Genomic DNA, 55,084 nt, shown 5'->3' on the forward strand with positions numbered 1-55,084 from the left:
GGCGGGCGGCGTGGCGGCGGTCTGCTCGGCCATGGCGGCGGCCCAGTCGTCCTGGGCGGGCTTCAGGCCATCCGCCTGGGTGGGCGGATTGGCGCGGGATTGTTCGGCGAGCGCGTCGGCCCAGTCGTCGGCCGGGGACGAGCCGGAGCCGGGCTCGTTCTTGTCAGTCATGGTCGGGGGCCTCGTTAGATTCGGTATCGTAGGTAAACATGTTCTGCACGCGCAGGGCGTACTGGCCGTTAAAGACGCCGTAGCCGCATTCCATCAGCGGCACGCCATCGACGTGGGCAATGACGGTCTGCGGCACATCCACGGGCAGGATGTCGCCGACCTTCATGCGCATCAGTTCGCGGATGTTGGACGGAATGCGCGCGAATTCGGCGACCACGTCGATGTCGGCGCTGCGCACCTGGCGTGAAAGCTGTTGCGACCAGCGCTGGTCGACTTCTTCCAGCGTGGTTTCCTGCAGCGGCCGCGTGAGCAGGTCGCGCACCGGCTCGATCATGGAGTAGGGCAGGCAGATGTTCAGGTCGCCGCCGGTCGCGCCGAATTCGATGTGGAACGAGGTGACGACCACCACTTCATTGTTGCCGGTGATGCTGGCGAACTTGGTGTGCATCTCCGAGCGGACGTAATCGAATTCGATCGGGTAGACGGGGTCCCAGGACTTGCCGTAGCTTTCCAGGGTCAGGTTGAGCAGGCGCCGGATGATGCGCTGTTCGGTGGTGGTGAAGTCACGGCCCTCGACCCGCGTGTGGTAGCGGCCATCGCCGCCGAACAGGCTGTCGATGACCAGGAACACCAGGTTCGGGTCATAGGTGAACAGGGCGGTGCCGCGCAGCGGCTTCATCTGCACCATGTTCAGGTTGCTGGGAACCGGCAGGTTGCGTTCGAAGTCCGCGTACTTCTGGATCTTGATGGAACCGACGGTGATGTCGGCGCTGCGGCGCATGAAATTCAGCAACACGCTGCGCATCTGGCGCGCAAAGCGTTCGTTGATGAGTTCCAGCGTCTGCATGCGCCGGCGCACCACGCGGTCCGGCGAGCTCAGGTCATAGGCACGGGCGCCGTCGTTGGGGCCCGCGGATTCCTTTTTGCTGTCGCTCTCGCCCGTGACGCCGGCCAGCAGCGCGTCGACTTCGTCCTGCGAAAGAAACGCCTCGTAGGCCATGCTTATTGCACCACGAACGCCGTATACAGTACGTCGGTGACATACTGGCCGTCCGGCAGGGGCGCGAACGGGCGGTTGACGGCTTGCTTGATGGCGTTGGCCATGTCGGTCTTGCCCTGTTGCGTCTGCACGCCGGTGGGCGATTGCGAAGACAGCACCATCAGGATGCGGCTGCGCACTTCAGGCATGTACTTTTCAAGGCGGATACGGGTCTGCTCGTCGCTGACGCGCAGGGTCAGGCCGACGTGCATGATGCGCTCGGTGTCGGCGTTCTGCAGCGTGACCGTGAAGGCCTCGATCGGCACGAAGATCGGCGCGGGCACCGCGGCCGGCGTGGTCGGCGGGGCAACGAAGGTGGTCGGCGTGGCTTGCGGGCCCGCTGCGCCGGGCTGGCCCGGCTGGCCGCCGGTCTGGCCGACGCCCAATTGCACCGGCGCGCCGCCCTGCGGCTGCATGCGCTGCGCGACGAACCAGGTCGCGCCCGCGCTCGCGGCCGCCACCAGCAACAGCACCAATATCATGAGCAACGGGCGAAGGATGCGGCCTATGCCGCCGGAGCGTGTCGGAAGCGCGCCGCGCGGCGGCATGGTTGTGGGTTTGGAAGTCGCCATCTCGGTGTCGATGCGTGTTTTGCCGCTGATGAAAACGGATTCTTAGTGGATGAAAGCATTCTGCCCGAAATGCGTCCCCGGCTTGGAGGCGAAAAACAGGGCGAAAGCCGCGTATCTCAAGCTATTGCTGCACCGCCCGCAACCGTTGCCAGCCGCGGGCCGCGCGATTGTTACGCGAAGGTGTCGACCAGCGCATTGGCGTTGCGCGAAGCCGTCACGGCGACCGCCTGGCCATCGCTCGCGCCGTCGGCCACGGCGGCGCCGTTGCCGCCACCCTGGCGCTGCGAACCGCCGCCATTCTGCTGGGCGAATTCCTGCTGCGCGGCCTGTTCACCGACGCTGGTCTGACCCAGCGAGATGCCGGCCTGGGCCAGCGCCTGCTGCAACTGCGGCAGCGCGGTTTCGATGGCCTGGCGCACCGAGGCATGGGCCGAGACGAACGAGGCGCTGGCCACGCCGTCGGCCAGGTTGATGCTGACGCGCAGCGGGCCGAGGTCGGGCGGATCCAGGCGCAGTTCGGCGGTCTGGGTGCCCTGGCGCGCGTTGTTGCTCATGACGACCATCTGCTGGCCCAGTTCGGTGCCCCAGTGCGTGCCGCCCACGGGGGTGGCGACCTGCAGCACGACCGGCACAACGGGCACGGCGACGCTGGCGGGGTTGGCGATGGGGGCGGGCTGCTGGCGCTGCGAGGCGGCGGCGATGGCCTGGGCCAGGTGATCCTGGGCGTTCGCGGCGTGCTGCGGCACCTGGAACTGTTGCGCGGTGCTGAGCGCCGGCGCGTTGGTTTCCTCTTCGGTGCGCGCATGCTGCGGCGCGGCCGGCGCCGGCTCGGCGGCGGCCACGCGCACGTTGGCGGCGCGGGGCTGCGCGGCCTCGGGCGTGGGGCGCGGCAACTCGGCGGCGGGCGCGGCCTTGGCGGGCGTCTCGGCGATCGGCGTGGAACCCGGCTTGACGGCGGCGGTGACCACCGGCTGGGCGATCTGCGCATCGCGGCTGGCCTGGATGGCGGCGGCTTCGGCCTGCTGCGCGGTGGCGGGCACCGGCGCGCGCGGGGTGGCGATGGCGTCGTTGGCGGTCAGGGCGGCCTGCACCACGGCGGCGCCGGTGCTGACCGCGGTGGCGGCGGCCTGCGCGGTGCCGCGCGCCAGCTGCACCTGTTCGGCCGCCTGGGCGGCGATCTCCAGCGCCTGCTGCGGCAGCACCGGCGCGGCCGGCTGCTGCGCGGCGACGGCGAGCGCGCCGGCCTCGGCCTGGGTGGCGGTCTGCACGGCGTTGTCGATGGCCTGGGCGGCGGCGTCCTCGGCGTTGCCAGCGGCGTCACCGGAATTCTTGCCGCCGGCCTGCGTCTTGGCGCCGCTGTTGGAGGCGGGGCGCGCGTCGGCGGACGGATTGGGACGCTGCTGGGCCAGCACGTCGGAGAAGGACGGACCCTTCTTGGCCGTGGCCGGCGCGGCCTTGGCGCCGAGCGTGTCGGCGATCGAGACCGGCGCGGCGGGCGCGATGGCGGGGGTGGGCAGGGGAGCGGTCATGGCGGGCTTCCTGTGGGCAATTAATGCATCCCGGCCTGGCGCTGGACCAGGCGGGCGGAGTATTCGTCGTTGGCGCGCTGTTCGCGGCGCGATTCGACCACGGCCTGGGCGCGCAATTCGCGCTGCGCCAGGGCGTCGTACGAGTTGAGCTTGCGCTTTTCCTGCTGCCAGTAGAGCCGGCCCTTGGCCAGGTTCTCGTCGGCCTGGCGCAGCACGCCTTGCTGCTGGACGATGGCGTCGTCCAGGGTGCCGATGAAGCGCTGGTAGTTGTGGCAATCGCTGGCCGACATGCCGGTGGTCATGGCCTGCTGCAGGCGTTCCAGGTAGTCCTGGCGATAGTCCTGCAGCATGCCGAGCTGGCGTTCGGCATTGGTGCGTTCGGTGCTGAGCCGGCCGAGCAGGCGGGCGGCTTCGTCCGTGCTCTCCTTGGCCAGGTTGATCAGCATGTCCAAGGGCAATTGGCTAGGCATAGGTGTCCCTCAATTCAAAGCTGGCGCGCAACTGCTCCACCGCGTCCTCGTAGCCGACGTTCTCGCCGATATCCTGTTGCAGGAAGGCTTCCAGGCGCGGGTAGCGGGCGATGGCATCGTCCAGCTGCGGGTCGTTGCCGGCGGCGTAGGCGCCCACGGCGATCAGGTCGCGGTTGCGCTGGTAGCGCGACAGCGTCTGCTTGAAGCGGCGCACCACCGAGAACTGCTGCTGCGTGATCAGCGAAGTCATGGCGCGCGAGATCGAGGCCTCGATGTCGATGGCGGGGTAGTGGCCGGCTTCGGCCAGGTGGCGCGACAGCACCACGTGGCCGTCCAGGATGGCGCGCGCCGAGTCGGCGATCGGATCCTGCTGGTCGTCGCCCTCGGCCAGCACTGTATAGAAGGCGGTGATCGAGCCGGCCTTGCCGCTGGGGCCGGGCGCGCCCATGCCGGCGCGTTCCACCAGCATCGGCAGCTTGGCGAACACCGACGGCGGATAGCCCTTGGTGGCGGGCGGCTCGCCGATGGCCAGCGCGATTTCGCGTTGCGCCATGGCGTAGCGGGTGAGCGAGTCCATGATCAGCAGCACGTCCAGGCCCTGGTCGCGGAAGTGTTCCGCCAGGCGCGTGGCGTAGGCCGCGCCCTGCAGGCGCAGCAGCGCTGAGACGTCGGCCGGGGCGGCCACCACCACCGAGCGCGCCAGGCCCTCGGGGCCCAGGTTGTGCTCGATGAATTCCTTGACTTCGCGGCCGCGTTCGCCGATCAGGCCGACCACGATGACGTCGGCCTTGGTGTAGCGGGCCATCATGCCCAGCAGCACGCTCTTGCCGACGCCGGAGCCGGCGAACAGGCCCATGCGCTGGCCGCGGCCAACGGTGAGCAGGCCGTTGATGGCGCGCACGCCGGTGTCCAGCACGGTGTCGATCGGGGCGCGCGACAGCGGGTTGATCGGCAGCGCCGACAGCGGCGCGAGTTCGGCGCCCGTCAGCGGGCCCAGGCCGTCCAGCGGCCGGCCGGCGCCGTCGAGCACGCGGCCGAGCAGGGCGTTGCCCACCGGCAGGTGGCGGCCCAGTTGCGGCTTGGCATTGCCGTTCAGTTCGGCCTTGCGCGGCAGCGGGATCTGGCGTTGCACGGGCGGTTCGCCGGGCACCACGCGGGCGCCGGGCGGCAGGCCGGAGATGTCGGCCTGCGGCATCAGGTACAGGGTGTGGCCGTCGAAACCGACCACTTCGGCGTCGGCCCAGTGGTCATGGCCGCGCGCGATCTCGATGCGGGCGGCGGCGCCCACCGGCAGGCGCAGTCCGGTGGCGTGCAGCACCAGGCCCGTGGCGCGCGTGATCTTGCCGCTGACCAGCCAGGGGTCGGTCGAGGCGGCGCGGATCGACCCGATCTGCAGCTGGGTCTGCCAGCGGTCGATCACGGGCACGGCCGGTTGGCCGGGCTGCGCGGGGGCCTGATTGGCGCTCACGCCGGGTCCTCCCAGTGGACGTTGCGGCCCAGCGAGGCCGCGACGCGGCGCCAGCGGGTCTGCAGGGTGGCGTCGATGTCGCCGAACGGCGTCTCGGCGCGCACGCCGCCGCGGGCGATGGATTCGTCGGCCAGCACACGCCAGTGGCCTTCCTTGAGTTCGTCGGCCAGGTGCAGGCGGATCAGCTCGATGTCGGCGGGATTGGCCCACAGGCGCATCTGGCCGCCGGCGGTGGGGTTGATGTGCAGCACTTCGCGCACGGCGCTGGCCACGGTGTCGGGCTGCTCGGCCAGGGTGGTGCGCACCACCTGCTGGGCGATGTCCAGCGCCAGCGTCAGCAGGCTCTGGCCCATTTTTTCTTCGAGCGAGCCGACCGATTCGGCGCAGGCCTGCACCAGCGCGTGCAGGCGCCGGGCTTCCTCGGCGCCTTGTTCGCGGGCCTGGGCCAGGCCCTCGGCGTAGCCGGCTTCGCGGCCAGCGGCGAGGCCGGCCTCATGGCCTTCGGCATGGCCGGCGGCCAGGCCCTCGGCGTGGCCCTGCGCATGGCCGGCCGCGTGGCCTTCGGCGCTGGCCTCGGCGCGCAGCTGGGCCATCACCACTTCCGGATCGGGGCCCGGATCGGGTTCCGGCTCGGGTTCGACTGCGACGGGCGGCGGCTCGTCGAACGACAGCATCTGCCAGCGCCGCCAGGCGGCGCTGCGCGAGATGAGCGTCGACTGACCGGTATCCGCTTCAGACATACGCGTCGTCTCCGGAGTTGCCCAGTACGATCTGGCCGCTCTCGGCCAGGCGGCGGGCGATCTGCAGGATCTTCTTCTGCTCGGTCTCGACCTTCGACATGCGGATCGGGCCTTGCGCTTCCAGGTCCTCGCGCAGCATTTCGGCGGCGCGGCTGGACATGTTGCGCAGGAACTTGGCGCGCAGCTCTTCCTGGGCGCCCTTGAGCGCGACCATGAGCGTGTCGTTGTCGATTTCCTTGAGGATGAGCTGGATGGCGCGGTCCTCGACGTCGAGCAGGTTGTCGAACACGAACATCTCGTCGATGATCTTCTGCGCCAGGTCGTTGTCGCGTTCGCGCAGGCTGGCGACCACGGTCTCCTCTTCGGCCGAATTCATCATGTTGAGAATCTCGGCCGCGGTGCGCACGCCGCCCATCTTGCTGCGCTTGGCGCCCTGGCCGGCCAGCACGGAATTGAGCACTTCGGTCAGTTCCGACAGGGCGGCCGGCTGCACGCCGCCGAAGGTGGCGATGCGCAGCATGACGTCGTTGCGCAGGCGGTCGGTCAGCAGCGCCAGCACGCCGGCGGCGCGGTCGCGCTCCAGGTGCACCAGGATGGTGGCGATGATCTGCGGGTGCTCGTCGCCGATCAGTTCGGCCACGGTGTGCGGGTCGAGCCAGTTCAGCGCGTCGATGCCGCTGCCGCCTTCGCCGGCTTCCAGGATGTCCTCGATCAGGCCGGCGGCGCGGTCGCTGCCCAGCGCCTTGGTCAGCACGGTGCGGATGTAGTCGTCCGAACCCAGCGTGACGGCCATGAACTGGTCGGCTTCCTGGCGGAATTCCTCCAGCACCACGGCGACGTCGTTGCGGGTGACCTGCTTGAGGCTGGCCATGGCGGCGCCGACCTGCTGGACTTCGCGGGCGGAGAGGTACTTGAAGACCTCGGCGGCGGCGTCTTCACCCAGCGACATCATCAGGACGGCGCTGCGCGTCATGCCGTCCATCGGCTTGGCATCATTTTTCATCTTTGGTCATCCAGGTGCGCAGGACCATCGCGACGGCGCGCGGATCCTTGTTCGCCATCGTGCGGGCGCGTTCCAGGTTGTCCTGGTAACGGTCGGTTTCCTTGGCGCGGGCCACGTCCTGGGCCTCGCGCTGGGCTTCGATGCGTTCGGCCTCGGCCACTTCCGGATCAACCGGCGGGTACAGGTAGTCGCCCACCGAGCGGCGCACCTTGCGGTACAGCCACAGGGCCAGCACGCCACCGACCAGCCATGCCAGGATGGTCTTGAACAGCGAGATCATTTCCGGATCGCGCCACATCGGCAGCGCCGGCGGGCCGTCGTTGAACTGGCTGTTGACCAGGTTCAGCGAATCGCCGCGGCTTTCCGAGTAGCCCATCGCCTCGCGCACGAGGTTGGTCAGCTTGCTCAGCTCCTCGGGCGGCAGGGCCTTGAGATCGCCGTCCTTGTCGCGCACGTAGTTCACCACCACGGCGACCGACAGGCGCTTGACCGTGCCGACCGGCTGCTTGATGTGGCTGATGGTGCGGTCGACTTCGTAGTTGGTGGTGGCGTCGCGGCGGTCGCTGACGGTGCCGCCGGCGTTCTGGCCGCCGGTGGTGGTCTGTTGTTGTTGCTGCTGTTGCTGTTGCGGCTGGCCCGGGCGCGGCGGCTGGGTCTGCGGCGGATTGGCGATCGGCGCCTGGGCGTTGCCCGGCGGCTGATTGGACAGGGCGCCGGGGACGCCCTGGGCGGGATTGATGCCGCGCTGGTTCTGGTCGCTGGTCTGCTGGCTGCGGATGGCGGCCTGGCCGGGTTCCTGGTTGGGGCGGTAGACCTCGGAGGTTTCCTCGCGGCGGGCGAAGTCCATTTCGGCGCTGGCCTGGGCGTGCACGTTGCCCGGGCCGACCAGCGGATTGAGGATGGTCAGGATGCGTTCGACGGTGCGCTGCTCGGTTTCCCGGACCATGCGCGTCTGGTCGGCGTCCATGCCGCGGCCTTCGCCCAGCGGCGAGGACAGCAGGCGGCCGTTCTGGTCGACGACCGAGACGTTTTCAGCGGTCAGTTCGGGCACGCTGGAGGCGACCAGCCACGAAATGGCCGAAACCTGGGCATCGCTCAGGCTGCGGCCGGGGTAGACGTTCAGCAGCACCGAGGCGGTCGGCGGCTGGCGTTCGCGCACGAACAGCGACTGGCGCGGCATGGCCAGGTGCACGCGGGCGTGCTGCACGGTGTGCATGGATTCGATCGAACGCGCCAGCTCGCCTTCCAGGCCGCGCTGGTAGTTGATCTGCTCGGCGAACTGGCTGGCGCCGAAGCGGGCGTTGTCCATCAGCTCGAAGCCGACCGAGCCGCCGCGCGGCAAGCCCTGCGACGCCAACTGCAGGCGGGCGTCGTAGACGCGGTCGGCCGGCACCAGCAGGGCGGTGCCGGTGTCGTTGTACTTGTAGGGCACGTTCATGGTGCCCAGGGCCGTCACGATGGCGCCGCCGTCGCGGTCGTCCAGGTTCGAGAACAGCACCTTGTACTTGGGTTCGCTGCTCCACATCGCCACGGCGACGATGAGCGCGACCACCGCGGCTGCCGCGCCAAGCAGGATCGGCTTGGGCAGGACGCGTATCTTTTCCAACACGGGAAACTTCGCCAGAAGCGACGCGCTCAGGGTAGCCTGCTGATTCATTGGCGGCTCCCGCTGGCTTCGCGGAGCAGGGAAAATGACTTCATGTTCGGGTAGGGCAGATTACACATGCAACGTGCTTCTGGTCTGGGGAGAGCCTGGATTATTGCTGCTGCGTTAGCAAACCCAATCGTCGAAAACAGCGGTTTTTTGGCGTTACTTATCCCCTATGTAGACAAGCGACCGTGGCGGGGGAATGGGGCGGGCGGCGGTGGACGCCGGCGGGGGCGGCGCATTCGGGGAAATATCGGGTGTTTTGGCGGCTTTTAGCCGCTATGGCGCCGGGGTTGCCGGGTTACGCTGCCTGCATCGTTGGCGTAGTCCACGCCCCACCAGCAAGGAATAACGTAATGGCTGTATCAGGCTTGTCCGGCATCGAGAGCATGCTCCAGCAGATGCGCGTGGCCGTCACCAAGGCCGAGACCGGCAACCTCGCCGCCGGCGAGGCCGTGGCCCAGCCCGACGGCTTCGCCGCCGAGCTGCAACGCTCGATCCGCCGCGTCACCGGCGCGCAGAATGCCGCCACGGCGCAGGCCAAGGCCTTCGAAATGGGCGCGCCCGATGTGTCGCTCAACGACGTGATGATCGACCTGCAAAAAGCCAGCATCGGCTTCCAGACGGCCGTCCAGGTCCGCAACAAGCTGGTCGCGGCCTACAAGGAAATCTCGTCGATGGCCGTGTAACGGCGCAAGCAGGGCCAGAACGGCCCAACCTCGGCGGGAACACCCCAATCTGGGCCAGAACGGCCCAGTCTGGGCTGGAACACCCCAATCTAGGCCAGAACATCCCAATCTGGGCTAGAACATTCGCCCCGCCGCCCGGCCGCCCGAAGGCGGGGCAGCCCCCTCGGGGGGGCAGCAAGCACGCAACGCGTGCGCCGCGTGGGGGCAACACTACCTTGCGTTTTTTTCCAGGCGCCAGACGACCTGCTGCAGCCAGTTTTCCTGCCGCGCGTCCAGGTTCAGGAACACCGCGCCCAGATGGCTCATGGGCGGTTCGCCGGTCAGCGACACATGGGTCGGCGCCGGTTCGTCCGGGCTGTCGGCCTGGACCATGGGCTGGCCCGAGATCGGGTACACGTTGCGCACTTCGAGGTGCGCGCTGAGCTTGCCCAGGTCGCCGAAGTCCAGTCGCACGTCTTCCAGCACCGACCCGCGTTCCGGCAGGGCCTGCACCGCCAGTTCCACCCGCAGGCCGACGCCGTCGACCGACAGATCGCGCACCGAGAAACTGATCGGCTTCTCGGCCGGATCGGGTTGCCACGACGCCTGGCAGCGGTTGGCGTTGCTGATCAGCGAGGCGCGGAACATCTTGCGGCGCTGGATGCGGGCCAGATGCTCGGGGAAGGGCGACATCAGCGCGGCGCTGCCGTCATCGAAATGGATGACTTCGGGGCGCTCGACGCGGAAGCGGATCTGCACGCCGCCGTAGGCGGTGGCGTGGAAATGGAAGGTGGTGCCGCTCAGCAGGCCCATGCTGTCGGACTGTTCGAAGTCGGCGCCGGCATAGTCGCGCGGGCGCCAGAAGAACTGGCGGGTCTGCTTGTCGGCGCCCAGCACCAGCACCGCCATCTCGCGATCGGCGGCGTCACGCACCAGGATATGGCTGTCGGGGTGCGTCAGTTCGAAAAGGGCGGCGCGCATGTCTTCCGGCCGCGTGAGCAGGAATTCCGGATCGCTGGCATCCAACACAGTGGTGTCCTTGGAAAATAGGGGTCAGGCTGGCGGCGCGGCGTCGGGAAGCTCGCGCGATTCGAGGCGATACAGCCAGGCCAGCAATTCTGCCACCGCTACGTAGAGTTGGGGAGGAATATGCGCATCCAGGTCCACCTGCATCAGCAGGCCGACGAGTTCGCGCGATTCGTGGACGTAGAGTCCGTTTTCCTCGGCGGCGCGCACGATGGTGTCGGCCAGCTGGCCGTAACCCTTGGCCACCACGCGCGGAGCGGCGTCCTTGTCGTCGTACGAGATCGCGACCGCGGCGTTGCGGTTGGCGTTGGGGCCCTGATCGGGTGGCGGGGCGGTGCGCATCAGAAATCCGTGGGCATGACGGGACGCGGATCGACCACGTTCACCACCAGGTGGCTGAGCGTGAGACCGGCGGCCAGCAGGCGGGAGCGCAACTGGTCCGAGGACTCGTTGAGTTCGGCCGCGCCATGGGGGGCGACCAGTTGCAGCACGATCTGGTCGCCTGCCAGGTTCAGGCGCGCGTCCACCAGGCCCAGGCGGGGCAGGTCCAGCTTCAGGCGGGTGGCCCAGGTGGGCACGCCCGATTCCGGATCGCCGCCATAGGGCTCGCGCTCGACTTCCCACTCCATGGGGGTGCCGGGCCAGGCTTCGCCTTGCCAGGTCAGCGCCTGGTTGGCCAGCACGTCGAGCTGCTGGCGCACCAGCACGGTGAGATCCTGGTGGATGCCGCTGACCGGCGTGCCGGGCGCGGGCGTATTGGTGCCGCCGGCCGTCGTCGGCGCGTCGCCGCCCGAGCGGCTGGCGGAGGTGCCGGCGCTGTCGGCGCGCGGCCGGGCGAGGTCGGCTTCGCTGGGGACGCCGCTGCGCGTGAGCTTGGCTTGCGGCTCTTGCTGCAACTGGGCCGGATTGCTGCGGCCGAAGACCATGTCGGTCAGGTGCGATTCGTAGAACAGGCCACTGGTCTGCAGCGCCGCGCGCAGCGCCTGGCCCAGCGCGCGGGCGGAGGGTCCGGCCGCCGCCATGCTGGCGTGGGCCGTGGCGTCGGCGCCCTTGGCGCCGCCGGGGGCGTCAGCCGCGCCGCCGGGGCGGCCGGGCTTGGCGCCGAGCTGGGTATCGGCTTCGAGGTCGGCGCTGGCTGCCGCGGCGGCGGCCAGCGCCGCGGTCGCGCTGGCGGCCGTGGTCGTGGCGGGCGTCGCCGCGCCAGTGGCGGGAGGTTGGGGTTGTCCGGGTTGCGCCGGCTGTGCGGCGGCCTGGCCGGCGCCAGGCTGGGCCGGCGCGCCGCTGCCTGGCGCCGGCGCATTGGCTGACCACAAGGGGGCGCGGCCCAGCACCGCCGGCGCGGCGTCGGGATATTGGGCCAGCAGCGCCAGGATCGCGCGGGCGGTGGTGCCCAGCGTGGTGGGGGCCGAGGCCGTGGTGTCGCTGCTGGTGACCAGGCCGCGGGCGGCCAGCGCCAGTGCGGCGGCGGTCTTGGCGTCAAGGACGGTGGCCGGGCGGTCGCCGCGGGCGCCGCCGGTCTGGATGCCTTGTCGCGGGTCGCGATTGGAACCGTCGGCCGAGCCGGGCTTGTCCAGGTTGCCGGGCTGGCTGACCGCATCCGGCCGCGCGCCCGACACCTGGTTGGCGCTGGCGGCGGACATCGTCGTGCCCAGCACGGCGTCCAACCGCTGCACTAGGACGTTGCCGAGTGCCGCGGGACCTACGCTCATGCTTCAGGCGCCTGGTAGCCGTAGGCCGACAGCAGGGTCTGCTGGCGCTTCATGCGGCCCAGCAGTTCGCCCAGCCGGGCCAGTTGCGGGAGCGCCAGGTCGCGCGTGAGCGCGTCGTTTTCGAGGATGCGCACCAGCAGGTCGTACTTCATGGCGCGGCCGGCCTCGTCCAGCGGCGCGGTTGGTTCCGCGATCCGCAGGCGCTCGACCAGCTCGCAATATTGCTGCCCGTGGGCCATCGCCGTATCCCAGTCTCCGGCCTGGGCGGCCGTCAACATCTCGCCCGTGATGAGGGCGATCTCCTGGTAGTGTTCCAGAATAGGGGATGAGTACTGGGTAAGGGACGTCATGGAAATCTCGGGCGTTCGATGGCTGGCTGAATTTGTGTTTTTGGCCATCAGGGCTGGGCAAGGCCAGCCGGTCGGTCGATGGAAGTCTGCCAAGCCTCGGCCAGATCCGCCAACAGGCGGTCGGCAATGTCGAGTTGCTCGGCATTCGCTTTCAGATTTGCCGTCAGCAAGGTGCGGACGATGTAATCGTAGAGCCGGGCGAGGTTGGCGGCGATCTCGCCGCCAGCCTCCATGTTCAACCCGGTCTTCAAGCCTTCATCGACGATCTTGATCGCTTTCGAGATGGCCGCGCCGCGCTCGGCGACCCGGCCTTCCTGCAGATGGATGCGCGCCTGTCCGATCGCCGCCCGGGCACCCAGGTACAACAGGGTGATCAGCCGCTCGGGACTCGCGCCCAGAACCTGGGTTTCCAGGCCGATATCGGCGTAGGAGCGGACGGATTGAGACCCAGTGGGGCGGCGGGCGGCGTAAGTCATTAATGCATCTTCTACAGGTTATTTGCTCGATTTGTTCATCGCCGCAAATTGTTGGGTCAGGTAGTTGCCGGTGACGGCCAGTTGGGAAACGTACTTGTCCAATGCGACAAAACGGGTGCGCATCTGGTCCATTTCAGCGTCGCTGGCGGCCTTGGCGCGCTTTTGCTGGGCGTCCAGGTCACTAATCGACTTGGCCAGGCCGTCGGTGCGCGTCTTGAGCGAACCGGTGCTGCCCAATACGTCCTTGAAAGCCTTTTCGAAAGTCTTGGCCAGGCCGTTGTCGCCGGTCAGCAGCTTGGTGACGTCGGCCGGATTGGTGCTCAGCGCCTTGTCCAGCTTGGTTTGGTCGAGCTTGAGCTGGCGCGTCTGGGGATCGGTGGTGATGCCCAGGTCGGCCAGCGAGCGGACCGACCCTTCGCCCAGCATGGCTTGCAGCGCGTTGGTCACCGACGCCTGGATCGAGCGGGTGGTGCCGTCGCCGGTCAGCGGCTGGTTGGTGGCCGCCTTGGCGTCGAAAGCCGTCAGGCTCTTGATGGTCGATTGCAGCGAGTTGTAGTTCTTGACGAAATCCTGGATCGCCTTGCTGGCGACTGACGGATCCGCTTCCAGCTTCAGCGTGATCGGCTTGTCGGTCTCGGTTTTCTCGGTCAGGTTCAGCGTGACGCCGTCGATGACGTTGGCGACGTTGTTCGAGCCGCTCTTGACGGGGAGGCCGTTGATGATCAGTTGGGCGTCTTCAGCCTTGGTATTGGCCAGGCCGGTCGTGGAGCCGTCGGCGGCGGTGCTGAAGGACAGGATGTCCTTGAGCGACTGGTCGCCGGTGACGGTGATGTTCTTGACCGAGGCCTGGACACCGGTGTCCTTGGCCGTCAGCATCAGGTAGTTGTTGCCGTTGCCGTCATTGATAACGGTGGCGCGCAGGCCGGACTTGTCGTCGGCGTTGATGGCCTTGACGATGCCGTTGAGCGAGGTGTCGCCTTTCAGGTCGATGGTGCGCTTGGTGCCGTCGGCCAGCTCGACTTCGAACGAGCCGGTGTCGCCGTGCTTGGCGGTGCGGTCTGCCACGGCGCCCGATTGCAGGCTCTGGGCGCGGGCCAGGTTCTTCACTTCGATGACGTACTGGCCCGCGGTGGCGCCCTCGGCGGCCACACTGGCCGTCAAGGCGTTGCCGCCGGTGACGCTGCCCTTGATGGCAGCCATCGTCTCGGTCTTGCCCAGCACGGCAGCGGACTTTTGCAGCGCTTCCAGGGCGCTCTGCAGTTTCGCGTAAGCGTCGATGCGAGTCTGGTAGCTTTGCGCGCGCGTGGTGTAGATCGAGAGCTTCTTATCCTCGGCGTCTTGCAGCTTTTTCAGCGTTTCTTCCAGTGGCAGACCGGAGGACGAACCGAGGTTGGTGATAGAGGCCATGTGAAATCCTTCCTAGCGATGCGATTCTGTCAAAAATAGGGTGCCGGCGATTGGCCGGGTAAGGGCATAAGGCGGGCCTAATTCGATGATTCCATCATCGATTGGCGCCAAAAGGGGCACAGAGGAAAGTACGGGAATTCATGTCAAGCCGAGGTCTTGATGCCATTTCCCTGCATGTTCACGATCATTTTGGCGATCTTGAGCACGGCTTCGCTGGGGATGGTGCGTATGACGTCCCCGGACTTGGCGTCGACCACCGACACCACCACCTGGTGGACGTCCGGGTCGACCTCGAACTGCAACTGGGTCGACCAGGCCTTCATCTGCTCGTTGATTTCGTCGAGCGCCTTGTCGAGGGGCAGCTTCTGCGAATTCGACTGCTCCGACGTCGCGGAATCGGCGCCGCTGCTATTGGTGCTGGCAACGGGCGGGGCGACGGTGACGGATGGATCTGCGACGATGGGCACGGCCGCGACCGGCGACGGTGCGAACGTAGCGGGGGCTAACGGGGTTACGGCCATGATCACTCCAGCGGCGGTGCGGGCGTCTCGGAGGAACGCGCTGTTTTCAGGGAATTCTCAGCTACGATTACGGCAGCGCCGCAGGGAACTTTAGCCCTCGTAACAGCGGGCTGTTTCATGTGCTAACAAGTTGGGATCGGGCAATGAGTGTCAAGACGGCGTTGCGAGTCATAGAAATCATCGAAACCTATGCCCGGGAGAAGCGCGCACTGCCCCTGTCGGAACTGGCCCGGCTGCTGGATGTGCCGGTTTCCAGCTGCCTGGCGCTGATCCGCACCCTGACCGGCCTGGGTTACCTCTACGAAACCGGACGCCGCCAGGGCTACTACCCGACCGGCCGCCTGCTGGCAATGGCGCAACGCATCGCCCGCGCCGATCCGGTGCTGGACCGGGTCTATCCCAGCCTGGTTGAATTAAGGGACGCAACTCGGGAAACCGTCGTCTTCGCCAAGCTGACGCAGGACGGCCGGGTGGTCTACCTGGATGTGCTGGACTCTCCGCATACGATCCGATACGCGCCCGTTGCCGGCGAGTTCAAAGACGTACACGCAAATTCGCTGGGTAAAGCGCTCATGTCGCTGCTGGACGAGCCGGCCCGCGACGCCTTGCTCGGCAACGGGCCGCTGACGCGCCACAACGAACGCACGCTGGTCACCCGCGAGGCGGTGCTGCAGGACTTGGCGCTGTCGCGCCAGCGCGGCTGGTTCATGAACAGCGGCGAGTCGATTCCCGACGTCGGCGCCATCGCCTGGCCGGTGACCCTGTCGGGCGAGCACTACGCCATCTCCGTGGGCGGTCCGATCTACCGGATCGAGCCGTGCCAGGAGGAATACGCCCGCATCCTGCGGGCGGCCTGCACCGGACTGGAACAGCAGTCCTGAGGCGGCCCCGGCCGGCCCGGGCGCAAGGCGCGCCGGGCGGACGCGCAAGGGGCGGGCGCCTCAATATGACTTCGGCAGGCCCAGCACCTTTTCCGCGATGAAGCACATGATCAGCTGCGGGCTGACCGGCGCGATGCGCGGGATGAAGCTCTCGCGCAGCAGCCGCTCCACGTGGTATTCCTTGGCGTAGCCCATGCCGCCCAGCGTCATCACGGCGGTCTGGCAGGCGTTGTAGCCGGCCTCGGCCGCCAGGTACTTGGCGGCGTTGGCGCTGGGGCCGCAGGGTTCGCCGGCATCGTACAGGCTGGCGGCCTTGAACACCATCAGGTCGGCCGCCTCCAGCTGCATCCAGGCCTGCGCCAGCGGGTGCTGGATGCCCTGGTTCTGGCCGATCGGCCGGCCGAACACATGGCGCTCGCCGGCGTAGCGCACCGCCCGCTCCAGCGCGGCGCGGCCGATGCCGACCGCCTCGGCCGCGATCAGGATGCGTTCCGGGTTCAGGCCATGCAGGATGTACTCGAAGCCCCGGCCTTCCTCGCCGATCCGGTCCGCCAGCGGGATCCGCAGGCCGTCGATGAACAGCATGTTCGAGTCCACCGCCTTGCGGCCCATCTTCTCGATTTCACGCACCTCGACCTTGCCGCGGTCCAGGTCGGTGTAGAACAGCGACAGGCCCTGGGTCGGCTTGGCCACCTCGGACAGCGGCGTGGTGCGCGCCAGCAGCAGCATCTTGTCGGCCACCTGGGCGGTCGAGATCCAGATCTTGCGTCCATGCACCACGTATTCGTCGCCCTGGCGCACGGCGCGGGTGCCGAGCTTGGTGGTGTCCAGGCCGGCGTCGGGCTCGGTGACGGCGAAGCAGGCCTTCTGCCGGCCGGCGATCAGCGGCGGCAGCCAGCGGGCGCGCTGTTCGTCGTTGCCGAACACCACCACGGGATTGAGGCCGAAGATGTTCATGTGCACGGCCGACGCGCCGGTGAAGCCGGCGCCCGAGGCGGCGATGGTCTGCATCATCAGCGCGGCCTCGGTCATGCCCAGGCCGGCGCCGCCATGTTCCGGCGGCATGGCGATGCCGAGCCAGCCGTCGCGCGCCAGGTCGGCGTGCAGCGGCTCGGGGAAGCCGCCTTCACGGTCGCGTTCCAGCCAGTATTCGTCGGGATAGCGCGCGCAGATGCGGGACACGGCGTCGCGCAACGCCAGTTGATCGGGGGTGAATGCAAAGTCCATCAGTCGGTTCCATCCTGGGTGATGCGATTGGCGAAGAGCGCGTCGATGCCGGCGGGGTCGTAGCCGGCCTCGGCCAGCACCTCGCGGCTGTGCTGGCCCAGCGTCGGCGCCGGGCGCCGGATGGCGGTCGGCGTGCCCTGGTAGCGGCCGAGCGGCGCGGGGGTGCGCAGGCGGCCCTCGGTCGGGTGCTGGTGGTCCTGCACGAAGCCGGTGGCGGCCAGGTGCTCGTCCAGCAGCAGGTCGTCGACCGTGTAGAGCTGCGAGGCCGGGATGTCGGCATCCGCCAGTTCCCGCAGCCAGTCCTGGCTGGCGCGGGTGCGGATGACGTCGGCGACGAAGGCGTAGACCTCGTCGATATGGGCCGCGCGGGCGCCGTGGGTGTGAAAGCGCGGATCCTGCGCCAGTTCCGGCTGGCCGATCAGCGCGAAGAAGTTGCGCCAATGCTTGTCGTTGTAGATCAGCAGGCAGATATAGCCGTCGGCGGTGGCGTAGGGCCGGCGGTGCGGCGCCAGCAGCCGAGCGTAGCCGGTGGGGCCGAGCGGCGGCTCGAAGGTGGCCCCGCCCAGGTGGTCGCCCAGCACCAGGTGCGCCATGCCCTCGAACATCGGGATCTCGACCTGCTGGCCCTGGCCGCTGACGCGGGCGTGCAGCACCGCCGACACCAGCGCGATGCCCACGTGCAGGCCCACGGCGCGGTCGGCCAGCGTCAGCGGCGCGTAGCGCGGCACGTCGCCGCTCTGCTGCGCCGCCAGCGCGGCGATGCCGGTCTGGCCCTGGATCAGGTCATCGTAGGCGGGCCGGCCGGCGTAGGGGCCGGCCTCGCCGAAGCCATAGGCGCCCAGGTAGACGATGCGCGGGTTGCGCGCCGCCACCGCCTCGTACGACAGGCCCAGGCGCGCCATGGCCTGGGGGCGGATGTTGTAGAGCAGGGCGTCGCAGGTCTCGGCCAGCCGCAGGCAGGCCTCGCGGCCTTCCGGCGTCTTCAGGTCCAGCACCACCGAGCGCTTGTTGCGGTTCAGGTGCAGGTACAGGTGGCCCATGCCCGGATTGCGCATCGGGCCGACGGCCCGCATGTTGTCGCCGGCGGGCGATTCGACCTTGATGACGTCGGCGCCCAGGTCGGCCAGCACCTGGGTGGCGTAGGGACCCATCACGACCGAACTGAGGTCCAGGATGCGCACGCCGGCAAGGGGGCCGGCGGCCTGCGGGGAAGCGGCGGCGGACATCGTCATTGCTGCTCGATCCCCGCGTCGCGGATCAGCTTGCCCCACAGGTCGCGCTGTTCGCCGACGAACTGGCCGAAGGCTTCGGGCGAGCTGGAGAAAGCGTCAAAGCCCAGGCCCGCCAGGCGCTTGCGCACGTCGGGCTTGGCCACCACCTGCTTGATGGCGTCGTTGAGTTTCGCCACCACCTCGGGCGGCATGCCGGCCGGGCCGAAGTAGCCGTTCCATGAATTCAGGTCGAAGTCCGGCACGCCCGACTCGGCCATGGACGGCAGGTCCGGCACGATGGCGCTGCGCTCGGCGGTGGACACCGCCAGCGCCCGCAACTGGCCCGACTGCACGAACGGCAGGCCGGAGGCCAGGTCGGTGAACATGAAGTCGACCTGGCCGCCGACCACGTCGGTCAGGCCTTGCGGCGTGCCCTTGTAGGGCACGTGCAGGATGTCGATCTTGGCGCGGTTGGCCAGGGTGGCGCCGGCCACGATGCCGGTGCTGTTGCCGCTGGCGTAGGTGATGCGGCCCGGATGCTGGCGCGCGTCGGCGACCAGGTCGGCCACCGTCTTCCAGGGCCGCTTGGGGTTGGCGACCAGGATGAAGGGCAGGTTGCCGCCGCGCGCGATGGGGGTGAAATCCTTGACCGGATCGTAGGGAATGTTCTTCATCAGCCAGGGAGCGGCCGAATGCGAGGTGTTGGTGGTCACGAACAGCGTGTAGCCGTCCGGCTTGGCGCGCGCCACGTAGCTGGCGGCGATGGTGGCGTTGGCGCCGGGCTTGTTCTCCACCACGATCTGCTGGCCCAGGATGGTCGACAGCTCGGCGCCGAAGATGCGGCCGACCGCGTCGGTGCCGGAGCCGGCCGGGAACGGCACGATCAGGGTGATGGGTTTGTTCGGATAGTCCGCGGCGTGGGCGGCGGGCAGGGCCAGCACGGTGGCGCCGCCGACCAGGGTGGCGCCCAACAGGCGTAGTAGTCGCATGGTTTGTCTCCAGGGGATGCGAAACGGGCGCGGCTTCTGCGGCCGCTGCCCGGGGTGGGCCGGTCTGCGCGGCGCCTCAGGCGCCGGCGGTCGATGGGGGAAAACCGCGGATCACGCGGTCGGGCGATTCTTCATACGGCGGCGTGTAGATCACCAGCAGCCGCGCGGGCTCGTCGCTGGTCACGGTGAACACGTGCGGGATGTCGGGCGGGAAATAGCAGCAGTCGCCCGGACCCATGTCGGCCCATTCGTCCTGCACCTGGGCGCGGGCGGAGCCCGACAGCAGGTAACAGACCTGCTCGATGCCCGGATGGGCGTGCGGCAGCGCGCCCTGGCCCTTGTCGATCACGCCCAGCAGCACTTCCACGCCGCGCGAGCCCACCGTGTCGGGGCCGATCAGGCGGCGGTTGAGGGTGCCGGTATGGTTGGCCGGGTGGTAGCCGGGCACGTCGGCTTCCCGGACCAGCCAGGCCGGGGTCTTGCGCTGCGTCATGTCTTATCCTTGTGAGTTTTCATATGTGAATTTATTTTCACGGATGAAAAAAACATCGGCAAGCGGTTTTTCCCGGCGATCCCGTGGCGTCCCAGGGGGATTAGGGAAAACACCGGGCGTGCGCTGCTAAAATCATGGGCTGTTCACCTTTGCGATCCCGCCCCATGTCTTCCGCCCTCAAGCCCGCCACCGGCGCCTCCCTGTCCGATTGGCTGCAGTACCTGGAATCGATCCACGCCACCGCGATCGACATGGGCCTGGAGCGCGTGCGGGAAGTGGCTGCCCGCATGAACCTGGAACTGCCGGGCGTGAAGTTCGTGGTGGGCGGCACCAACGGCAAGGGCTCGACCTGCTCGATGCTGGAGTCGATCCTGCTGGCCGCGGGTTACAAAGTCGGGCTGTACACCTCGCCGCACCTGATCGATTTCAACGAGCGCGCGCGCGTCAATGGTCAGATCGCCTCGGACGAGGCCCTGATCGAGCAGTTCATCGCGGTCGAGGCCGCGCGCGGCGAGACGTCCCTGACGTACTTCGAATTCACCACGCTGGCGATCCTGCGCCTGTTCTCGCAGTCGCGCCTGGACGCGGTGGTGCTGGAAGTCGGCCTGGGCGGCCGCCTGGACGCCGTCAACATCATCGACGCCGACTGTGCCATCGTCACCAGCGTCGACCTGGACCACATCGAGTACCTGGGCGACACGCGCGAGAAGATCGGCTTCGAAAAGGCCCACATCTACCGCGCCGGCCGGCCGGCCATCTGTGCCGACCCGGTGCCGCCGCAGTCGCTGCTCGATTACGTCGAGCAGATCGGCGCCGACCTGTGGCTGTTCAGCCGCGACTACAACTATTCCGGCGACCGCCAGCAGTGGGCCTATGGCGGCCGCGAGCAGCGCCGCAGCGCGCTGGCCTATCCGGCGCTGCGCGGCGCCAACCAGCTGCTGAACGCGTCGGCGGCGCTGGCCGCGCTGGAATCGGTGCGTGACCGCCTGCCGGTGCCGCAGCAGGCGGTGCGCCAGGGCCTGCTGCAGGCTTCGCTGCCGGGCCGTTTCCAGATCCTGCCGGGCCAGCCCACGGTGATCCTGGACGTGGCCCACAACCCGCACGCCGCCGCGGTGCTGGCCCAGAACCTCGACAACATGGGCTTCCATCCCTACACCTACGCGGTGTTCGGCATGCTCAACGACAAGGACCTGGCCGGCGTACTGGCCAAGATCGGCACGCGCATCGACCACTGGTTCTGCGCCGGCCTGCCGGGGCCGCGCGGCGGCTCCGGCGAACACCTGGCCGAACGGGTTGCCGCCGGCCTGCCGGCCGCGCCCGCCGGGGCCGAGGCGCCGGGCGTCTCGGCCTACGCCGATCCCGCCCAGGCCTTTGCCGCGGCGCGCGAACGGGCAGGGGAGAATGATAGAATCGTGGTGTTCGGATCATTTCTCACCGTGGCCTCGGTTTTGCAGTCTCTGGGTCGCAAGGCGTAGGCAAGAGCGGCATAGGCAAACATGGGTTTTTTCAAACGCAAGGATCCTGCCGACCAGGCGCAACCCTCCAAGCGAGCGGCCGTGCCGAGCGAGGTTCAGGCGGCTGAGTTGCGCGGGCGCGCCCGGCGCAGGCTCGCAGGCGCCATCGCCCTGGTGCTGGCGGCCGTCATCATCCTGCCGATGGTGCTGGATTCCCAGCCGACGCCCGTGGCCGACAACATCCCCATCAAGGTGCCGGAACGCAATACCCCGTTCCAGCCGCAGGTGAGCGAGCCGCAGGCCAACGCGCCCGCCGCGCCGGCGCAAGGCGCCACGCCCGGCGACCCGTCCGCCATCCCGACGCCGCCGCCGATGACGTCCGGTCCGCAGGCCAGCGCGCCGCAGGCCGCGACGCCGTCCGCCACCACGCCGCCGGTTTCCACGCCGCCCGCCACGACCCCGCCCGCGGCCACGCCGCCCGCGACCGTGACGCCGCCGCGCACGCCGCCGCCCAAGCCGGAACCCAAGCCCGAGCCCAAGCCGGCCACGCCCAAGCCCGAGACCCGTTCGGACGACGGCGCCCGCGCCCTGGCGTTGCTCGAAGGCCGTTCCGCGCCCGCCGCCACGCCGGCGCCCAAGCCGCAGGCCGCCAAGGGTAATTTCGTGCTGCAGATCGCCGCCTACACCACGTCCGAGGACGCTCAGTCGCGGCGCGACAAACTGCACCAGGCCGGCGTCACCAATGCATTCGTCGAGCAGGCTTCCATCGGAGGCAAGCAGCAGTACCGTCTGCGGGTGGGGCCGTTCCCCTCGCGCGAGGCGGCGCAGGCGGCCCAGGCGCGGTTGCGCACCCTGGGTTATGACAACGGTTTCATTGCCGCCCAGTAGTGACCGGCTTCGACTTCGTCGTGCTGGCCATCCTGGTGGTATCGGGTGTGCTGGGCCTGGTGCGCGGCCTGCTCAAGGAAGTGCTGTCGCTGGTTGCGTACCTGCTGGCTTTCGTGGCCGCGATCTGGTGGGGCCCCACGGTCTATACCTGGCTGGAGCCCTATATCGAGACGACGCTGCTGCGCATGGGAGTTTCGTACGCGGTGGTTTTCATTATCGTGCTGCTCGGCGTGGGGTTGGTCAACATGACGCTTGCCGCCTTGATCCGCAGCACCGGGCTGAGCCCGGCCGATCACGGCCTGGGCGGCATGTTCGGACTGGCCCGGGGGCTGCTCATCGTGCTGGCGCTGGTCGCCGCCGCGGGCTACACGCCGCTGCCACAAGAGCCGTGGTGGAAGGACGCCATGTTTTCGCATTCGGCCATCGAGGCCATCAAACATATCAAGACGTGGCTGCCGCCGTCCCTGGCGACGTGGCTGCCGTATTGATTAGCTTCACATCAACCAGGAAATCTCACCATGTGTGGAATCGTAGGGGTCATCGGGCGCGGGCCGGTCAACCAGCTGCTCTATGACAGCTTGCTGCTGTTGCAGCATCGCGGGCAGGATGCCGCGGGCATTGCGACGTCGCAAGGCAACCAGTTCAATATGTACAAGGCGCACGGCCTGGTGCGCGACGTATTCCGCACGCGCAACATGCGTGCCCTGCCGGGCACCTCGGGCGTCGGCCAGGTCCGCTATCCCACCGCCGGCTCCAGCGCCAGCGAGGAAGAGGCCCAGCCGTTCTACGTCAACGCCCCGTTCGGCATCATGTTCGCCCACAACGGCAACCTGACCAACTGGCGCGAGCTGCGTGAGTCGCTCTACCGCGTCGACCGCCGCCACATCAACACCAATTCCGACTCGGAAGTGCTGCTGAACGTGCTGGCCCACGAGCTGCAATCGGCCGCCAGCGGTGTGTCGCTCGATGACGACGCCATGTTCCGCGCCGTTGCCGCCGTGCACAAGCGCGTGCGCGGCGCCTACGCCGTGGTGGCGCAGATTTCCGGTTACGGCCTGCTGGCGTTCCGCGATCCCAACGGCATCCGTCCGCTGTGCATCGGCCGCCAGGAAACCGACGAAGGCGTCGAGTGGATGGTGGCCTCGGAATCCGTGGCCCTGGAAGGCAGCGGCTTCGCCTTCGTGCGCGACGTCGAGCCGGGCGAAGCGGTGTTCGTCGACCTGGACGGCCGTTTCGTCAGCCGCCAGTGCGCCGACAATCCGCAGCTGGTGCCCTGCATCTTCGAATACGTCTACTTCGCCCGTCCTGATTCGCTGATCGACGGCGTGTCGGTGTACGACGCGCGCCTGCGCATGGGTGAATACCTGGCCGACAAGGTCGCGCGCAACATGCGCCTGGGCGATATCGACGTGGTCATGCCGATCCCCGATTCCTCGCGTCCGGCCGCCATGCAGCTGGCCGCCCGCCTGAACCTGGACTACCGCGAAGGCCTGATCAAGAACCGCTACGTCGGCCGCACCTTCATCATGCCCGGCCAGGCCGTGCGCCGTAAATCGGTGCGCCAGAAGCTCAACGCCATCGGCATGGAGTTCAAGGGCAAGAACGTGCTGCTGGTGGACGACTCCATCGTGCGCGGCACCACCAGCCGCGAGATCGTCGACATGGCGCGCGCCGCCGGCGCCAACAAGGTGTACTTCGCCTCGGCCGCGCCTCCGGTGCGTTTCCCCAACGTCTACGGCATCGACATGCCGACGCAGAGCGAACTGATCGCCACCGGCCGCAGCGACGAGGAAATCGCCCGCGCGATCGGCGCCGACAGCCTGATCTACCAGGACCTGCATGACATGCAGCAGGCCGTGCGCGACATCAATCCCAAGCTGTCGCGCTTCGAGGCTTCGTGCTTCGATGGCGAATACGTCACCGGCGACATCACCGCCGAATACCTGGCCCGCCTGGGCCAGTCGCGCGCGGAGTCCGGCGACGGCGAAGGCGCCAGCGGCCTGCAGTTCAACATGGGCTACGCGGCCAACGACGCCTGAGTCCGGTTCGCGCCATGAAAAAGCCGCTCCCTCGGGAGCGGCTTTTTTTATCGGCCGGCGCCTGTCACCACAGGCTGTCGCCGCTGGCCTCCAGATGGGTCAGGTACAGCCGCAGGTCGAATTCATACTGGTGATACTGCGGCTCCATCAGCCGGCACAGGTTGTAGAAGGCCTTGTTGTGGTCCTTCTCCTTCAGGTGCGCCAGTTCGTGCACCGTGATCATCTTCAGGAACTCCTCCGGCACCGTCTTGAACAGCGTGGCGACGCGGATCTCGTGCTTGGCCTTGAGCTTGCCGCCCTGGACCCGCGAGATGAAGGTGTGCTGGCCCAGCGCGTGCTGGATCACGTGGATCTTGCTGTCGAAGGCGATCTTGCTGAGCGGCGCGCCGTTGCGGATGTAGGTGTTCTTCAGGTCCACCACGTAGTCGTACAGTGCCTTGTCGGTGCGCACGGCATGCGCGCCGGCGGGATAACGGGCCCGCAGCGCCGGCCCCAGCTTGCCCTGGTCGAGCAGCGCGCGGGCCTGCGTCAGCAGGGGTTCCGGATAACCGGTCAGGTATTTCATGGCGTCAGGAAAGCGGGGAGGGCTGCACCCGCAGGCGCGGCCATTTGTCGGTGTAGCGCTTGGCCAGCAGCCGTTGCGCGTAGAGCGCGGGATCGCGCAGTCCGGGGCTGGGCCGCAGCACCAGGCCGAACAGGTCGTCCAGGCCGTGCGGCGCAAGGATGCGCAGGCGGTCATCGGCGTCGAGCGACACGCCGATACAGGTGGCGGTCTCGGGCCAGGTGGCGATGCCCGCCGCCAGCGACAAGGCCGGGGGCGGCGCGATACCGCCGTCGCGGCGCCACAGGTGGACCCGCGCCTGGTTGACGACTTCCCAGGGCGCCTGCGGCGCGGCGGCCTGCAGGCGGCGCGTGATGGCGGCCTCGTGCGCCGCCGTCAGGTCGGTGTCGTCGAAGTAGACGAAGTCCACGTCCGCTGGCGCGTGGCTGTCCGGCGGCAGGTCGTGCAGGTGGTTCCACACCAGGGTGCGGATGACGCCTGCGCCCAGGCACCAGTCGGCCGCGCCGCCGTCACGCGCGGCATGCAGCCAGCGCATCAGCGGCGCATGGCGTCGGACCAGCGCGCGCAGGCGCTCGGCGTGGATGTCGTCCAACCGCGGAATGGACCGCTCAGGCGGCGCGGCCGCGGCCGAATGCCGCGGGCAGGGCCATGAACAGCAGGATCACGAAAAGCGCCAGGCTCCACAGGGCGTATTCGATGCCCAGGACCGGCACCACCGCGTCCATGCAGGTGGCGTAGATGCCGAACAGCCACGGCACGCTGCCGTCCAGGCCGATGCCGGTCATGAAGCGGTCGGCGAAGGTCTGGTCGCACGACAGCATCTTGGCGGCCACGGTGTACTGGTACCAGGCGGCGGCGATGCCGCTGAGCGACAGCAGGCCCGCCAGGCCGGCGCAGACGCGCGTCAATGCGCGGCCGCCGCCGAAGCCGCCGATCAGGGCGATGACGCCGATCACCAGGTAGATCAGGCGCTGCATCACGCACCAGGCGCACGGCGGCATGTCGAAGACGTACTGGGAAATCAGGGCGATGCCGACCGCGCCGAAGCTGAAAAGGGCGATCAGGCGGAGCAGGCGTTCGGAACGAGAAGTCATGGTTGTTGCACGATAAGGGTTCGTCGGGGCGGGGCCCCGGGGGATGGCCAGTCCGGCCGCCAGGCGTTAGGCCTTGGGAATCGGAATTGGTTGCATGACCTGCTGCAATACCCCGAGCAGCAGTTCGCGCGAGCCTTCCCAGAAGATCTGCACGCCCAGGCACAGCATGATGAAGGCCGACATGCGCATGAACACGGCGGTGCCATTATCGCCCAGCCGGTGCAGCATCTGCGCCGCGAAGCGCAGGCAGACGTACAAAGTCAGCGAAACGACCACGATGCCGGGGATCGAGCCGCCCAGCCGCAGCAGGCTCAGCACGTGGTTCTGGTCGCGCAGCGACACGCCCACGGTGATGGCCGCGGCGATCGAGCCGGGGCCGCAACTGATGGGGAAGGTCAGGGGGTAGAAGGCGCGCGCCTTGGCCATTTCAGGGGTGAACGATTCGGCCATGCGGGCCACGCGCTCGGTGTCGGCGTCGGGCGAATTCACCAGGCGCCAGGCGCTGGCGATGACCAGCATGCCGCCGCCCACGCGCACGATCGACAGCGAGATGCCGAAGAAGCTCAGCAGTACGTTGCCGGCCACCATGGCGACGATGAGCATCAGGCCGACGTTGACGGCGACGCGCTTGGCCAGCACCGTGCGGGTGGCGGACGAGGCGCCTTCGGTCAGGGACAGGAAGATGGGCGCGATCGCCGGCGGATTCAGGAACGGCAGCAGCGTCGCCAGCGCGAAAAAGAAGCTGGTCCCCAGCACCCGCAGGTATTCGTTTAGCTCCATCGCACGGTATCGCCAAGCCGAAAACCGGATTGTATGCGGTCGGCGGCTGTCTGGCGATGGGCCGCGGGTCCGGCTTCAGGCGGCCTGTTGCCGGACCTCGTCGCCGGCCAGCGCATCGAGGATGTCGCGCTCGAACTGCATCTGGCTGCGCGGCCGCGTCAGCGCCGCGCCATCGACGATGAAGACGTCTTCCACGCGGTCGCCCAGCGTCATGATCTTGGCCATCAGCAGGTTCACCTCATGCTCGGCGAAGACCCGCGCCAGGGCGTGCAGCAGGCCGGGGCGGTCGGTCGCGGTGACCGACAGGCGCCACGAGGTGCTGCGCTCGTCCGGCTGCAGCTCGGCCTGTGGCATGATCGGGAACACCCGCGACATGCGCGACTGGCGGCCGCGGCCGTAGTAGCCGCCGCGGGTCGCGGGGGCCTGGGCGGCCGCCTTGGCGTCCTTCAGGCGTTCGGCCAGCTCGTGTTCGACCAGCGTGGCCTGCGCGCGCAGGTCGCTGGCGCCCTCGGGCAGCAGCACGATGAAGCTGTCTAGCGCCCAGCCGTGGCGCGTGGTGTGGATGCGGGCGTCCTGCACCGACAGCGACTTGGCGTCGAAGTAGCCGCAGATGGCCACGAACAGGTCGGGCACGTCGCGCGTGTAGACCATGATCTGCAGGCCTTCGCCCTGTTCGGTGGGGCGGGCCCGCACCACCGCGTGGGCCGGCGCCACCTGGTGATACAGGTGACGCGTGTGCCAGGCGATGTCGGAGGCGTCGTGGCGCAGGAAATAGGCCACGTCGAGCTGGTTCCAGAACGCCTCGCGGGCGTCGTCGCGCAGGCCGGCCAGGCGGGTCAGGCGCGCGGCCTCCTCGCGGCGTTCGGTCAGCACGGTGTGGGCGTCGGCGTGGGCGCCGCCCAGCGCCGCCAGCGTCAGCTTGTACAGGTCCTCGAGCAGCTTGCCTTTCCAGGCGTTCCAGACCTTGGGGCTGGTGCCGCGGATGTCGGCCACCGTCAGCAGGTAGAGCGCGGTCAGGTGGCGTTCGTCCTTGACCGTGGCGGCGAAGTCCTGGATCACGGCGGGGTCGGACAGGTCGCGCTTTTGCGCCACGGCCGACATCAGCAGGTGCTGGCGCACCAGGAATTCGACCAGCCTGGCGTCTTCCGGCTCCATGCCGTGGTCGTGGGCGAACTTGCGCACCTCGCGCGCGCCCAGCTCGGAGTGGTCGCCGCCGCGGCCCTTGGCGATGTCGTGGAACAGCGCCGCCACGTACAACAGCCAGTGCCGGTCCAGGCCGGCGATCAGCTGGCTGGCCAGCGGATACTCCTGGGCATGCTCGGGCATGGTGAAGCGGCGCAGGTTGCGCACCACCGCCAGCGTGTGCTGGTCCACCGTATAGGCGTGGAACAGGTCGTGCTGCATCTGGCCGACGATGCGGCGGAACACCGGCAGGTAGCGCGGCAGGATGTTCAGCATGGTCATGCGGCGCAGCTCGTGCACGATGCCGCGCGGCTGCTGCAGGATCTGCAGGAACAGCTTGCGGTTGACCGGGTTGCGGCGGAACTGCGCGTCGATGCGATGGCGCGAGTGCCAGATGGCGCGCAGCGTGCGCGCCGACATGCCGGTCAGTTCGGGATGCTGCTGCATCACCAGGAAGGCGCGCAGCAGCAGCGTGGGGTTCCGCTCGAAGCCGTCGTCGCGGATGATGTCGAGACGGTCGCGCAGGTTGCGGAAATCGTCGTCGATGTCGTGCGCGTCGCTGTCGGGGCGCGGGAACAGGCGTTCCTCGATGTTCTGCACCAGGATGCCGTTGAGCTGCGTCACCAGGCGCGCGGCCCAGTAGTAGCGTTGCATCAGCAGCTCGCTGCCGCGCCGCGTGGCGGTGGCGTGGATGCGGTAGACCTCGGCCAGGGCCGGCTGCAGGTCGAACAGCACGCGGTCTTCGCGGCGCCGGGCCAGCAGGTGCAGCTCGATGCGCAGGCGCTTGAAGGCCTGTTCGGCCTTGCGCAGGTCGCGCGCCTCGGACGGGGTCAGCAGGCCTGCCTGCGCCACCGCGCGCCAGTTCTCGCCGAAGCCGGCCGCGCGCGCCATCCACAGGATCACCTGCAGGTCGCGCAGGCCGCCGGGCGATTCCTTGCAATTGGGTTCGAGCGCGTAGGGCGTGTCCTGGTAGCGCGCGTGGCGCTGCTGCATCTCGACGCGCTTGGCGCGGAAGAACGCGCGCGCGTCCAGCCGCGACTGGGTGGCGGCCTCGAACTTCTTCATCAGCGTGCGGCTGCCGGCCAGCCAGCGCGATTCAAGCAGCGCGGTTTCCACTGTGATGTCGGCGTCGGCCTCGCGCTCGCAGTCCTCGATGGTGCGCACGCTGTGGCCGGGCTCCAGGCCCAGGTCCCAGAGCGAGGCGACCAGCTGCTCGATGGCGGACTCGTCCTCGGCGGTGGGGGCGTGCGGCAGCAGGATCAGCAGGTCGACGTCGGAGTGCGGGTACAGTTCGCCGCGGCCGTAGCCGCCCACCGCCGCCAGCGTGGCGCCGGCCGGCAGGGGATAGTGCTTGACCAGGTCGCGCAGCGCCGCGTCGACGATGCGGCGCAGTTCGCCCAGCAGCGTGTCGGGGCGTTCGTGCTCGCGGAACTGGGCCACCGCGGCTCGCCGGGATTCCTGGATGCGTTCGCGCAGGGTGCTGAGGATGTCGGCGGTCATGGTGGCGGGCGGCCGGCGGTCAGACGGCGGGGATGACGATCGGTTCGGTGATGAAGGCGGGCGGCTTGGGCATGCCGGGCGACAGGGTCAGGACCTCGTAGCCGGTGTCGGTGACGCAGACAGCATGCTCCCATTGGGCCGACAGGCTGTGGTCGCGCGTCACGACCGTCCAGCCGTCGGACAGCTGGCGGATCTCGCGGCGGCCGGCGTTGATCATCGGCTCGATGGTGAACAACATACCCGTCACCAATTTCACGCCGGTGCCCGGCTTGCCGTAGTGCAGCACCTGCGGGTCTTCGTGGAAGCGCTGGCCGATGCCGTGGCCGCAGAATTCGCGCACCACCGAAAAGCCATTGGCCTCGGCGTGCTTCTGGATGGCGTTGCCGATATCGCCCAATGTGGCCCCGTTTTTGACCTGCTGGATGCCTTTCCACATGCACTCGAAGGTGATGTCGGTCAGGCGGCGCGACAGGATCGACTGCTCGCCCACCGGATACATGCGGCTGGTGTCGCCGAACCAGCCGTCCTTGATGATGGTGACGTCGATATTGAGGGAGTCCCCGTTTTTCAGGGCCTTGTCGCCGGGGATGCCGTGGCAGACCTGGTGGTTGACCGAGGTGCAGATGGCGCCGGGGAAGGGCGGGTAGCCGGGCGGGGCGTAGCCGACGGTGGCGGACTGCACCTTGAGCTCGTCGGTCAGGTATTCCAGGCAGAGGCGGTCCAGTTCCCCGGTGGTGACGCCAGGCTTGACGTAGGGGGTGATGAAATCGAGGACTTTGGCGGCGTCCTGGCAGGCCGCGCGCATCTTGGCCAGGTCGGCCGGATTGGTAATGGTGCCCATGGAATGACTGACGGATCTCGCTTGAATGTCTGCTTGAAAGAATAGTAGAATTATAGGCTTCCCTAAAATTTTGGGGAGCAATCTGGGTAGCGGCAAGCGCCGATCCCGGCGGGTGGGGGTGGAATCATCCTGGCCACCCGGTTGGTTGTTCGACCCTGCGTGTCGGGTCGCACCGTATCTTGTGAGATCGGTGGCGGGTTCTGGAGTTTCATCGCAAGCGAAGGTTGTGGTGGGAATTCGGGCCGGTCGCCAGGTTCCGGGAGGCGGGGCGGCGCGGCAGGTGGGCGAGGGCGGCGGGCCGGGAAGGTTGGGGCGTGTACATCTTCCAGGCTGGGGCGCTGCGTGCTCGCAAGCCCGGTCATGTTTTCGAGCAGCGATGCAGGTTCAAGGCGGCTGCCGGCTTAAGTTCTTGGAAAACCCGGTTTTTTTTAAAACCTGTCTTTCCTGAAGAAATGCCCCCGGCGACTGATGCGCGCGATGGTTGCGAAACCAGGGCGCGAGAGAGCTGGATTTCGCTGCCAACAAAACAGGTCCGGGTGCGCTGGAAGAAACTGCCAGGAATTTCCTGGCGGGTCGGACGGCGCGATGCGTGCAGGCGGGGCAAGGCGCTTCGTCGTGGCGGCCGTCTGGGTTTATCGCGGCAGCGTAGCAAGTGACGTGAGGGGCGAATCGCCCGGCAGCGTCGGAGTATTGCGGCAGTGATCGGCCGGCCCGGTTAAAATCGTTATCTATCCCGCATGTGCGGGAAATCGCGCGCAACACCACCCAGGGTGTCAGCCAGAGGCTGATGCAGGTGCGGCGCAAGAAATCAACCCTTGGAGAAAGTTATGTCTTTGATGCGCGAAATGCTGGAAGCGGGTGTCCACTTTGGTCACCAGACCCGCTACTGGAACCCCAAGATGGCCCCCTTCATCTTCGGCCATCGCAACAAGATTCACATCATCAACCTGGAAAAGACGGTTGATAAGTACCAGGAAGCCACCAAGTTCGTGAAGCAGCTGGCTGCTCGCGGTGGCAACATCCTGTTCGTCGGCACCAAGCGCGCTGCCCGCGAGCTGGTCGCCGCCGAAGCCGCCCGTTGCGGCATGCCCTTCGTCGACGCCCGCTGGCTCGGCGGCATGCTGACCAACTTCAAGACGGTCAAGACCTCGGTCAAGCGCCTGAAGGACATGGAAGCCGTGGTCGCCGAAGGCGGCGCCGAGCGCATGATCAAGAAGGAAGGCCTGCTGTTCCAACGCGAACTGGACAAGCTGAACAAGTCGATCGGCGGCATCAAGGACATGAACGGCCTGCCCGATGCCATGTTCGTGATCGACGTCGGCTACCACAAGATCGCCATCGCCGAAGCCAAGACCCTGGGCATCCCCGTGGTCGCCGTGGTTGACACCAACCACTCGCCCGACGGCATCGACTACGTGATCCCCGGCAACGACGACTCGGCCAAGGCCATCGCGCTGTACGCCAAGGGCATCGCCGACGCCGTGCTGGAAGGCCGCGAACAGAACCTGAACGGTCTGGTCGAAGAAATCGGTGAAGGTCAGGAAGAGTTCGTCGAAGTGCAGGACAACCAGGCCTAAGCCTGCTGTCATGTCCGGCGGTTAGTGTCTGGGGGCGGTCGCGGAATGCGGCGTGCCCCCGCCTCGCCGGCAGTGCGAAGGTGGGCTCCCATCTTCCTCATCCGCAGCTTGCGGACGTCTCATCGAATCACACCAATGCCCCGGCCCGCCGGGGCATGTCTTAGCAAAATTTGGAGCTAACATGGCTGAAATTACCGCCGCCCTGGTCAAGGAACTGCGCGAGAAGACCGATGCGCCCATGATGGAGTGCAAGAAGGCCCTGACGGAAGCCGAAGGCGACCTGGCCCGCGCTGAAGAAATCCTGCGCGTCAAGCTGGGCAACAAGGCCAGCAAGGCTGCCGCCCGCGTCACCGCCGAAGGCCTGATCGGCCTGTTCATCTCGGCCGACGCCAAGCAAGGCGCCGTCATCGAAGTGAACTGCGAAACCGACTTCGTTGCCAAGAACGACGACTTCGTCGCTTTCGTCAACAAGCTGGCCGAGCTGGTCGCCACGCAGAACCCCGCCGATGTGGCCGCCCTGTCGGCGCTGCCCTACGGCGAAGGCACCATCGAATCGACCCGCACCGCCCTGATCGGCAAGATCGGCGAGAACATCTCGATCCGCCGCTTCGAGCGCATCCAGACCCCGAACGCGCTGGCCAGCTACGTGCACGGCGGCAAGATCGGCGTGCTGGTGGAATACGCCGGCGCCGAGGAAGTGGGCAAGGACCTGGCGATGCACATCGCCGCGACCAAGCCGAAGGCCCTGAACGCCGACGGCGTGAATCCGGCCGACATCGCCGCCGAACGCTCGGTCGCCGAGCAGAAGGCCGCCGAATCGGGCAAGCCGGCTGAAATCGTCGCCAAGATGGTCGAAGGCTCGGTGCAGAAGTTCCTGAAGGAAGTGACGCTGATGTCGCAACCGTTCGTCAAGGACGACAAGAACACCGTCGAACAGATGCTCAAGGCCAAGGGTGCCTCGATCACCAAGTTCGTGCTGTTCGTCGTCGGCGAAGGTATCGAGAAGAAGACCAGCGACTTCGCCGCTGAGGTTGCCGCCGCCGCCGCCGGCCGCGCCTGATCTCAGGGTAGTGCTTAGAGGCCGGCGCTAGATTATTCTAGTCCGGCCTATTTCTTGTCTTAAACTTTCGTCGGATTGTTCTTCGGGATATCACCTATGAGCAGCAGATCATACAAACGGGTTCTTCTCAAACTTTCCGGCGAGGCGCTGATGGGCGATGATGCATTCGGCATCAATCGCGCCACCATCGTCCGCATGACCGATGAGATCGCCGAAGTCGCCGCCACCGGCGTCGAGCTGGCCATCGTCATCGGCGGTGGCAACATCTTCCGTGGCGTCGCCCCGGGTGCGCAGGGCATGGACCGCGCCACCGCCGACTACATGGGCATGATGGCCACCATCATGAACGCGCTTGCCCTGCAGGACGCGCTCAAGCACAAGGGTATCGACACCCGCGTGCAATCGGCCCTGAACATCGACCAGGTCGTCGAACCGTACATCCGCCCCAAGGCCCTGCGTTACCTCGAAGAAGGCAAGGTCGTCATCTTCGCCGCGGGCACCGGCAACCCGTTCTTCACGACCGATACCGCGGCCGCCCTGCGTGGCGCCGAGATCGGTGCGGAGATCGTGCTGAAGGCCACCAAGGTCGACGGCATCTACAGCGCGGATCCCAACAAGGATCCTTCCGCCACGCGCTATGCGCGCATCAGCTTCGACGAGGCCATCGTCCGCCGCCTGGAAGTCATGGACGCCACGGCGTTCGCGCTGTGCCGCGACCAGAAGCTGCCGATCAAGGTGTTTTCGATCAATAAGTCGGGCGCGCTCAAGCGCGTCGTCAGCGGCGAAGACGAAGGCACGTTGGTACACGTTTAAAGAAAAGGAATATCCATGAGCGTCGCAGAAATCCGCAAATCCGCCGAAGCCAGGATGGCCAAGTCGCTTGACACGCTCAAGACCAACCTGGCCAAGATCCGCACGGGCCGCGCCCACACCGGCATCCTGGACCACGTGCAGGTCGAGTACTACGGTTCGCCCGTGCCGATCAGCCAGGTCGGCAACGTGAACCTGATCGACGCGCGCACCATCAGCGTCCAGCCCTACGAAAAGAGCATGGCCGCCGCGATCGAGAAGGCCATTCGCGAATCGGACCTGGGCCTGAATCCCATGTCGATGGGCGACAGCATCCGCGTGCCGATGCCGGCGCTGACCGAAGAGCGTCGCCGCGACCTGACTAAGGTCGTGCGCAGCGAAGGCGAGGATGCCAAGGTGGCCGTGCGCAACCTGCGTCGCGAAGCCAACGACACGCTCAAGAAGCTGGTCAAGGACAAGGAAATCTCCGAGGACGACGAGCGTCGCGCCCAGGACGACGTCCAGAAGCTGACGGACCGCAACGTGGCCGACATCGACAAGATGGTCACGCAAAAAGAAGCGGAAATCATGACCGTATAATCCTTGCAGAGCCGGAGCGGGCAGCAAGCCGCCCCGGCGCCAGGATTTTTGCCTTCGCGCCGTCCTATCCATTGCTTCGCAGCACACTGACGCAGCGGTGGATCGACGGCGCGGGTTTTTCCCCGTATTCCCTGTTTTACGCCGGTCGACGGCGCTCCCCAGACCCATGGCAACCAGTTCTACCCAGGCGGTTCCCGATACCCGCGACATCCCGGAGCACGTGGCCATCATCATGGATGGCAACGGCAGATGGGCGACGCGGCGGCTGTTGCCGCGCACGGCCGGACATGCCAAGGGTGTGCAGGCGGTGCGCCGCGTGGTCGAGGCCTGCGGCCGGGCCGGCGTGCGTTACCTGACGCTGTTCGCCTTCAGTTCCGAGAACTGGCGCCGGCCCGCCGAGGAAGTGTCGCTGCTGATGCGCCTGTTCGTGCAGGCGCTGGAGCGCGAAGTCGGCAAGCTGGAAGAGCAGGGCGTGCGCCTGCACGTCATCGGCGACCTGTCCGCGTTCGAACCGCGCCTGCAGGAACTGATCTTCGCCGCCCAGGCCCGCACCGCCCACAATGATCGCCTGCACCTCACGGTGGCGGCCAACTATGGCGGCCGCTGGGACATCCTGCAGGCCACCCGCGCCATGCTGGCGGCCGAACCCGCCCTGGCGACGCAGCCGCAACTGGTCGACGAGGCGCGGCTGGCGCGGCATCTTTCCATGTCCTGGGCCCCCGAGCCCGACCTGTTCATCCGCACCGGCGGCGAGCAGCGCATTTCCAATTTCCTGATCTGGCAGATGGCGTACGCGGAGTTCTACTTCACCGACCGTTACTGGCCGGATTTCGGCGCCGACGAGCTGCGCCAGGCGTTCGACTGGTACCGGACGCGCGAGCGCCGCTTCGGCCGCACCAGCGCCCAGCTCACCGAAACCGGCGAAAAATAGTCCGGCCGCGGCTCGCCGCGCCCCGCGCGCGGCGGCTGTGGGCCGACCCGAGGAGATCGTCACCATGTTGGGCCAGCGTATCGTTACCGCCATCGTCCTGCTCGCCGTCCTGGCGGCCGCGATGATGAGCGCCAATCCCTGGTGGTTCGTGGCGCTGCTGGCGCTGGCGGCCGCCTGCGCCAATTGGGAGTGGCTGCGCCTGACGCTGCCGCAGCCGCCGTCGCCCGTGATCGCCGCGGGCATTCCCGTCCTGTTGTTCGCGGCCATGCTGGCCCTGGCGTCGGCCTGGCTGTCGGGCCAGCGCGATGGCATCGCGGATCCGTCCTGGATCCTGCGCTACGCCGCGCCGCTGGTCGCCGCGGTGTGGCTGTTCGGCGCCACCGCCGCGGTGGTGCGCGGCCGTTCCGACGCCGCGCCGGCAAGCCTGGCGTGGTCGCTGTTTTCGGTGCCGGCCGCGTTCACCGCCTGGGCGGTGCTGGCGCAGATGTTCATGGCGCGCGGCGCCGCCTTCGTGGTGTCGCTGCTGGCCCTGGTGTGGGTCGCCGACATCGCCGCCTATTTCGCCGGCCGCGCGTTCGGCAAGCGTAAACTGGCGCCGCGGGTCAGCCCCGGCAAGACCGTGGCCGGCGCGGTCGCCGGCGTGCTGGGCGCGGTCATCTGGATCGGCCTGTCGAGTTTGTGGGAAGGCACGTTCGGCCACGCGCTGGTGGCGCACTGGTCGTTCTGGCTGGCGCTGCCGATCGCGGCGCTGCTGGGGGTGTTGTCCATCATCGGCGACCTGTTCGAGTCGTTGCTCAAGCGCCGCGCGGGCCGCAAGGATTCCAGCGCGCTGCTGCCGGGCCACGGCGGGGTCTATGACCGTATCGACGCGATCCTGCCGGTCGCGCCGTTGGCGCTAATCTTGTCTGGAGTGTTGTTTTGACGGCTTTTCAACGCGTCGTGGTGCTGGGATCGACCGGCTCGATTGGCGAGAGCACGCTGGACGTGATCGCGCGCCATCCGGACCGCCTGGCGGTGTATGCCCTGTCTGCCTACAGCCGCATGGAACGGCTGGCCGAGCAGGCGCTGGCCAGCCGCGCCGCGGTGGTGGTGGTGCCCGACGCCCGGGCGCGCGACAAGTTCGTGGCGGCCTGGCCGGCCGGCCAGGCGACGCCCGAGATCCGTGTCGGCGCCCAGGCCCTGGCCGACACCGCGGCCGATGCGCAGTGTGACGCGGTCATGGCCGCCATCGTCGGCGCCGCCGGCCTGCCCGCGGCCCTGGCGGCGGCGCGCGCCGGCAAGCGGGTGCTGCTGGCCAACAAGGAAGCCCTGGTCGCGGCTGGCTCGCTGTTCATGCAGGCAATTCGCGACAACGGCGCCGAATTGCTGCCTATCGACAGTGAACACAATGCCATTTTTCAGTGTCTGCCGCATGGCGGCCGGGCCGCCGCGCCCGACGCGCCGGCGCCGGGCGTGCGCCGGCTGCTGCTGACCGCCTCGGGCGGCCCGTTCCGCGGCCGCGACCTGGAGGACCTGCACGAGGTGACGCCGGACCAGGCCTGCGCCCATCCGAACTGGAGCATGGGCCGCAAGATCTCGGTCGATTCCGCCACCATGCTGAACAAGGGCCTGGAGGTGATCGAGGCGCACTGGCTGTTCGCCATGCCGGCCGACCGCATCGAGGTGGTGGTGCATCCGCAGAGCGTGATCCACTCCATGGTCGAGTACAACGACGGCTCGATCCTGGCGCAGCTGGGCCAGCCCGACATGCGCACGCCGATCGCCTACGGCCTGGGCTTTCCCGAGCGGCTGGACAGCGGCGTGGGCGCGCTGGACCTGACCCGCCTGGGCCGGCTCGACTTCGAAAAGCCCGATCTGGCGCGCTTCCCGTGCCTGGCGCTGGCGTTCGACGCCTTGCGGGCCGGGCAGGGCGCCTGCATCGCCCTGAACGCCGCCAATGAGGTGGCGGTGGACGCCTTCCTGTCGGGGCGCCTGGGGTATACCTGGATACCGCGGGTTATCGAGGCGACCCTGGAGTGGCAGGGGGGGCAATCATCTGTTACGCTCAACAGTCTTGACGATGTGCTGGCGCTGGATGCCGCCGCGCGCGTTTACGCCGGCAATCTCGGCCTGGCGTGATGGCCGCGCAAGCCCCTCGCGCCCCATTGATCCCTTGCGTTGATTCCTTGATTTCCTGACCCCGATGCTTTTCACCCTGCTGGCCTTTGCCGTCGCGCTTGGCTCCCTGATCATTTTTCATGAATTGGGGCATTATTGGGTGGCGCGGTTGTGCGGCGTCAAGGTGCTGCGCTTTTCGGTCGGCTTCGGCAAGGTGATCCTGCGCCGCACCGACCGTCATGGCACCGAATGGGCCCTGTCGGCCTTGCCCCTGGGCGGCTACGTCAAGATGCAGGACGACGCCCCGGCCGGCGCCAGCCCCGCCGAAGCGGCGGGCGCGTTCAACAACAAGTCCGTCGGCAAGCGCATCGCCATCGTCGCCGCGGGCCCCATTTTCAATCTCATCCTCGCGGTCTTCCTGTATGCCGGCCTGAACATGGCGGGCACCGAAGAACCGGTGGCCGTCGTCGCCCAGCCCGAGGCCGGGACGCCCGCCGCGCGCGCCGGCCTGGCCGCGGGCGACCGCATCCTGTCCATCGACGGCCAGGAAGTCGTGTCCTGGCCCGACGCCCGCTGGCGCCTGATGGACGTGATGGCCACTGGCGGCCGTACCCAGATCGAAGTCGCCACGCCCGGCGGCGGCTCGCAGCAGCGCGAAGTGACCCTGCCGGCCAATGCCATGGACCCGGCCGGCGGCGATCCGCTGCTGGCCGCTGGCATCAGCCTGGTCCGGCCCAAGCCCGCCGTGCGCGTCGTCAACGACGGCGGCGAAGGGCAGGCGGCCGGCCTGCGCCCGGGCGACCTGATCGTGGCCGTCAATGGCCAGCCCACCCCGGATACCGGCAAGCTCGTCCAGCAGATCCAGGAAAGCGCGGGCAAGGCGCTGGCGCTGACGCTGGTGCGCGACGGCGCCCAGATCACCCTGAATGCCACGCCGCGCGCGGAAACGGTCAATGGCCAGGTCGTCGGCCGACTCGGCGTCCAGCTGGGCGGCGACGTGGCCACGGTGACGGTGCGCTATGGCGTCTTCGACAGCCTCTGGCGCGGCGCCGTCCGCACCTGGGACACCGCCCTGTTTTCGCTGCGCATGATGGGCCGCATGGTGACGGGCGATGTTTCCTGGCGCAATGTCAGCGGCCCGGTCACGATCGCCGATTATGCCGGCCAGACCGCCCGGATCGGCATTGTTGCGTATATCGCCTATATCGCGTTGATCAGTATCAGCCTTGGAGTACTAAATTTGCTGCCCATTCCTATGCTGGACGGTGGCCATCTGCTGTACTATCTCGTCGAAATTGTGCGGGGCAGTCCGCCGCCCGCACGGTGGATCGATATCGGACAGCGCGCAGGCATTGGTTTATTGGCAAGCCTGATGGGGCTTGCGTTGTTCAATGATTTCACGCGCTTGTTCACTTAAGCGCCAATTAGCATAAAATCCCCCGCCATTTGCACGACCGAGGATACTCAAGGATGTCTTTTCGCCGGATGTTTCATCACAAAAAGGGTGTACTGCCGGGCATAGTGCCGAGTCTGATCGCCGCATTGCTGCTGCCAGGCATGGCCCACGCCTTCGACCCTTTTGTCGTGCGGGATATCCGCGTAGAAGGGATCCAGCGAACCGACGCCGGCACCGTCTTCGGTTATCTGCCCGTCAAGGTCGGTGAGAAATTCACCGAGGAAGAGGCCACCGAGGCGATCCGCCGCCTGTACGGCACGGGGTTTTTCACCGACGTGCAGATCCAGACCGACAATAATGTCGTGGTCGTGGTGGTTCAGGAACGTCCGACGATTGCATCCGTGAATTTCAACGGCATGCGCGAATTCGATTCCAAGGCCATTACCAAATCGCTGGGGCAGGTCGGTTTCGCCGAAGGCCGCATTTTCGACCGCTCGATGCTCGAGCGCGCCGAATACGAACTCAAGCAGCAGTACCTGTCCAAGGGCAAGTACGGCGTCGAGGTCACCTCCACCGTCACGCCGCTGCCGCGCAACCGCGTCGGCGTGAGCTTCGACGTGTTCGAAGGCTCGGTCGCCCGCATCCAGGAAATCCGCTTCGTCGGCAACAAGGCCTTCTCGGAAAGCGATCTGCTCGACGAGTTCAAGCTGACCACGCCGGGCTGGCTGACCTGGTACACCGATACCGACAAGTACTCGCGCGAAAAGCTCGAAGGCGACCTCGAACGCCTGCGTTCGTTCTACCTGGACCGCGGCTACCTCGAATTCACGGTCGAGCCGCCCCAGGTCACGATCTCGCCCGACCGCAAGGACATCCGCATCACCATCACGGTCCATGAAGGCGAGCCGTACAAAGTGCGCAGCGTCAAGCTGGCCGGCAACCTGATCGGCCTGGACAAGGAAATCAACAACCTGGTCAAGATCAAGCCGGACGAAACCTTCTCGGCGGCCAAGGCCAACGATTCGGCCAAGGCGATCACCGACTATCTGGGCGAGCTGGGCTACGCGTTCGCCAACGTCAACCCGAACCCGCAGCTGGACCGCGCCAAGCACGAGGCCGACCTGACGTTCTACGTCGATCCGAGCCGCCGCGTGTACGTGCGCCGCATCCAGATCGGCGGCAACACCCGCACGCGCGACGAAGTCGTGCGCCGCGAAATGCGCCAGCAGGAAGCCGCCTGGTACGACGCCAAGGACATCAAGACCTCGCGCGACCGCGTCGACCGCCTGGGCTACTTCAGCGACGTCAACGTCAAGACCGATCCGGTGCCGGGTTCGCCCGACCAGGTCGACGTCAACGTCGACGTGAAGGAAAAGCCCACCGGCATGATCAACCTGGGCGTGGGTTACGGTTCGTCTGAAAAAGCGATCCTGTCCGCCGGTATCAGCGAAGACAACGTGTTCGGCAGCGGCACCAACCTGACGCTGCAGTTGAACACCAGCAAGACCAACCGCGCGATCGTGCTGTCGCACACCGATCCGTACTGGACCAAGGACGGCATCAGCCGCACCACGTCCGCGTACTACCGCGTGACCGAGCCCTGGAACAACAACGACGGCGACTACCGCGTCAAGTCCATGGGCCTGGGCATGAACTTCGGCGTGCCGATCTCCGAATACGACCGGATCTTCCTGGGCGCCAACCTCGAGCGCAACCAGATCGACCTGTTCTCGAATTCGCCGCTGGCCTACCGCAACTTCGTCAATCAGTATGGCGACTCGACCAACTCGGTGATCTTCACCGCCGGCTGGTCCAACGACACCCGCGACAGCGCCCTGGCGCCGACCAAGGGTTCGTACACCCGCCTCAAGAGCGACTTCTCGACGGTCGACCTGAAGTACTACATGCTCACCGGCCAGCAGCAGTACTTCATCCCGCTGGGCGGCTCGTACACCCTGGCGCTGAACGGCATGGTCGACTGGGGCCAGAGCTACGGCGGCAAGGACTACCCGATCATCAAGGACGTGTACGCTGGCGGTATCGGCACGGTGCGCGGCTACGAAGGCTCGTCGCTGGGTCCGCGCGACTCGGTCACGGGCGATTACCTGGGCGGTTCGCGCCGCATCGTGGCGAACGCGCAGCTGTACCTGCCGTTCCCGGGCGCGTCCAAGGACCGCACGCTGCGCTGGTTCATCTTCAGCGACGCGGGCCAGGTGGGCGCGGGCAGCGGCCTGTCTTGCACCAACGGCAAGCCGGGCAGCGAGGTCGACGATCCTTGCGGCTGGCGTTTCTCGGCCGGTATCGGTCTGTCGTGGCAGTCGCCGATGGGCCCGCTGCAGCTGTCGTACGCGCGTCCGCTCAATGCCAAGCCGGGCGACGACAAGCAGAGCTTCCAGTTCCAGATCGGGACCGGGTTCTAAGCACTGGCGTTACGCTTGAAAACAAGGGAGAGGACCCCTGGTCCGGCTCCCTTGCCGTTTAGTGGCACAATACATACTTTGGCTTTGCCTTACTGGAAGGTGAGATTTTCATGATGTCTGACTTCGCACTTAAATCATCGAATTCGCCGCGCGTTAATCGTCGTGGCAAGCTGGGCGGCTCCATTGCCCTGGTGGGTGCGCTCATTCTCGGTTCCGTCGCGGCGGTGCCCGCTCAGGCTCAGAACACCAAGATCGGCTTCGTCAATACCGAGCGGATCCTGCGTGAGTCCGGTCCGGCCAAGACGGCGCAAAGCAAGATCGAAGCCGAATTCAAGAAGCGTGACGACGAACTGCAGCGCCTGAACACCAGCCTGCGTTCGCAAGCCGAAAAATTCGACAAGGACGCGCCCGTGCTGTCCGAGTCCGACCGCGTCAAGCGTCAGCGCGAGCTGTCGAACCTGGATACCGACCTGCAGCGCAAGCGCCGCGAATTCCAGGAAGACTTCAACCGTCGCCGCAACGAAGAGTTTTCCAGCATCGTGACGAAGGCCAACGAGGCCATCAAGCGCATCGCTGAACAGGAAAACTACGACCTGATCATCCAGGACGCCGTCACGGTCAACCCGCGCATCGACATCACCGACAAGGTGATCCAGAGCCTGGGCAAGTAAGCTGCAGTCGCCGTATGCCGGTTCTACTGGATCTTGCCCGCGCGCCGACGCTCGAAGCGCTGTTGAGCGCCGCCAATACCCAGGGCATGGACTGGCGCATCAGCGCGCCCGCCGGCGCAGACCCCTTGCGGGTCTGCGGCATCGGCACCCTGGCTTCGGCCAGCGGCCAGGAAATCAGTTTCCTGGCCAACCCCAAGTACCAGAGCCAGCTCGCCGCCACCCAGGCGGGGGCGGTGATCGTCTCGGCCGACGTGGCCGAGACGCTGGAAGCCGCCGCCGACCGGCCGCGCTTCACGCTGGTCGTCTGCAAGCATCCCTATCTGCTGTACGCCCGCGTGGCGCAGTGGTTCGACGCCGCCCGGCGTCCGGCCCTGCCTGCGTCCACGCATCCCTCGGCGGTGGTCGCGCCTGACGCGCACATCGAAGAAGACGTGCGTATCGGTCCGAATTGCGTGATCGAATCGGGTGCGCGCATCGGCCGCGGCAGTGTGCTGGGCGCCAGCTGTGTCATCGGCGCCGGGTCCTCGATCGGCCCGGACAGCCGTCTGCATGCGCACGTCACGCTGTACGAAGGCGTGAAGATCGGCGCGCGCGCCATCATCCACAGCGGCGCGGTGCTCGGCGCCGACGGTTTCGGTTTCGCGCCGGATCCATCGCTGGGCAAGGGCGCCTGGGGCAAGATTCCCCAGCTGGGCGGGGTGTCGGTGGGCGACGACGTCGAAATCGGGGCCAATACGACCATCGACCGCGGCGCGCTCGAAGACACCGTCGTGGGCAACGGCGTCAAGCTCGACAACCAGATCATGGTGGCCCACAACTGCCGTATCGGCGCCTACACCGCGATCGCGGCGTGCGTCGGCGTGGCGGGGTCCACCACCATCGGCGAGCGCTGCACCATCGGCGGCGCGGCCATGCTGTCGGGGCACCTGACGCTGGGCGACGACGTACACATTTCGGGCGGCACCGCGGTGACGTCCAACATTTCCAAGCCTGGCCGCTATACCGGGGTGTACCCGTATGCGGAACATGGCGAATGGCAGCGCAACGCCGCCGTGATACAACAGTTGGCGCAATTGCGCCGCCGCTTGCGGACGCTGGAAAAAGACTAGGGCGCCGCCATGCCGCCCTGGCGCTCGCGGCGCCGACAGATTTAATTCATTACGCAGGAATTCACAGAAAAATGGAACTCGACATCAAGGGGATCATGGAGAGGCTGCCGCATCGTTACCCGATGCTGCTGATTGATCGTGTCGTCGAAATGGTGCCCGGCAAATCCATCGTCGCCATCAAGAACGTCTCGATCAATGAACCGTTTTTCAACGGCCACTTCCCCCACCATCCGGTGATGCCGGGCGTGCTCATCGTGGAAGCGATGGCCCAGGCTTCGGCGCTGTTCTCGTTCACCGACGAGAACGGCGGCCTGAAGTGCGAAGGCGCCAAGACGGCCTACTACCTGGTCGGCATCGATGGCGCGCGTTTCCGCCGTCCGGTGGTGCCGGGCGACCAGTTGCGCATCGAGGTCGAAGCCGAGCGCCTGAGCCGCAGCATCTGTAAATACCAAGCGCGTGCCACCGTCGACGGACAGGAAGTGGCGTCGGCCAAGCTCATGTGCGCGATCCGTAGCCTGGAAGAGTAAATGGCAGGAAACATCCATCCCACCGCCGTCGTTGATCCGGCGGCGAAAATCGACCCCAGCGTGGTCATCGGCGCATTCTGCGTCGTGGGACCCGATGTGACGATCGGCGCCGGCACCGAGCTCGGCCCGTATTGCATGGTCGATGGCGTGACCACCATCGGGCGCGACAACCGGTTCTACCGGTATTGCTCGATCGGCGGCATGCCGCAGGACAAGAAGTACAACGGCGAGCCGACCCGCCTGGTGATCGGCGACCGCAACACGGTGCGCGAGTTCGTCACGCTGAACACCGGCACGGTGCAGGATGGCGGCGCCACGACGCTGGGCGACGACAACTGGATCATGGCCTACGTGCACGTGGCGCATGATTGCCATGTCGGCAGCCACACCATCCTGGCCAACTCGGTGCAGCTGGGCGGCCACGTCCACGTCGGCGATTGGGCCATCGTGGGCGGCCTTACCGGCGTGCACCAGTTCTCGCGCATCGGCGCCCACAGCATGACGGGCGGCAACAGCTCGCTGATGCAGGACACGCCGCCGTTCGTGCTGGCCGCGGGCAACCCGTGCCGTCCGGTCGGCGTCAACGTCGAGGGCCTGAAGCGCCGCGGCTTCACGCCGGCCCAGGTGTCGGCGCTGCGCGACGCCTACAAGATCATCTACCGCCGCGGCCTGTCGCTGGATGACGCGCGCGCCGAATTGCGCGCCCGCCAGCAGGCCGAGCCCGAAGTCGCCGAGCACCTGCAGACGCTGCTGGATTTCCTCGACGTGTCGTCCCGCGGCATCATCCGTCCATGAACAGGCGGATCGGCATGGTGGCCGGCGAGCCCTCGGGCGATCTGCTGGCCGGACGCATCATTGCCGGTCTGCAGCAGCGCGCCCCGGGCGTGCTGTGCGAGGGCATCGGCGGCCCGCAGATGCAGGCGCGCGATTTCGACACCTGGCACCCGATGCATGCGCTGACGGTGTTCGGCTACGTCGACGCGCTCAAGCGCCTGCCGAGCCTGCTGCGCACCTATCGCGACGTTTCACGCCGCTGGCTGGCCGAGCCGCCGTCGGTGTTCGTCGGCATCGACGCGCCCGATTTCAACCTGCGCCTGGAGCACCAGCTGCGCCAGGCCGGCACGCCCACCGTCCATTTCGTCGGTCCCTCGATCTGGGCCTGGCGCTACGACCGCATCCACAAGATCCGCGAATCGGTGTCGCACATGCTGGTGCTGTTCCCGTTCGAGGAAGAGATCTACCGCAAGGAAGGCATCCCGGTCACCTATGTCGGCCATCCGCTGGCCGGCGCCGTGCCGATGCAGCCCGATCGCGCCGCCGCGCGCACGCGGCTCGGCATCGACCAGGACGCGCGCGTGCTGGCGATCCTGCCGGGTAGCCGTTCGTCCGAGATTCGCCTGCTGGCGCCGCGCTTCCTGCAAGCCGCGCAGATGCTGCAGAAGCGCGATCCGGCGCTGCAGTGCGTGGTGCCGATGGTCAACGACCAGCGCCGCGCCGAATTCCAGGCGATCCTGGCCAAATACCCGGTGCCGGGGCTGCGCTGCGTCACCGCCCAGGACCTGCACGGCGCCGATGGCGATCGCCAGGCGCCGGTGGCGTGGTCGGTGATGGAAGCCAGCACCGCGGTGCTGGTGGCCAGCGGCACCGCCACCCTGGAAACCGCGCTGTACAAGCGGCCCATGGTGATTTCCTACGTGCTGTCGCCGCTGATGCGCCGCATCATGGCCTGGAAGTCCGGCCAGGAACGGCCGTATCTGCCGTGGGTGGGCCTGCCCAACGTGCTGCTGCGCGACTTCGCGGTGCCCGAGCTGTTGCAAGACGACGCCACGCCGGAGAAGCTGGCCGAGGCCACCTGGACGGCCTTGACCGACGAAGCCCTGGCGGCGCGCATCGAAGCGCGTTTCACGGCCCTGCACCAGGAACTGCTGCGCGATACGCCGGCGCTCGCCGCCCAGGCGATCCTGGAGGTGGCCGGTGGAGCAGCCTGACCTGTTTGCCGCGCCGGCGCAGCCGGCCTTGGTGACGGCCGGCGTCGACGAAGCCGGCCGAGGTCCGCTGGCGGGCGCCGTGTACGCGGCCGCCGTGATCCTGAATCCGGCCCGGCCCATCGACGGCCTGGCCGACTCCAAGGTGCTGAAGGCCGCCACGCGCGAGGCGCTGGCGCTCGAGATCCAGGCGCATGCGCTGGCCTGGTGCGTGGCCAGCGCCAGCGTGGCCGAGATCGACAGCCTGAACATCCTGCGCGCCACCTTGCTGGCGATGCGGCGCGCCGTCGAGGGCCTGTCGCTGGCGCCCCAGCTGGCGCTGGTGGACGGCAACCAGGCGCCCAAGCTGGGCTGCACGGTGCAGACGGTGATCAAGGGCGATGCCCTGGTGCCGGCGATCTCCGCCGCATCGATCCTGGCCAAGACCGCGCGCGACGCCGACCTGCTGCGCCTGCACGCGCTGTACCCGCAGTATGCGTTCGATCAGCACAAGGGCTACGGCACCGCCTTGCACCTGCAGATGCTGCGCGAACACGGCCCCTGCGCCGAGCATCGCCGCAGTTTCGCGCCCATCAAGGCCTTCGGCCTGGTCTCATGAAACACATCAGTTCCCGCGACAACCCCGCGGTCAAGGCGCTCGTCAAGCTGGCGGGCACCGCCGGCAAGCGCGGTGCGCCCGTGCTGCTGGACGGCGTGCACCTGTGTCAGGCGTGGCTGCAGCATCATGGCGCGCCGGACCAGGCCATCTTCGACGTCGACCGCCTGTCGCAGCCCGATATCGCGGCGCTGGCGGCCGCCGTGCCGGACGCCCGCTGCCTGGCGCTGGACGCCCGCCTGATGCAGGCGCTGGCCAGCGTCGAAAGCGGGCAGGGCGTCGCCTTCGTGGTGACGCCGCCGTCGCTGTCCCTGCCCGAGGCGGTGGACGAGAATTGCGTGCTGTTCGACCGTATCCAGGACCCGGGCAACGTCGGCACCTTGCTGCGCACCTGCGCCGCGGCCGGCATCAAGCGCGTGTTCCTGGCCACCGGCACCGCCGCCGCCTGGTCGCCCAAGGTGCTGCGCAGCGGCCAGGGCGCGCATTTCGCGCTGGCGATCCACGAGCACGTGGACTTGCCGGCGCTGCTGCCCGGGTTGCGCGTGCCGCTGTTGGCGACCGCGCTGGAAGGCGCCCAGGACCTGTACGCCGGGCGCCTGCCCGAGCGTTGCGCCTGGGTCTTTGGCCATGAGGGCCAGGGCGTGGCCGCCGAGTTGCTGGCGGCGGCGCGGCTCAGGCTGCGCATTCCTCATGACATGGCCGCGGTGGAGTCGCTGAACGTCGGCGCCGCCGCCGCCATCTGCCTGTTCGAGCAGCGCCGCCAGGCGCTGGCGGGCGCGCCGCGCTGATTCTGCATTGGTGCGTGTCTGAGCCCGCCGGGGGGACGCCGGGCCGGCATATACTCGACGCTTTGCCGCTCCCAAGGTGTTCCATGGCGCCATTGCCGGTCGCTCATTCCCTGTCAGGCCGCGCCACGCGCGCGCGCTGCCAGTCGTTGCTTGCCGCCTGCCTGTGCGCGCTGGCGCTGGGCGGATGCGCCTCGGGCAAGCCGCAACGGGTCAGCCTGGTGCCGGTCGACATGACCGAATCGGCCGGCCGGCTGCAACTGTCGCGCGAGGTGGTGGCGAAGCTGCCCAACGACGCCGCCGTGACGCTGCCTTCCGGCTCGCAATGGCGGCGGGCCGGCGCCATCGTGCAGGGCGACGTGTTCCGGCCGCTGGGCGGCCCGTTCTCGATTGCCTTGCCGCGCCGCACGGAGGCCTATCTGGTGGCCTCGTCCGGCAAGCTGGTGGGCTTCTACCTGCCGGTCGACAGCAGTTACATCGAACTGTCCCGTCCCGTCGTCCTGCCCGGGGCGGTGCGGCAGTGACGGATGGGCGCAGCCGGGTTTGCCGATCAGGGCGCGCCAATGGCGCGCCCTGATCGTTTTCAGCCGCGGTCCAGGCCCACTTCCTGCAGCACCGTGGTCGAGATCTCCTCGATCGACTTGGTGGTGGTGGAGAGCCACGAAATGCCCTCGCGGCGCATCATGCGCTCGGCCTCGGCCACTTCATAGCGGCACTGCTCCAGCTGCGCGTAGCGGCTGTTGGGGCGGCGCTCGTTGCGCACTTCGGACAGGCGCTCGGGCTGGATCGACAGGCCGAACAGCTTGGCGCGGTGCGGCGCGATGGTCGAGGGCAGGGTGCCGCGCTCGAAATCGTCGGGCGTCAGGGGGAAGTTGGCGGCCTTGATGGCGTATTGCATGGCCAGGTACAGGCTGGTCGGGGTCTTGCCGCAGCGCGAGACGCCCACCAGGATGACGTCGGCCTGGTCCAGCTGATTGACGAACTGGCCGTCGTCGTGGGCCAGGCTGAAGTTGATGGCGTCGATCCGGTTGCGATACTTTTCCGAATTGGCCTGCATGTGCGAGCGGCCGATGGAATGGCTGGATTTGAGCCCCAGCGCCTGCTCGATGTGGCTGACGAAGGTGCCGAACAGGTCCAGGAAAATTCCGTTCGCCTGGCGAACACGAGCCAGGATGTCGGGGTTGACCAGGGTGCTGAAGACGATCGGCGGCACGCCGGCCTCCAGGGCGCTGCGGTCGATGCGCATGGCCACTTCGGCGGCCTTTTCCAGCGTGTCGACAAACGGCAGCCGCACCGGCTTGAAATCGACTTGCTCGAACTGGGAAAGCACCGACTGGCTGAAGGTTTCCGCGGTGATGCCGGTGCTGTCGGAAACGATGTATACCGTGCGTACGATCGGGGTAGATGTCATATGTAAAAATTCCAACCAGGCGGATGGCCGGATGTGCTCCTCCGAGTACAATCAGGCCCCTATAAGTCACCCCAAGGGCGGTCCAAGGCCAGTTTGGTCAGCGCAGGCGGATCGGCGAAATCCAGGCGGTAGCCGGCGTCGAATCTGCATTGACCAAACTCGCTTTCATTCCATTGTAAAAGGTGACTTCAATGTCGTACGTTGTTTTGTTCGAGCAGCTCCGCATGACGGACGTGGACTCGGTAGGAGGCAAGAACGCATCACTAGGCGAAATGATCAGCCAGCTGTCTGGCGCGGGTGTCCGCGTGCCGGGCGGCTTTGCCACGACCGCTGACGCCTTCCGCGACTTCCTCCAGGCCTCCGGCCTGGACAAGCGCATCGCCGAACGCCTGACCACGCTGAACCCCGAAGACGTCCGCGAGCTGGCCAACGCCGGCGCGCAGATCCGTCAATGGATCGTCGAAGCGCCGTTCTCGGCTGAATTCGAAGCGCAGATCCGCGACGCCTTCGCCAAGCTCGACGCCGATGGCAAGGGCTCGTTCGCCGTGCGCTCGTCGGCCACCGCCGAAGACCTGCCCGACGCCTCGTTCGCCGGCCAGCAGGAAACCTTCCTGAACGTGGTCGGCATCGACGACGTGCTGGACAAGATCCGCCACGTGTTCGCCTCGCTCTACAACGACCGCGCCATCTCCTACCGTGTGCACAAGGGCTATGCCCACGCCGATGTGGCCCTGTCGGCCGGCATCCAGCGCATGGTGCGTTCGGACAAGGGCAGCGCCGGCGTGATGTTCACCATCGACACCGAATCGGGCTTCCAGGACGTGGTGTTCATCACCTCGTCGTACGGCCTGGGCGAAACCGTGGTGCAGGGCGCCGTCAACCCCGACGAGTTCTACGTCTTCAAGCCCACGCTGGCCCAGGGCCATTTCCCCATCGTCGGCCGCCGCATCGGTTCCAAGCTGATCAAGATGGAATTCGATCCCGAGCGTCCGGAAGGCCGCGCCGTGCGCACGGTCGACGTGCCGGTGTCCGAGCGCAACCGCTACTCGCTGACCGACGACGAGGTCAACGAGCTGGCCCGCTACGCCGTCATCATCGAGAAGCACTACGGCCGCCCGATGGACATCGAGTGGGGCCGCGACGGCGTCGACGGCAAGATCTACATCCTGCAGGCGCGCCCGGAAACGGTGAAGTCGCAGCAGGGCGCCAACGACGTGCAGCAGCGCTATCGCCTGAAGGCCACCGGCCAGGTCCTGATCACCGGCCGCGCCATTGGCCAGAAGATCGGTTCGGGCCCGGTGCGCGTGGTCGGCGACATCTCCGACATGGACAAGGTGCAGCCCGGCGACGTGCTGGTCACCGACATGACCGATCCCAACTGGGAACCCGTCATGAAGCGCGCCTCGGCGATCGTGACCAACCGCGGCGGCCGTACCTGCCACGCGGCCATCATCGCGCGCGAGCTCGGCATTCCGGCCGTGGTGGGTTGCGGCAACGCCACTGACCTGCTCAAGGAAGGCCAGGCCGTGACCGTGTCGTGCGCCGAGGGCGACGAAGGCCGCATCTATGACGGCCTGATCGAGACCGAAGTCGAGGAAGTGCGCCGCGGCGAGATGCCCGCCATCGACCTGAAGATCATGATGAACGTGGGCAACCCCCAGCTGGCGTTCGACTTCGCCCAGATCCCCAACGGCGGCGTCGGCCTGGCGCGCCTGGAATTCATCATCAACAACAACATCGGCATCCACCCGAAGGCGGTGCTGGACTACCCGAACGTCGACGGCGAGCTGAAGAAGGCCGTGGAATCGGCCGCCCGCGGCCATGCCAGCCCGCGCGCCTTCTTCGTCGAGAAGATGGCCGAAGGCGTGGCCACCATCGCGGCGGCCTTCTACCCGAAGCCCGTGATCGTGCGCATGTCGGACTTCAAGTCCAACGAGTACCGCAAGCTGGTCGGAGGTTCGCGCTACGAGCCCGAGGAAGAGAACCCGATGCTGGGCTTCCGCGGCGCTTCGCGCTACATCGCCGACGACTTCGCCGAGTGCTTCCGCATGGAATGCGAAGCGCTCAAGAAGGTGCGCGATGACATGGGCCTGACCAACGTCGAGATCATGGTGCCGTTCGTGCGCACCCTGGGCCAGGCGGAAAAGGTGGTCAACCTGCTCGCCAAGCACGGCCTGGCGCGCGGCGAGAACGGCCTGAAGCTGATCATGATGTGCGAAGTGCCCTCCAACGCCATCCTGGCCGACGAGTTCCTGCAGTACTTCGACGGCTTCTCGATCGGTTCGAACGACATGACCCAGCTGACCCTGGGCCTGGACCGCGACTCCGGCATGGAGCTGCTGGCGGCCGATTTTGACGAACGCGACGAGGCCGTCAAGTTCATGCTGCGCCGCGCGATCAAGGCTTGCCTGGCCGCCAACAAGTACGTCGGCATCTGCGGCCAGGGCCCCAGCGATCACCCGGACTTCGCGCAGTGGCTCAAGGATGAAGGCATCCTGTCGATGTCGCTGAACCCGGACACGGTGGTCGACACCTGGCAGCGCCTGGCGAAGCAGTAAGTCGCCCGCGTTGACGCAAACCCCCGCATTCGAAAGAGGCGGGGGTTTTTTCTTGGGGCGGCCCGGCGGCGGTCAACCCCTGGCTGCCGCGCCCGGCCCGCGCCGCCTGGGCAGATACAGGTAGAGCCCCGTGACCAGCACGGCGATGGCCGCCAGATCCAGCAAGGCCCAGATCAGTTTGAGCGGCAGGCCGGCGTAGTTGCCGAAATGCAGCGGCCGTGAGCCCTCCAGCAGCCACATGTACCAGGGCGGCGGATCCGCGTCGAGCAGTGCGCCGTCGGCGATGCGCACCACGACCGGTTGCAGCAGGTGCCGCGTCAGCGGCGTGCGGCCCTGCATGAAGACGGTACAGGCGCCGTCGGACGAGAACAGCGAACCGGGCAGCGCCAGGAAGCTGATGTCGTGCTCCGGCAGTGTGCGCCGGGCCAGGTCGACGGCGGCCTGCAGCGGCCTGGCGACCGGCGGGCCGGGCGGCGGCGCGGCCAACTGCCGGCTGGCCGCATGCTCGCGCCAGGCGCCAAAGACGAACGAATCGAGCGTGTTGATTGCGCCGCTCAGTCCGACCACGGTCAACCAGAACAACAGCACCATGCCCAGCAGATTGTGCAGGTCCAGCATGCGCAGCAGCCGCGAACGCCCCTTGCGCACGGTGCCGAACGGCGTCTTGCGCATGAAGCCGCCGTACAGCGCCACGCCGGAAACCAGCGATACCAGCAGCAGCGCGCCCATGACGGCGAGGATCAGGCTGCCCGGCATGCCCAGCAGCATGTCGGTATGCAGCCGCAACAGCAGGGCCATCGGCCCGCCGTGGCGCCAGTCTTTCTCGCTCCAGGCCTCGCCGGTGACGACGGGGCCGCGCGCATCGACCAGCGCGAAGGGCTTCTGGCCGGGCGCGCCCGGGCTCAGCCCGAAACGGTACTGGTGAGGTTCGTCGAGCCAGACGATGAAGCGGATGTCCCGGCGCGGGTATTGCTCGCGCACCCGCGCGGCCATGGCATCCACGTCCCGTGGCGCGGCCGCCTCCCGCGCCGGCGGGACACGGGCGGGGGTGTCGAACCACGCATCGATCTCGTCATGGAAGATCAGCGGCAGCCCGGTCAGGCACAGCATCAGCAGGAACAGCGTGCATGCCAGGCTGGACCACGTATGCAGCCATCGCCAGATGCGCAGGCGGCGCGGGGCGTCGATGCTCATGCCAGGGCGCCCACGCTTACCAGCGGTAGGTCAGGGTGCCGATGACGGTGCGTCCGGCGCCGTAGAAGCACTTGGTCGCGGTGGCGCACGCCGATACGTATTCGCGATCGAACAGGTTGCTGGCGTTGATGCCGGCGGTCAGTCCCTTCAGCGAAGGGATGGCTTGCCCCAGGTCGTAGCGCACCGCGGCATCCACCACCGTGAAGGGCGAGACCTTCAATGTGTTGTCGGCGTTGGCATAGCTGCTGCCGACGTAACGCACGCCGCCGCCCAGGCTCAGGCCGGCCAGCGCGCCGCTGTGGAAGGTGTAGTTGGCCCAGGCGTTGGCGCTGTGGCGCGAGACGTAGGTGGGGTGCTTGCCCTGCGCGGTGGTGCTGCGCGTGTTGACGTTGTCCATCAGGGTGTAGGACGCCAGCAGGTCCAGGTTGCGCGTCAGGCTGGCCTTGCCTTCCAGTTCCAGACCGCGCGAGCGCACCTCGCCCGTCTGGATGCTGTAGTTGGTGTTGGCCGGATCGGTCGTGAGCACGTTGCTCTGGGTGAGCTGGTAGACGGCGGCGCTGACGAAGGCGTCCTGGCCGGGCGGCTGGTACTTGATGCCGGCCTCGTATTGCTCGCCCTTGGTGGGCTTGAACAGATTGCCCTGGGCGTCGGCGTCGGCCACCGGCTGGAACGAACGCGAATAGCTGACGTAGGGCGCCACGCCGTTGCTGAATTCATAGACTGAGCCAAGGCGCCAGGTGAAGGCGCGGTCGGACTGGTGGGTGGTGTCTCCGTTGATCCGGTTGCGCCGGTCGTTGCCCGCCCAGTCCTGGCGGATGCCGCCCAGCAGCGTCCATTGGCCCAGTTTCACCTGGTCCTGCGCGTACAGGCCTATCTGGTCCAGCGTCTGCTTGCTGCGCACGGTGATCGACGGCGTGGCGATGGCGGCGTCGTAATCGGGCCGATTGATCGACAAGGATGGCGCGGCGCCCATGCCCTGGTCTTCGCGATAACTCAGGCGCTGGTAGTCGATGCCGAACAGCGCGGTGTGCGCGAGGGCGCCGGTGTTGAAACGGGCCTGGGCATGGTTGTCCGCGGTTACTGCGTCCATGTTGGCGTGATTGACGATGGCGCGCCGCGTCAGCAGCGGATTGGCCGGATCGGCGGCATTCAGTACCGTGGTGTAGACGCTCTTGTAGTCCGTTTTCATCTGCATGTAGCGCAGGTTGGACTGCACCGACCAGACCTCGTCGATCCGATGCTCCAGCAGATAGCCCAGGGCCGTCTGCGTGCGCTTGAATTCATCGAAGCGCGGCGACCCGTCGAAGAAGCGGCGACCGAGGCGGCCGCCGCCGGGCAGGTCCTGGATGGTGCCCACGGCCGGCAGGAAGCCGAAGTAGCCGCCATAGGGATCATGCTGGTACTGCGCCAGGAGCGTCAGCGAGGTGTCGGCGTTGGGGCGGAACGTGACGGCCGGCGCGATCGCCACGCGCTCGTCCTTCTGGTAGTCGATCTGGGTCTTGCCGGTGTGAGCGACGCCGGTCAGCCGGTAGAGCACCTTGCCGGCGTCGTCCACCGGACCGCCGAAGTCGAAGGCGGCCTGCCCGAAGTTGTGGCTGCCCGCCTGCAATTCGATCTCGTGCAGCGGCGTGGCGGTGGGTTTCTTGCTGACCAGGTTGATCAGGCCGCCCGGAGTGCCCTGGCCGAACAGCACGGATGACGGGCCGCGCAGCACTTCGATGCGTTCCAGGTTGTAGGTGTCGATCTGCGGGATGGCGTAGTTCGTGCCCAGCAGGCGCATCCCGTCCAGATAGGCGTAGTCGTAATTGATGCCACCGCCAAAGCCGCGGTAGATCACCGTGTCGTAGCGCGAGCCGCCGGCGCCGCGGTATTCGGCGGTCAGGCCAGGCGTATAGCGCAGCGCCTGGCGCACGTTCTGCACCGCCTGGTCGTCCATTTGCTGGCGTGTCACCACCGAGATGGATTGGGGCGTCTCGATCAGCCGGGCGTCGGTCTTGGTGCCGGCGCCGGAAGTGTCGGCCACGTATCGGACGGTCTCGCTCGCGCCTTGCACCCGGATGGGGTCGAGCGTGGTGGCGTCGCTCGCGGTGGCGGGCAACTGCGACACGATCAGGGTGTTGCCGCTGTGGCGCCAGCCCAGGCCCGAGCCGGCCAACAGGCGCGTCAAGGCCTCATCGCGGGTATAGCTGCCGTGCAGCGCGGGGGCGGTCCGGTCGCGCGCGATGTCGCCGCTCATGACCAGTTGCAGGCCGGTGGACGCGGTATAGGACAGCAGGGCGCTGGCCAGCGGCTGGCTGGGGATATCGAAGCGTTGATGCGTGGCGGCGTCGGCGGGAGCGGCTTGCGCCTGGGCCGCGGGTTGGCCCGCGGCCCAGGCGGTGGCCGCCAGCAAGGCGGCCGCCAGGCGGCGCAAGCCGTGGCGGCCGGTGTGCAGGGAGGCGCCAGCGCGGTGGCGTAGGGGATGGTGTTGTGCGGCCGACATGTGCGGTTTGCCCTTGTTCGTGTTTCGATATCGCGACGGCGAATTGCGCGTCCTCTCCCTGTCAAACACCGGACGGGCGGGAACTGATGATCGAAGCGGGCGGGAAGTTGGTAACTGAATGTTGTCGGGTGGTCAGCGCGCGTAGACCAGGGTGGCGTAGCCCGCCACGACACGCAGCCGGATCGGGAAGGTTTCCGCCAGGCCACGCAGGGCCTCCTGCGGATCCGCCGTGTGGAAGGCGGCCGTGACCGGCAGCGCGCCCACGCCGGCATCCATCAGGAAGATGGGGCCGCGCTGGTAGCGTTGCAGCTCGGCCAGCACGGTGGCCAGCGGCACGTCGTTGAACACCAGGCGGTCCTGGCGCCAGGCCAGCGCGGCCGCCTGATCGAAGCGCGCGGGCGCGGCGCCGCCCGAGACGCCGTACCGCATCTGCCAGCCGGCTTCGAGCGTCACGGGGGGCGCGTCGGGACGCGGCCGCACCGCGACCGCATGCTCGGTGACCGATACGGTGACGATGTCGTCCAGCAGCTTGACGTCGAATTGCGTGCCGAGCGCAGTGCTGATCCCCTGGCCGGCCCGCACGGAAAAGCGCCGTGCGGCGTCGGCGGCGACCTGGAAGTAAGCCTGGCCGCGATGCAGGGTCAATTGGCGTTGGCGGCTGTCGAAGCGGACCGACAACGCGGTGTCGCTGCCCAGTTCGAGCGCGCTGCCGTCGGCCAGGACGATGCGGCGCCGTTCGCCGATGCCGGTGCGATAGTCGGCCAGCAGGTGCAGGCGCGACAATGCATATAGCGCGGGAACCGTCACGGCCGCCGCGAGCACGCCCAGCATGGCGCGGCGACGATGCATGCGGTCAGCGACGGGGCGAACCGCGTCGAAGCGGTTCCACAGCGCCTGCGCCCGCGCATAGGCGGCGGGGTGGGCCGGGTCGGCCTCCAGCCAGCCGGCGAAGGCGCGGC

Annotated in this window: 54 protein-coding genes and 1 pseudogene (1 of these 55 cut by a window edge); 24 read left to right on the forward strand and 31 right to left on the reverse strand. The window is 67.6% G+C overall.

The features are described 5' to 3' along the window. The 9 genes and pseudogenes from AOZ53_RS18710 to fliF all read right to left on the reverse strand — a co-directional run. Positions 1-171: pseudogene (locus AOZ53_RS18710) on the reverse strand (flagellar motor switch protein FliN); the annotation flags it as partial. Continuing rightward, entirely contained in the window at positions 164-1,171 is a 1,008-nt protein-coding gene (gene fliM / locus AOZ53_RS18715; protein ID WP_006394458.1) for a flagellar motor switch protein FliM, read from the reverse strand. The gene fliM and the pseudogene AOZ53_RS18710, both read right to left, overlap by 8 nt. Before the next feature lie 2 nt (positions 1,172-1,173). After that, a complete protein-coding gene (locus AOZ53_RS18720) occupies positions 1,174-1,782 on the reverse strand; it encodes a flagellar basal body-associated FliL family protein (RefSeq protein ID WP_035360305.1) in 609 nt (202 codons plus the stop codon). Positions 1,783-1,952: 170 nt separating this feature from the next. Beyond that, positions 1,953-3,311 carry a flagellar hook-length control protein FliK gene (locus AOZ53_RS18725; RefSeq protein ID WP_054488879.1) on the reverse strand — a complete coding sequence of 453 codons (1,359 nt, stop codon included), beginning with the start codon at positions 3,309-3,311 and terminating at the stop codon, positions 1,953-1,955. Between the two features lie 20 nt (positions 3,312-3,331). Continuing rightward, the gene (gene fliJ / locus AOZ53_RS18730; protein ID WP_054435710.1) at positions 3,332-3,781 is read right to left on the reverse strand and encodes a flagellar export protein FliJ; all 450 of its coding nucleotides are present in this window, start codon (positions 3,779-3,781) and stop codon (positions 3,332-3,334) included. Beyond that, positions 3,774-5,249 carry a flagellar protein export ATPase FliI gene (gene fliI, locus AOZ53_RS18735; protein WP_054435712.1) on the reverse strand — a complete coding sequence of 492 codons (1,476 nt, stop codon included), beginning with the start codon at positions 5,247-5,249 and terminating at the stop codon, positions 3,774-3,776. The genes fliJ and fliI overlap by 8 nt, the downstream gene beginning before the upstream one ends. After that, positions 5,246-5,989: a flagellar assembly protein FliH gene (gene fliH / locus AOZ53_RS18740; protein WP_054435714.1), complete on the reverse strand. Its 744-nt coding sequence runs from the start codon at positions 5,987-5,989 to the stop codon at positions 5,246-5,248. The genes fliI and fliH overlap by 4 nt, the downstream gene beginning before the upstream one ends. Then, positions 5,982-6,992, reverse strand: a complete 1,011-nt coding sequence (fliG, locus tag AOZ53_RS18745; RefSeq protein ID WP_035360309.1) for a flagellar motor switch protein FliG — start codon at positions 6,990-6,992, stop codon at positions 5,982-5,984. The genes fliH and fliG overlap by 8 nt, the downstream gene beginning before the upstream one ends. Next, positions 6,982-8,649 carry a flagellar basal-body MS-ring/collar protein FliF gene (gene fliF / locus AOZ53_RS18750; RefSeq protein WP_054488881.1) on the reverse strand — a complete coding sequence of 556 codons (1,668 nt, stop codon included), beginning with the start codon at positions 8,647-8,649 and terminating at the stop codon, positions 6,982-6,984. Before fliF ends, fliG begins: the two co-directional genes overlap by 11 nt. A gap of 347 nt (positions 8,650-8,996) precedes the next feature. On the opposite strand from fliF, the gene fliE reads away from it, so the two are divergent. After that, positions 8,997-9,329 (forward strand): flagellar hook-basal body complex protein FliE, encoded by a 333-nt coding sequence (gene fliE, locus AOZ53_RS18755; protein ID WP_035360311.1) that lies wholly within the window; start codon positions 8,997-8,999, stop codon positions 9,327-9,329. A 210-nt stretch (positions 9,330-9,539) separates the two neighbouring features. Here the strand turns inward: fliE and AOZ53_RS18760 are convergent, their stop codons facing one another. From AOZ53_RS18760 to AOZ53_RS18790, 7 genes are all read right to left on the reverse strand, one after another. Beyond that, positions 9,540-10,337 carry a flagellar brake protein gene (locus AOZ53_RS18760; protein ID WP_054488883.1) on the reverse strand — a complete coding sequence of 266 codons (798 nt, stop codon included), beginning with the start codon at positions 10,335-10,337 and terminating at the stop codon, positions 9,540-9,542. A gap of 24 nt (positions 10,338-10,361) precedes the next feature. Beyond that, a complete protein-coding gene (locus tag AOZ53_RS18765; protein WP_006394467.1) occupies positions 10,362-10,676 on the reverse strand; it encodes an EscU/YscU/HrcU family type III secretion system export apparatus switch protein in 315 nt (104 codons plus the stop codon). Further along, positions 10,676-12,043, reverse strand: coding sequence for a flagellar hook-length control protein FliK (locus AOZ53_RS18770; protein ID WP_054488884.1), 1,368 nt, complete (start codon positions 12,041-12,043; stop codon positions 10,676-10,678). Before AOZ53_RS18770 ends, AOZ53_RS18765 begins: the two co-directional genes overlap by 1 nt. Next, the gene (locus AOZ53_RS18775) at positions 12,040-12,393 is read right to left on the reverse strand and encodes a flagellar protein FliT (RefSeq protein WP_035360316.1); all 354 of its coding nucleotides are present in this window, start codon (positions 12,391-12,393) and stop codon (positions 12,040-12,042) included. The genes AOZ53_RS18770 and AOZ53_RS18775 overlap by 4 nt, the downstream gene beginning before the upstream one ends. A gap of 47 nt (positions 12,394-12,440) precedes the next feature. Further along, positions 12,441-12,869: a flagellar export chaperone FliS gene (gene fliS / locus AOZ53_RS18780; RefSeq protein WP_054431116.1), complete on the reverse strand. Its 429-nt coding sequence runs from the start codon at positions 12,867-12,869 to the stop codon at positions 12,441-12,443. Positions 12,870-12,887: 18 nt separating this feature from the next. Then, positions 12,888-14,276 (reverse strand): flagellar filament capping protein FliD, encoded by a 1,389-nt coding sequence (gene fliD, locus AOZ53_RS18785; protein WP_054431117.1) that lies wholly within the window; start codon positions 14,274-14,276, stop codon positions 12,888-12,890. 143 nt (positions 14,277-14,419) lie between these two features. Then, entirely contained in the window at positions 14,420-14,797 is a 378-nt protein-coding gene (locus AOZ53_RS18790) for a flagellar protein FlaG (protein WP_054431118.1), read from the reverse strand. A gap of 143 nt (positions 14,798-14,940) precedes the next feature. On the opposite strand from AOZ53_RS18790, the gene AOZ53_RS18795 reads away from it, so the two are divergent. Then, positions 14,941-15,678, forward strand: coding sequence for an IclR family transcriptional regulator (locus AOZ53_RS18795; protein WP_054431119.1), 738 nt, complete (start codon positions 14,941-14,943; stop codon positions 15,676-15,678). 60 nt (positions 15,679-15,738) lie between these two features. Here the strand turns inward: AOZ53_RS18795 and AOZ53_RS18800 are convergent, their stop codons facing one another. The 4 genes from AOZ53_RS18800 to AOZ53_RS18815 all read right to left on the reverse strand — a co-directional run bounded on the left by AOZ53_RS18800 (position 15,739) and on the right by AOZ53_RS18815 (position 19,598). Then, positions 15,739-16,905: an acyl-CoA dehydrogenase family protein gene (locus tag AOZ53_RS18800; protein ID WP_054431120.1), complete on the reverse strand. Its 1,167-nt coding sequence runs from the start codon at positions 16,903-16,905 to the stop codon at positions 15,739-15,741. Continuing rightward, positions 16,905-18,137 (reverse strand): CaiB/BaiF CoA transferase family protein, encoded by a 1,233-nt coding sequence (locus AOZ53_RS18805; protein WP_054431121.1) that lies wholly within the window; start codon positions 18,135-18,137, stop codon positions 16,905-16,907. Before AOZ53_RS18805 ends, AOZ53_RS18800 begins: the two co-directional genes overlap by 1 nt. Beyond that, positions 18,134-19,105, reverse strand: coding sequence for a Bug family tripartite tricarboxylate transporter substrate binding protein (locus tag AOZ53_RS18810; protein WP_054431122.1), 972 nt, complete (start codon positions 19,103-19,105; stop codon positions 18,134-18,136). Before AOZ53_RS18810 ends, AOZ53_RS18805 begins: the two co-directional genes overlap by 4 nt. A 76-nt stretch (positions 19,106-19,181) precedes the next feature. Next, positions 19,182-19,598, reverse strand: coding sequence for a cupin domain-containing protein (locus AOZ53_RS18815; protein ID WP_054488886.1), 417 nt, complete (start codon positions 19,596-19,598; stop codon positions 19,182-19,184). A gap of 164 nt (positions 19,599-19,762) precedes the next feature. Between AOZ53_RS18815 and folC the strand changes: the two genes are divergently transcribed. Genes folC through purF form a run of 4 tightly spaced genes read left to right on the forward strand, consistent with a single transcriptional unit; the run spans position 19,763 to position 23,979 of the window. Next, on the forward strand, positions 19,763-21,073 hold the full coding sequence (folC, locus tag AOZ53_RS18820) for a bifunctional tetrahydrofolate synthase/dihydrofolate synthase (protein ID WP_054431124.1): 1,311 nt from the start codon (positions 19,763-19,765) through the stop codon (positions 21,071-21,073). A gap of 21 nt (positions 21,074-21,094) precedes the next feature. Beyond that, on the forward strand, positions 21,095-21,940 hold the full coding sequence (locus tag AOZ53_RS18825) for an SPOR domain-containing protein (RefSeq protein WP_054431125.1): 846 nt from the start codon (positions 21,095-21,097) through the stop codon (positions 21,938-21,940). Further along, entirely contained in the window at positions 21,940-22,428 is a 489-nt protein-coding gene (locus AOZ53_RS18830; protein ID WP_006394480.1) for a CvpA family protein, read from the forward strand. The genes AOZ53_RS18825 and AOZ53_RS18830 overlap by 1 nt, the downstream gene beginning before the upstream one ends. Positions 22,429-22,458: 30 nt before the next feature. Beyond that, on the forward strand, positions 22,459-23,979 hold the full coding sequence (gene purF, locus AOZ53_RS18835; RefSeq protein ID WP_054431126.1) for an amidophosphoribosyltransferase: 1,521 nt from the start codon (positions 22,459-22,461) through the stop codon (positions 23,977-23,979). 64 nt (positions 23,980-24,043) lie between these two features. Here purF and AOZ53_RS18840 read toward each other — a convergent pair whose 3' ends face one another. The 7 genes from AOZ53_RS18840 to AOZ53_RS34240 form a co-directional block, all read right to left on the reverse strand. Continuing rightward, positions 24,044-24,544: a M48 metallopeptidase family protein gene (locus AOZ53_RS18840; protein WP_054476912.1), complete on the reverse strand. Its 501-nt coding sequence runs from the start codon at positions 24,542-24,544 to the stop codon at positions 24,044-24,046. Between the two features lie 4 nt (positions 24,545-24,548). After that, complete coding sequence (locus AOZ53_RS18845) at positions 24,549-25,133, reverse strand: nucleotidyltransferase family protein (protein ID WP_054488888.1); 585 nt, start codon at positions 25,131-25,133, stop codon at positions 24,549-24,551. 16 nt (positions 25,134-25,149) lie between these two features. Further along, complete coding sequence (locus tag AOZ53_RS18850; RefSeq protein WP_054431129.1) at positions 25,150-25,635, reverse strand: disulfide bond formation protein B; 486 nt, start codon at positions 25,633-25,635, stop codon at positions 25,150-25,152. Between the two features lie 66 nt (positions 25,636-25,701). Beyond that, complete coding sequence (locus AOZ53_RS18855; RefSeq protein WP_054431130.1) at positions 25,702-26,415, reverse strand: MarC family protein; 714 nt, start codon at positions 26,413-26,415, stop codon at positions 25,702-25,704. A gap of 75 nt (positions 26,416-26,490) precedes the next feature. Continuing rightward, positions 26,491-29,097 carry a [protein-PII] uridylyltransferase gene (locus tag AOZ53_RS18860; RefSeq protein WP_054431131.1) on the reverse strand — a complete coding sequence of 869 codons (2,607 nt, stop codon included), beginning with the start codon at positions 29,095-29,097 and terminating at the stop codon, positions 26,491-26,493. A 19-nt stretch (positions 29,098-29,116) separates the two neighbouring features. Next, positions 29,117-29,938 carry a type I methionyl aminopeptidase gene (map, locus tag AOZ53_RS18865; protein ID WP_054460753.1) on the reverse strand — a complete coding sequence of 274 codons (822 nt, stop codon included), beginning with the start codon at positions 29,936-29,938 and terminating at the stop codon, positions 29,117-29,119. Between the two features lie 358 nt (positions 29,939-30,296). Then, positions 30,297-30,542, reverse strand: coding sequence for a hypothetical protein (locus AOZ53_RS34240; protein ID WP_156333434.1), 246 nt, complete (start codon positions 30,540-30,542; stop codon positions 30,297-30,299). A gap of 223 nt (positions 30,543-30,765) precedes the next feature. Here AOZ53_RS34240 and rpsB point away from each other — a divergent pair, with 223 nt between their 5' ends. From rpsB to AOZ53_RS18950, 17 genes are all read left to right on the forward strand, one after another. Beyond that, complete coding sequence (gene rpsB / locus AOZ53_RS18870) at positions 30,766-31,515, forward strand: 30S ribosomal protein S2 (protein WP_006394493.1); 750 nt, start codon at positions 30,766-30,768, stop codon at positions 31,513-31,515. 181 nt (positions 31,516-31,696) lie between these two features. Continuing rightward, positions 31,697-32,575 (forward strand): translation elongation factor Ts, encoded by an 879-nt coding sequence (gene tsf, locus AOZ53_RS18875; RefSeq protein WP_006394494.1) that lies wholly within the window; start codon positions 31,697-31,699, stop codon positions 32,573-32,575. A 96-nt stretch (positions 32,576-32,671) separates the two neighbouring features. Further along, positions 32,672-33,388, forward strand: coding sequence for a UMP kinase (pyrH, locus tag AOZ53_RS18880; protein WP_006394495.1), 717 nt, complete (start codon positions 32,672-32,674; stop codon positions 33,386-33,388). Positions 33,389-33,403: 15 nt separating this feature from the next. Continuing rightward, positions 33,404-33,964, forward strand: coding sequence for a ribosome recycling factor (gene frr / locus AOZ53_RS18885; RefSeq protein ID WP_054431133.1), 561 nt, complete (start codon positions 33,404-33,406; stop codon positions 33,962-33,964). 166 nt (positions 33,965-34,130) lie between these two features. Continuing rightward, positions 34,131-34,895, forward strand: coding sequence for a polyprenyl diphosphate synthase (gene uppS, locus AOZ53_RS18890; RefSeq protein WP_054431134.1), 765 nt, complete (start codon positions 34,131-34,133; stop codon positions 34,893-34,895). 64 nt (positions 34,896-34,959) lie between these two features. Continuing rightward, on the forward strand, positions 34,960-35,817 hold the full coding sequence (locus AOZ53_RS18895) for a phosphatidate cytidylyltransferase (RefSeq protein WP_054431135.1): 858 nt from the start codon (positions 34,960-34,962) through the stop codon (positions 35,815-35,817). Then, complete coding sequence (locus AOZ53_RS18900) at positions 35,814-37,013, forward strand: 1-deoxy-D-xylulose-5-phosphate reductoisomerase (protein ID WP_054460750.1); 1,200 nt, start codon at positions 35,814-35,816, stop codon at positions 37,011-37,013. Before AOZ53_RS18895 ends, AOZ53_RS18900 begins: the two co-directional genes overlap by 4 nt. 64 nt (positions 37,014-37,077) lie before the next feature. Continuing rightward, on the forward strand, positions 37,078-38,409 hold the full coding sequence (rseP, locus tag AOZ53_RS18905) for an RIP metalloprotease RseP (protein WP_054488890.1): 1,332 nt from the start codon (positions 37,078-37,080) through the stop codon (positions 38,407-38,409). A gap of 53 nt (positions 38,410-38,462) precedes the next feature. Beyond that, positions 38,463-40,808, forward strand: a complete 2,346-nt coding sequence (bamA, locus tag AOZ53_RS18910; protein ID WP_054431137.1) for an outer membrane protein assembly factor BamA — start codon at positions 38,463-38,465, stop codon at positions 40,806-40,808. A 110-nt stretch (positions 40,809-40,918) separates the two neighbouring features. Further along, entirely contained in the window at positions 40,919-41,479 is a 561-nt protein-coding gene (locus tag AOZ53_RS18915) for an OmpH/Skp family outer membrane protein (RefSeq protein WP_035360323.1), read from the forward strand. A 14-nt stretch (positions 41,480-41,493) separates the two neighbouring features. Beyond that, on the forward strand, positions 41,494-42,588 hold the full coding sequence (gene lpxD / locus AOZ53_RS18920; protein WP_054488892.1) for a UDP-3-O-(3-hydroxymyristoyl)glucosamine N-acyltransferase: 1,095 nt from the start codon (positions 41,494-41,496) through the stop codon (positions 42,586-42,588). A gap of 71 nt (positions 42,589-42,659) precedes the next feature. Then, positions 42,660-43,115, forward strand: a complete 456-nt coding sequence (gene fabZ / locus AOZ53_RS18925; RefSeq protein ID WP_006385190.1) for a 3-hydroxyacyl-ACP dehydratase FabZ — start codon at positions 42,660-42,662, stop codon at positions 43,113-43,115. Further along, complete coding sequence (lpxA, locus tag AOZ53_RS18930) at positions 43,116-43,910, forward strand: acyl-ACP--UDP-N-acetylglucosamine O-acyltransferase (protein ID WP_006394504.1); 795 nt, start codon at positions 43,116-43,118, stop codon at positions 43,908-43,910. It abuts the gene before it with no gap. Further along, positions 43,907-45,103: a lipid-A-disaccharide synthase gene (gene lpxB, locus AOZ53_RS18935; RefSeq protein ID WP_054431139.1), complete on the forward strand. Its 1,197-nt coding sequence runs from the start codon at positions 43,907-43,909 to the stop codon at positions 45,101-45,103. Before lpxA ends, lpxB begins: the two co-directional genes overlap by 4 nt. After that, positions 45,090-45,698 (forward strand): ribonuclease HII, encoded by a 609-nt coding sequence (gene rnhB, locus AOZ53_RS18940; protein WP_054431140.1) that lies wholly within the window; start codon positions 45,090-45,092, stop codon positions 45,696-45,698. Before lpxB ends, rnhB begins: the two co-directional genes overlap by 14 nt. Further along, complete coding sequence (locus tag AOZ53_RS18945; protein WP_054488894.1) at positions 45,695-46,483, forward strand: TrmH family RNA methyltransferase; 789 nt, start codon at positions 45,695-45,697, stop codon at positions 46,481-46,483. Before rnhB ends, AOZ53_RS18945 begins: the two co-directional genes overlap by 4 nt. Positions 46,484-46,566: 83 nt before the next feature. Beyond that, positions 46,567-47,004: a hypothetical protein gene (locus AOZ53_RS18950; protein ID WP_231690642.1), complete on the forward strand. Its 438-nt coding sequence runs from the start codon at positions 46,567-46,569 to the stop codon at positions 47,002-47,004. Between the two features lie 59 nt (positions 47,005-47,063). Here the strand turns inward: AOZ53_RS18950 and AOZ53_RS18955 are convergent, their stop codons facing one another. Then, on the reverse strand, positions 47,064-47,891 hold the full coding sequence (locus tag AOZ53_RS18955; RefSeq protein WP_054431142.1) for a posphoenolpyruvate synthetase regulatory kinase/phosphorylase PpsR: 828 nt from the start codon (positions 47,889-47,891) through the stop codon (positions 47,064-47,066). Positions 47,892-48,082: 191 nt separating this feature from the next. On the opposite strand from AOZ53_RS18955, the gene ppsA reads away from it, so the two are divergent. Further along, positions 48,083-50,449, forward strand: coding sequence for a phosphoenolpyruvate synthase (gene ppsA, locus AOZ53_RS18960; RefSeq protein ID WP_006394510.1), 2,367 nt, complete (start codon positions 48,083-48,085; stop codon positions 50,447-50,449). 72 nt (positions 50,450-50,521) lie between these two features. Here ppsA and AOZ53_RS18965 read toward each other — a convergent pair whose 3' ends face one another. From AOZ53_RS18965 to AOZ53_RS18975, 3 genes are all read right to left on the reverse strand, one after another. Continuing rightward, positions 50,522-51,643, reverse strand: coding sequence for a PepSY-associated TM helix domain-containing protein (locus tag AOZ53_RS18965; protein WP_054488896.1), 1,122 nt, complete (start codon positions 51,641-51,643; stop codon positions 50,522-50,524). A 16-nt stretch (positions 51,644-51,659) separates the two neighbouring features. Then, complete coding sequence (locus AOZ53_RS18970) at positions 51,660-54,125, reverse strand: TonB-dependent siderophore receptor (RefSeq protein WP_156333435.1); 2,466 nt, start codon at positions 54,123-54,125, stop codon at positions 51,660-51,662. A 132-nt stretch (positions 54,126-54,257) separates the two neighbouring features. Next, positions 54,258-55,084 carry the 3' portion of a FecR family protein gene (locus AOZ53_RS18975; RefSeq protein ID WP_054431146.1) on the reverse strand. Its footprint extends 88 nt past the window's final position, so the window shows 827 of its 915 coding nt (coding positions 89-915); the start codon falls outside the window, past its right edge; its stop codon occupies positions 54,258-54,260.

This window comes from Achromobacter sp. 2789STDY5608621 (genome assembly GCF_001299375.1).
In the GTDB taxonomy this organism is placed as follows: Bacteria; Pseudomonadota; Gammaproteobacteria; order Burkholderiales; family Burkholderiaceae_B; genus Achromobacter; species Achromobacter insuavis.

Bases quoted from the DNA above. Each gene is read 5' to 3' on its own strand.
- fliM (WP_006394458.1), bottom strand. From the start codon at position 1,171: ATGGCCTACGAGGCGTTTCTTTCGCAGGACGAAGTCGACGCGCTGCTG.
- AOZ53_RS18720 (WP_035360305.1), bottom strand. From the start codon at position 1,782: ATGGCGACTTCCAAACCCACAACCATGCCGCCGCGCGGCGCGCTTCCG.
- AOZ53_RS18725 (WP_054488879.1), bottom strand. From the start codon at position 3,311: ATGACCGCTCCCCTGCCCACCCCCGCCATCGCGCCCGCCGCGCCGGTC.
- fliJ (WP_054435710.1), bottom strand. From the start codon at position 3,781: ATGCCTAGCCAATTGCCCTTGGACATGCTGATCAACCTGGCCAAGGAG.
- fliH (WP_054435714.1), bottom strand. From the start codon at position 5,989: ATGTCTGAAGCGGATACCGGTCAGTCGACGCTCATCTCGCGCAGCGCC.
- fliG (WP_035360309.1), bottom strand. From the start codon at position 6,992: ATGAAAAATGATGCCAAGCCGATGGACGGCATGACGCGCAGCGCCGTC.
- fliF (WP_054488881.1), bottom strand. From the start codon at position 8,649: ATGAATCAGCAGGCTACCCTGAGCGCGTCGCTTCTGGCGAAGTTTCCC.
- fliE (WP_035360311.1), top strand. From the start codon at position 8,997: ATGGCTGTATCAGGCTTGTCCGGCATCGAGAGCATGCTCCAGCAGATG.
- AOZ53_RS18765 (WP_006394467.1), bottom strand. From the start codon at position 10,676: ATGCGCACCGCCCCGCCACCCGATCAGGGCCCCAACGCCAACCGCAAC.
- AOZ53_RS18770 (WP_054488884.1), bottom strand. From the start codon at position 12,043: ATGAGCGTAGGTCCCGCGGCACTCGGCAACGTCCTAGTGCAGCGGTTG.
- AOZ53_RS18775 (WP_035360316.1), bottom strand. From the start codon at position 12,393: ATGACGTCCCTTACCCAGTACTCATCCCCTATTCTGGAACACTACCAG.
- fliS (WP_054431116.1), bottom strand. From the start codon at position 12,869: ATGACTTACGCCGCCCGCCGCCCCACTGGGTCTCAATCCGTCCGCTCC.
- fliD (WP_054431117.1), bottom strand. From the start codon at position 14,276: ATGGCCTCTATCACCAACCTCGGTTCGTCCTCCGGTCTGCCACTGGAA.
- AOZ53_RS18790 (WP_054431118.1), bottom strand. From the start codon at position 14,797: ATGGCCGTAACCCCGTTAGCCCCCGCTACGTTCGCACCGTCGCCGGTC.
- AOZ53_RS18795 (WP_054431119.1), top strand. From the start codon at position 14,941: ATGAGTGTCAAGACGGCGTTGCGAGTCATAGAAATCATCGAAACCTAT.
- AOZ53_RS18800 (WP_054431120.1), bottom strand. From the start codon at position 16,905: ATGGACTTTGCATTCACCCCCGATCAACTGGCGTTGCGCGACGCCGTG.
- AOZ53_RS18805 (WP_054431121.1), bottom strand. From the start codon at position 18,137: ATGACGATGTCCGCCGCCGCTTCCCCGCAGGCCGCCGGCCCCCTTGCC.
- AOZ53_RS18810 (WP_054431122.1), bottom strand. From the start codon at position 19,105: ATGCGACTACTACGCCTGTTGGGCGCCACCCTGGTCGGCGGCGCCACC.
- AOZ53_RS18815 (WP_054488886.1), bottom strand. From the start codon at position 19,598: ATGACGCAGCGCAAGACCCCGGCCTGGCTGGTCCGGGAAGCCGACGTG.
- folC (WP_054431124.1), top strand. From the start codon at position 19,763: ATGTCTTCCGCCCTCAAGCCCGCCACCGGCGCCTCCCTGTCCGATTGG.
- AOZ53_RS18825 (WP_054431125.1), top strand. From the start codon at position 21,095: ATGGGTTTTTTCAAACGCAAGGATCCTGCCGACCAGGCGCAACCCTCC.
- purF (WP_054431126.1), top strand. From the start codon at position 22,459: ATGTGTGGAATCGTAGGGGTCATCGGGCGCGGGCCGGTCAACCAGCTG.
- AOZ53_RS18840 (WP_054476912.1), bottom strand. From the start codon at position 24,544: ATGAAATACCTGACCGGTTATCCGGAACCCCTGCTGACGCAGGCCCGC.
- AOZ53_RS18850 (WP_054431129.1), bottom strand. From the start codon at position 25,635: ATGACTTCTCGTTCCGAACGCCTGCTCCGCCTGATCGCCCTTTTCAGC.
- AOZ53_RS18855 (WP_054431130.1), bottom strand. From the start codon at position 26,415: ATGGAGCTAAACGAATACCTGCGGGTGCTGGGGACCAGCTTCTTTTTC.
- AOZ53_RS18860 (WP_054431131.1), bottom strand. From the start codon at position 29,097: ATGACCGCCGACATCCTCAGCACCCTGCGCGAACGCATCCAGGAATCC.
- map (WP_054460753.1), bottom strand. From the start codon at position 29,938: ATGGGCACCATTACCAATCCGGCCGACCTGGCCAAGATGCGCGCGGCC.
- rpsB (WP_006394493.1), top strand. From the start codon at position 30,766: ATGTCTTTGATGCGCGAAATGCTGGAAGCGGGTGTCCACTTTGGTCAC.
- tsf (WP_006394494.1), top strand. From the start codon at position 31,697: ATGGCTGAAATTACCGCCGCCCTGGTCAAGGAACTGCGCGAGAAGACC.
- pyrH (WP_006394495.1), top strand. From the start codon at position 32,672: ATGAGCAGCAGATCATACAAACGGGTTCTTCTCAAACTTTCCGGCGAG.
- frr (WP_054431133.1), top strand. From the start codon at position 33,404: ATGAGCGTCGCAGAAATCCGCAAATCCGCCGAAGCCAGGATGGCCAAG.
- uppS (WP_054431134.1), top strand. From the start codon at position 34,131: ATGGCAACCAGTTCTACCCAGGCGGTTCCCGATACCCGCGACATCCCG.
- AOZ53_RS18895 (WP_054431135.1), top strand. From the start codon at position 34,960: ATGTTGGGCCAGCGTATCGTTACCGCCATCGTCCTGCTCGCCGTCCTG.
- rseP (WP_054488890.1), top strand. From the start codon at position 37,078: ATGCTTTTCACCCTGCTGGCCTTTGCCGTCGCGCTTGGCTCCCTGATC.
- bamA (WP_054431137.1), top strand. From the start codon at position 38,463: ATGTCTTTTCGCCGGATGTTTCATCACAAAAAGGGTGTACTGCCGGGC.
- AOZ53_RS18915 (WP_035360323.1), top strand. From the start codon at position 40,919: ATGATGTCTGACTTCGCACTTAAATCATCGAATTCGCCGCGCGTTAAT.
- lpxD (WP_054488892.1), top strand. From the start codon at position 41,494: ATGCCGGTTCTACTGGATCTTGCCCGCGCGCCGACGCTCGAAGCGCTG.
- fabZ (WP_006385190.1), top strand. From the start codon at position 42,660: ATGGAACTCGACATCAAGGGGATCATGGAGAGGCTGCCGCATCGTTAC.
- lpxA (WP_006394504.1), top strand. From the start codon at position 43,116: ATGGCAGGAAACATCCATCCCACCGCCGTCGTTGATCCGGCGGCGAAA.
- lpxB (WP_054431139.1), top strand. From the start codon at position 43,907: ATGAACAGGCGGATCGGCATGGTGGCCGGCGAGCCCTCGGGCGATCTG.
- AOZ53_RS18945 (WP_054488894.1), top strand. From the start codon at position 45,695: ATGAAACACATCAGTTCCCGCGACAACCCCGCGGTCAAGGCGCTCGTC.
- AOZ53_RS18950 (WP_231690642.1), top strand. From the start codon at position 46,567: ATGGCGCCATTGCCGGTCGCTCATTCCCTGTCAGGCCGCGCCACGCGC.
- AOZ53_RS18955 (WP_054431142.1), bottom strand. From the start codon at position 47,891: ATGACATCTACCCCGATCGTACGCACGGTATACATCGTTTCCGACAGC.
- ppsA (WP_006394510.1), top strand. From the start codon at position 48,083: ATGTCGTACGTTGTTTTGTTCGAGCAGCTCCGCATGACGGACGTGGAC.
- AOZ53_RS18965 (WP_054488896.1), bottom strand. From the start codon at position 51,643: ATGAGCATCGACGCCCCGCGCCGCCTGCGCATCTGGCGATGGCTGCAT.
- AOZ53_RS18970 (WP_156333435.1), bottom strand. From the start codon at position 54,125: ATGTCGGCCGCACAACACCATCCCCTACGCCACCGCGCTGGCGCCTCC.